The organism is Novosphingobium sp. Sphag1I, assembly GCF_056279125.1.
Window position 1 is genome coordinate 1 of sequence record NZ_JBWBQS010000026.1, and the last position, 43,522, is coordinate 43,522.

At 60.5% G+C, this 43,522-nt stretch carries 37 protein-coding genes and 1 tRNA gene; 16 read left to right on the forward strand and 22 right to left on the reverse strand.

From position 1 onward, the window contains the following. Positions 1-104: 104 nt before the first annotated feature. From ACZ9HU_RS21005 to ACZ9HU_RS21015, 3 genes are read right to left on the reverse strand one after another with little or no spacing between them, the layout of a single operon-like run. Positions 105-1,682: a family 43 glycosylhydrolase gene (locus ACZ9HU_RS21005; protein WP_476107875.1), complete on the reverse strand. Its 1,578-nt coding sequence runs from the start codon at positions 1,680-1,682 to the stop codon at positions 105-107. Between the two features lie 2 nt (positions 1,683-1,684). Then, on the reverse strand, positions 1,685-2,692 hold the full coding sequence (locus tag ACZ9HU_RS21010) for an alpha/beta hydrolase (protein WP_476107841.1): 1,008 nt from the start codon (positions 2,690-2,692) through the stop codon (positions 1,685-1,687). A gap of 41 nt (positions 2,693-2,733) precedes the next feature. After that, positions 2,734-5,613, reverse strand: coding sequence for a TonB-dependent receptor (locus ACZ9HU_RS21015; protein WP_476107842.1), 2,880 nt, complete (start codon positions 5,611-5,613; stop codon positions 2,734-2,736). A 373-nt stretch (positions 5,614-5,986) separates the two neighbouring features. Here ACZ9HU_RS21015 and ACZ9HU_RS21020 point away from each other — a divergent pair, with 373 nt between their 5' ends. Continuing rightward, entirely contained in the window at positions 5,987-7,300 is a 1,314-nt protein-coding gene (locus tag ACZ9HU_RS21020) for a pectate lyase family protein (protein ID WP_476107876.1), read from the forward strand. Further along, positions 7,300-7,680 (forward strand): cupin domain-containing protein, encoded by a 381-nt coding sequence (locus ACZ9HU_RS21025; protein WP_476107843.1) that lies wholly within the window; start codon positions 7,300-7,302, stop codon positions 7,678-7,680. The genes ACZ9HU_RS21020 and ACZ9HU_RS21025 overlap by 1 nt, the downstream gene beginning before the upstream one ends. On the opposite strand, the gene ACZ9HU_RS21030 is transcribed toward ACZ9HU_RS21025, so the two are convergent. The 5 genes from ACZ9HU_RS21030 to ACZ9HU_RS21050 form a co-directional block, all read right to left on the reverse strand. Then, positions 7,677-9,209 (reverse strand): carboxylesterase/lipase family protein, encoded by a 1,533-nt coding sequence (locus ACZ9HU_RS21030; protein WP_476107844.1) that lies wholly within the window; start codon positions 9,207-9,209, stop codon positions 7,677-7,679. The genes ACZ9HU_RS21025 and ACZ9HU_RS21030 overlap by 4 nt on opposite strands. Then, positions 9,196-10,206, reverse strand: coding sequence for a sugar kinase (locus tag ACZ9HU_RS21035; RefSeq protein ID WP_476107845.1), 1,011 nt, complete (start codon positions 10,204-10,206; stop codon positions 9,196-9,198). Before ACZ9HU_RS21035 ends, ACZ9HU_RS21030 begins: the two co-directional genes overlap by 14 nt. Next, positions 10,203-10,967, reverse strand: coding sequence for a 2-dehydro-3-deoxy-D-gluconate 5-dehydrogenase KduD (gene kduD, locus ACZ9HU_RS21040; protein ID WP_476107846.1), 765 nt, complete (start codon positions 10,965-10,967; stop codon positions 10,203-10,205). Before kduD ends, ACZ9HU_RS21035 begins: the two co-directional genes overlap by 4 nt. Positions 10,968-10,974: 7 nt before the next feature. Beyond that, on the reverse strand, positions 10,975-11,811 hold the full coding sequence (gene kduI / locus ACZ9HU_RS21045; RefSeq protein WP_476107847.1) for a 5-dehydro-4-deoxy-D-glucuronate isomerase: 837 nt from the start codon (positions 11,809-11,811) through the stop codon (positions 10,975-10,977). Positions 11,812-11,935: 124 nt separating this feature from the next. After that, positions 11,936-12,955, reverse strand: coding sequence for a LacI family DNA-binding transcriptional regulator (locus ACZ9HU_RS21050; protein ID WP_476107848.1), 1,020 nt, complete (start codon positions 12,953-12,955; stop codon positions 11,936-11,938). 163 nt (positions 12,956-13,118) lie between these two features. Between ACZ9HU_RS21050 and ACZ9HU_RS21055 the strand changes: the two genes are divergently transcribed. The 4 genes from ACZ9HU_RS21055 (at position 13,119) to mazG (ending at position 17,710) form a co-directional block, all read left to right on the forward strand. Beyond that, positions 13,119-14,627: a UxaA family hydrolase gene (locus ACZ9HU_RS21055; protein ID WP_476107849.1), complete on the forward strand. Its 1,509-nt coding sequence runs from the start codon at positions 13,119-13,121 to the stop codon at positions 14,625-14,627. A gap of 106 nt (positions 14,628-14,733) precedes the next feature. Continuing rightward, on the forward strand, positions 14,734-15,525 hold the full coding sequence (locus ACZ9HU_RS21060) for a 2-keto-4-pentenoate hydratase (RefSeq protein WP_476107850.1): 792 nt from the start codon (positions 14,734-14,736) through the stop codon (positions 15,523-15,525). 30 nt (positions 15,526-15,555) lie between these two features. Then, positions 15,556-16,842: an MFS transporter gene (locus ACZ9HU_RS21065; protein WP_476107851.1), complete on the forward strand. Its 1,287-nt coding sequence runs from the start codon at positions 15,556-15,558 to the stop codon at positions 16,840-16,842. A gap of 88 nt (positions 16,843-16,930) precedes the next feature. Beyond that, on the forward strand, positions 16,931-17,710 hold the full coding sequence (gene mazG / locus ACZ9HU_RS21070; protein WP_476107852.1) for a nucleoside triphosphate pyrophosphohydrolase: 780 nt from the start codon (positions 16,931-16,933) through the stop codon (positions 17,708-17,710). Between the two features lie 30 nt (positions 17,711-17,740). On the opposite strand, the gene hflX is transcribed toward mazG, so the two are convergent. The 7 genes from hflX to dusB form a co-directional block, all read right to left on the reverse strand. Further along, positions 17,741-19,066 carry a GTPase HflX gene (hflX, locus tag ACZ9HU_RS21075; RefSeq protein ID WP_476107877.1) on the reverse strand — a complete coding sequence of 442 codons (1,326 nt, stop codon included), beginning with the start codon at positions 19,064-19,066 and terminating at the stop codon, positions 17,741-17,743. Continuing rightward, on the reverse strand, positions 19,066-19,680 hold the full coding sequence (gene hfq, locus ACZ9HU_RS21080) for an RNA chaperone Hfq (RefSeq protein WP_476107853.1): 615 nt from the start codon (positions 19,678-19,680) through the stop codon (positions 19,066-19,068). The genes hflX and hfq overlap by 1 nt, the downstream gene beginning before the upstream one ends. Positions 19,681-19,829: 149 nt before the next feature. Next, complete coding sequence (gene ntrX / locus ACZ9HU_RS21085; RefSeq protein WP_476107854.1) at positions 19,830-21,215, reverse strand: nitrogen assimilation response regulator NtrX; 1,386 nt, start codon at positions 21,213-21,215, stop codon at positions 19,830-19,832. 25 nt (positions 21,216-21,240) lie between these two features. Beyond that, positions 21,241-23,499 (reverse strand): sensor histidine kinase, encoded by a 2,259-nt coding sequence (locus ACZ9HU_RS21090; protein WP_476107855.1) that lies wholly within the window; start codon positions 23,497-23,499, stop codon positions 21,241-21,243. Between the two features lie 76 nt (positions 23,500-23,575). Then, the gene (ntrC, locus tag ACZ9HU_RS21095; RefSeq protein ID WP_476107856.1) at positions 23,576-24,991 is read right to left on the reverse strand and encodes a nitrogen regulation protein NR(I); all 1,416 of its coding nucleotides are present in this window, start codon (positions 24,989-24,991) and stop codon (positions 23,576-23,578) included. Positions 24,992-24,995: 4 nt separating this feature from the next. Continuing rightward, complete coding sequence (locus ACZ9HU_RS21100) at positions 24,996-26,150, reverse strand: two-component system sensor histidine kinase NtrB (RefSeq protein WP_476107857.1); 1,155 nt, start codon at positions 26,148-26,150, stop codon at positions 24,996-24,998. Continuing rightward, a complete protein-coding gene (gene dusB, locus ACZ9HU_RS21105; protein WP_476107858.1) occupies positions 26,150-27,163 on the reverse strand; it encodes a tRNA dihydrouridine synthase DusB in 1,014 nt (337 codons plus the stop codon). The genes ACZ9HU_RS21100 and dusB overlap by 1 nt, the downstream gene beginning before the upstream one ends. 73 nt (positions 27,164-27,236) lie before the next feature. Here dusB and ACZ9HU_RS21110 point away from each other — a divergent pair, with 73 nt between their 5' ends. Genes ACZ9HU_RS21110 through ACZ9HU_RS21120 form a run of 3 tightly spaced genes read left to right on the forward strand, consistent with a single transcriptional unit; the run spans position 27,237 to position 29,457 of the window. Continuing rightward, complete coding sequence (locus ACZ9HU_RS21110) at positions 27,237-28,403, forward strand: bifunctional 2-C-methyl-D-erythritol 4-phosphate cytidylyltransferase/2-C-methyl-D-erythritol 2,4-cyclodiphosphate synthase (RefSeq protein WP_476107859.1); 1,167 nt, start codon at positions 27,237-27,239, stop codon at positions 28,401-28,403. Next, positions 28,403-28,933: a hypothetical protein gene (locus tag ACZ9HU_RS21115; RefSeq protein ID WP_476107860.1), complete on the forward strand. Its 531-nt coding sequence runs from the start codon at positions 28,403-28,405 to the stop codon at positions 28,931-28,933. The genes ACZ9HU_RS21110 and ACZ9HU_RS21115 overlap by 1 nt, the downstream gene beginning before the upstream one ends. Next, positions 28,930-29,457 carry a CinA family protein gene (locus ACZ9HU_RS21120; protein ID WP_476107861.1) on the forward strand — a complete coding sequence of 176 codons (528 nt, stop codon included), beginning with the start codon at positions 28,930-28,932 and terminating at the stop codon, positions 29,455-29,457. The genes ACZ9HU_RS21115 and ACZ9HU_RS21120 overlap by 4 nt, the downstream gene beginning before the upstream one ends. Positions 29,458-29,526: 69 nt before the next feature. Here ACZ9HU_RS21120 and ACZ9HU_RS21125 read toward each other — a convergent pair whose 3' ends face one another. After that, positions 29,527-29,964, reverse strand: coding sequence for a type II toxin-antitoxin system RatA family toxin (locus ACZ9HU_RS21125; RefSeq protein WP_476107862.1), 438 nt, complete (start codon positions 29,962-29,964; stop codon positions 29,527-29,529). A 6-nt stretch (positions 29,965-29,970) separates the two neighbouring features. Then, the gene (gene lipA / locus ACZ9HU_RS21130; RefSeq protein ID WP_476107863.1) at positions 29,971-30,915 is read right to left on the reverse strand and encodes a lipoyl synthase; all 945 of its coding nucleotides are present in this window, start codon (positions 30,913-30,915) and stop codon (positions 29,971-29,973) included. Between the two features lie 157 nt (positions 30,916-31,072). Here lipA and ACZ9HU_RS21135 point away from each other — a divergent pair, with 157 nt between their 5' ends. Next, positions 31,073-31,738, forward strand: a complete 666-nt coding sequence (locus tag ACZ9HU_RS21135; protein WP_476107864.1) for a carbonic anhydrase — start codon at positions 31,073-31,075, stop codon at positions 31,736-31,738. A 54-nt stretch (positions 31,739-31,792) separates the two neighbouring features. Here the strand turns inward: ACZ9HU_RS21135 and ACZ9HU_RS21140 are convergent, their stop codons facing one another. Next, a complete protein-coding gene (locus tag ACZ9HU_RS21140; RefSeq protein ID WP_476107865.1) occupies positions 31,793-33,049 on the reverse strand; it encodes a tetratricopeptide repeat protein in 1,257 nt (418 codons plus the stop codon). A gap of 319 nt (positions 33,050-33,368) precedes the next feature. On the opposite strand from ACZ9HU_RS21140, the gene gyrA reads away from it, so the two are divergent. The 4 genes from gyrA (at position 33,369) to ACZ9HU_RS21160 (ending at position 38,735) form a co-directional block, all read left to right on the forward strand. Next, on the forward strand, positions 33,369-36,101 hold the full coding sequence (gene gyrA / locus ACZ9HU_RS21145) for a DNA gyrase subunit A (protein WP_476107866.1): 2,733 nt from the start codon (positions 33,369-33,371) through the stop codon (positions 36,099-36,101). Continuing rightward, positions 36,098-36,445 carry a DUF952 domain-containing protein gene (locus tag ACZ9HU_RS21150; protein ID WP_476107867.1) on the forward strand — a complete coding sequence of 116 codons (348 nt, stop codon included), beginning with the start codon at positions 36,098-36,100 and terminating at the stop codon, positions 36,443-36,445. Before gyrA ends, ACZ9HU_RS21150 begins: the two co-directional genes overlap by 4 nt. A 278-nt stretch (positions 36,446-36,723) precedes the next feature. Next, positions 36,724-38,079 (forward strand): methylenetetrahydrofolate--tRNA-(uracil(54)-C(5))-methyltransferase (FADH(2)-oxidizing) TrmFO, encoded by a 1,356-nt coding sequence (gene trmFO / locus ACZ9HU_RS21155; RefSeq protein WP_476107868.1) that lies wholly within the window; start codon positions 36,724-36,726, stop codon positions 38,077-38,079. Positions 38,080-38,291: 212 nt separating this feature from the next. Then, positions 38,292-38,735, forward strand: coding sequence for a phytanoyl-CoA dioxygenase family protein (locus ACZ9HU_RS21160; protein ID WP_476107869.1), 444 nt, complete (start codon positions 38,292-38,294; stop codon positions 38,733-38,735). Here ACZ9HU_RS21160 and ACZ9HU_RS21165 read toward each other — a convergent pair. From ACZ9HU_RS21165 to ACZ9HU_RS21180, 4 genes are read right to left on the reverse strand one after another with little or no spacing between them, the layout of a single operon-like run. Then, positions 38,732-39,265: an EF-hand domain-containing protein gene (locus ACZ9HU_RS21165; RefSeq protein WP_476107870.1), complete on the reverse strand. Its 534-nt coding sequence runs from the start codon at positions 39,263-39,265 to the stop codon at positions 38,732-38,734. The two genes, ACZ9HU_RS21160 and ACZ9HU_RS21165, sit on opposite strands and share 4 nt — an antisense overlap. 29 nt (positions 39,266-39,294) lie before the next feature. Next, entirely contained in the window at positions 39,295-39,918 is a 624-nt protein-coding gene (locus ACZ9HU_RS21170; RefSeq protein ID WP_476107871.1) for a hypothetical protein, read from the reverse strand. Positions 39,919-39,948: 30 nt separating this feature from the next. After that, the gene (locus ACZ9HU_RS21175; protein ID WP_476107872.1) at positions 39,949-40,572 is read right to left on the reverse strand and encodes an AHH domain-containing protein; all 624 of its coding nucleotides are present in this window, start codon (positions 40,570-40,572) and stop codon (positions 39,949-39,951) included. Further along, positions 40,557-41,303 (reverse strand): hypothetical protein, encoded by a 747-nt coding sequence (locus ACZ9HU_RS21180; protein WP_476107873.1) that lies wholly within the window; start codon positions 41,301-41,303, stop codon positions 40,557-40,559. Before ACZ9HU_RS21180 ends, ACZ9HU_RS21175 begins: the two co-directional genes overlap by 16 nt. A 205-nt stretch (positions 41,304-41,508) precedes the next feature. Between ACZ9HU_RS21180 and recJ the strand changes: the two genes are divergently transcribed. After that, entirely contained in the window at positions 41,509-43,299 is a 1,791-nt protein-coding gene (gene recJ, locus ACZ9HU_RS21185; protein ID WP_476107874.1) for a single-stranded-DNA-specific exonuclease RecJ, read from the forward strand. A 129-nt stretch (positions 43,300-43,428) separates the two neighbouring features. After that, a tRNA-Glu gene (locus ACZ9HU_RS21190) sits at positions 43,429-43,503 on the forward strand. Positions 43,504-43,522 lie beyond the last annotated feature (19 nt).

A 43,522-nucleotide genomic window follows, 5' to 3' on the forward strand; every position in this document is an offset into this window, starting at 1 on the left:
TCCTTCACATAGGAATACAACTCCCGCGCCACAGCACGCGTGCCGGGCTCAGAAGGAAACAAACGATCAGGGTGAAGTTCCAAAGGACGGGGCATAGAGAAAGTTCAATCCTTCAATGCAGTAAAGCGGAAACCTCGAAACCGTGCTTCACCTTTTCCTGCCGCATAGAGGCCCGGTTTGAGCGCCAGAAATCCGCCCCTTACGTTGTGGTGATAGCCTGACACCTCCATCCCCCGGTCAAATCGGTGCCATGTCTGGCCTCCGTCGCGGCTGGTATGGATGGCGATGATATGGCGGCGGTTGGTGATGCGCATCCGCAGGTTTTGACCATAGGTATGGGCCGGACGCGCGCGTTCCATGCCATATTGGTGGGTCACAAAACGGTCTTTGTCGAAGCCCAGCCCGGCATAGAGGCGGTCATCATAGAAAAGCACAAGACCCGCCGTTGTGCCCGGATCAATCTCGATATCGCATTCAAAACTATAGGATGTATCGCCCGCGGTCAGCAGCAAGGGCGAACCATCGACCGGGGCACTCCCCTTGGCGGTGAGATGCAATGTGCCATCAGCAACACGAACGCGGGCGGCTTCATCACGCGATGGACGGAAAAAGGTCCACTTGCTGCCCAACGCCAGCGGGCCGGAAAAATCATCGGACAACGCCATGCCGTGGGGCAGCGCCTGCCCTCCGCGCGGTTTCGGGATGGGGCGCGAAAGATCACCGCCGGTCATGCGGGGCCAGCCATCGCGGCCCCATGCCACCGGATCGAGCAGACATTGGCGCCCCAGTGTCCAGAAATTTGCGCGATAGCCATGATAGACCGCCCACCACGAACCATCGGGCGCATCGACCAGCGAGGCATGGCCCCTGCACCACCACGCTTCCTTGTCGGTAATGGTGCGGACCAAGGGATTACCGGGATGATGTTCCCACGGGCCGTGGATAGAGCGGGAACGCGCCGCGATCACCATATGGCCCGTTGGAGGTCCGGCCGTCCCGCCCACCGCCGTCAACATGTGGTAATAGTCACCATGGCGCAGGATCTTTGGTCCTTCCGGGCTGAAGCCTTCGACATCCCATGTGTCGGGATAGCGCCACGGATCGTAAACATGCTCGGGCGTACCGGCCAATGAAAGACCATCATCGGATAATCGAACGCGATCTCCGCCCGACAGGAACAGCCAGCGCGAGCCATCCTCGCCCACCGCATGGCATGGATCGATGTGGCGCGGCAGACCCAGAGGGACAGGATCGCTCCACGGCCCATCGATATGATCGGCCCAGATTACGAAAGTATCGTTCTTTTCCGCCTTTACTGGGATATAGAGGAAATACCTCCCATTATGCTTGACCAAACTGACCGCCCAGACCGAGCCAATATTGCGGAACAGCGCAGGCTTTCGCGGTTGCCAGTTCACCAAATCGCGCGAGTGCCAGATGGTCAGCCCCGGATAGGCGTCGAAACTGGAGAAGGTCATGTAATAGTCTGCGCCATCGCGCAGGATAGCTGGATCAGCCCGATCGCCAGAAAGAATGGGGTTGATGAACGTGCCATTGCCCTGATCGGGAACGGCCTGATTGTCGAAGCCCGAGGTCGGTCTAGCCAAGGTTTCATCGGCAATCACGGCGGCCAGAGTTGCCAGACCGCCCGCCATCAAAGCCGAGCGGCGACTTATATCCATGCTCATGCAGGTTTCACCAATCCCGTCGTTTGCGCCCAGTTCAGCCAGAGGTGGGGCCAGATCGCCACCGGTTTGCCCGCCGCATTGCGCAGGCCAAATCCATGACCGCCCAGTTCAAAGAGATGACATTCCACCCGCGCCCCCTTCGCTTTCAACGCTTCACGCAAGGCAATTGTATTGCCGACCGGCACCGCCGGATCATCTTCGGCATGAAGCAGGAAATGTGGCGGCGGATTGGTGGGGATGCACTTGTCGGGCGAATGGGCCGTTTCCTGTTCCGACGTCGGATGGGCGCCCAGCATTTGCTGACGCGACCCGGCGTGGGCCAGCGGCGGCGTCATCGAGATCACCGGATAGATGGGCGCGGAACAGTACGGTCGAGCCGGAAGATGATCGGCGGCATCGATGGGGTCATAGACGCGCGCGTCAAAGCGCGACGACAGATCAGCGCACAGATGACCGCCCGCAGAAAACCCCATGGCGGCAACGCGGTCCGGATCAACTCCATATTCCGTGGCCCGGTGACGGATCAGGCGGATGGCCCGCTGTGCATCGATCAATGATGTGTCGGGTCCGGTCGCCCAGCCTTCACCCGGCAGGCGATAGAACAGGACAAAGCAGGTAAAGCCGCGCTCCGCCAACCAGCGGGCCATTTCATAACCTTCGCGGTCGATCACGACGCGGACATAGCCGCCGCCCGGTGTAATCAGAACGGCCGCGCCATTTGGCTTTTTGGGGCGAAACACCACCATGCGCGGATGGGAAATGCCGTGGATCGCACGATCTGGTGTCGCGGGGTCTTTTGATCTTTCGACAATTTCCTGTGTGATGGGTTTTAAACGGCCCGGCCCGTTGCCACCGGGCCAGAGCGAGATGACCTCTGCCGCATCGGGCAAAGCATCCGTCGTGTTTGGGGTGGCGGGCGAAGGAGCCATCATTCCCTCCGCCCGCCATGATGCCGCGCCGGTTGCCAGTCCGGCAAGAAGGAGCCCCCTGCGATCAAATCTCATGGAAAACCTCGTTCAAACTGGCACTTGCGCGGCATTATTCATCAATACTTGAAACGCGCACCCAACAGGATGTTGCGCCCAAAGTGATTGTTTTCATAGTTACGGTTCGCGTCCCAATCGGTGAAGCGATAGCGATAGGTGTCGAGCAGGTTGTTGCCTTCGAGCGAGACTTCGAGCGAGGGCGTGATCTTGTAACGGATCGAAGCGTCCAGGTTCGTCGTTGCGCCGTAACCTTCCAGCACATTGCCCGTGCCCGAAGCGCCTTCGTGGAAGCGACCGCGATAGGACAGCATGAGGCGGGCCGAGAACTTGCCATCGTCATAATAGACGGTGCTGTTCCAAGCGACCTTGGAAACGTTCGACAAAGTATTGGTAACCGTCACGTTCTGGAGCGCGCCGCCGGGAACGGTTGCCGGGCCCTGAAGGTTGAAGGTCGCCTTGGAGTCGATAAACGTCGCGTTGGCCAACCAGCCCACGTTGCTGAAAAAGCCATGATCCACAAAGGTGCGGAACGGCAATTGCAGCGCCAGTTCGATCCCCTGAAGCGAGGCACCCGAACCGTTGACGGTGGTCGACAGCGTCCAGATCGGCTGAAGCAGCTGATTGTTGGCCGTACCGATTGAAAGCGCGGCGGGCGAGGATGCCGACAGCGAGGAGATCGGTGCGCCCGTCTGGGCATAAGTCAGGCCGGTGATCGAACCGGACTGGGTGAACGTGCCCACTTCCTTGCGGAACAACGCGACCGAGGCCAGAGCCTGGGGCGCAAAATACCATTCGAACGACAGGTCATAATTGCGCGCACGATAGGGCTCCAGATAGGGATTGCCCGTCGTCACGCGATAGTTGAACCCGTCGGCCGAACCGCCCGGCGTCAGCGAACCCAGCGAAGGGCGCGTCATCACGTCGGCCACCGCGCCGCGCACAATGAATTTGGGCGTCACAAAGATCGCCAGATTCATCGAAGGCAGCCAGTTTTCGTAATTGCGCTTCACCGTGTTCTGCACGCCGCCGACCAGACCATAGGATGACTGATCCGTGCGGACATAGCGCGTACCGGCATTCAACGCATATTCTACGCCCAGCAGATTGCCCTTGGCATCAAACTGGACATAGCCGCCCTTGGTTTCCTCGGTCACGCCGCGAATATTGCCCGCGTCAGCAACCAAGGGGCGGCTGTAAAGCTGGGTATAGGCAGCCGCCGCCGGGATATTGGCGATGACCCACGAATTGGTCGTCCCCGCCGGTTGTCCCGCATTGCCCAGCGTGAACAGATCGGTCAGCCCGGTCGCCGGGAAACCATAAACCGCCGAAGAGCCAAACGTCGAACTGGGCGTGCAAGTGATCGTGCCCGACGTGCTGGTGACAAGGCTGGTTCCGCCATTGCCGCAGACCGCCGTGTCGCGGGTGTATGACGTTACGTCATAATTGAACCGGCGCCACATGCCGCCCGCCTTGATCTGGAACCCGTCGGCCACATCCCATTCGGCGCGCAGCTGGAACGTTTTGAACTTGTTCAACGTGCGTGAGGGACGGTCACGAATTTCCGAGAGCTGGAAATTGGCCGGATTGGTAACGCTGGTGCCAAAGCTCAACTTGGGGCTGGCCATGTTCGAATAATCGAAGGAATAGCCCTGTGCGTCGCGGTCGTCCAAAAGGATCGTGGTTTCCACCGGAATATTCGCGTTCGACCGCGACATGCCGCCCACGGCCGTAAAGCGCAGCTTGTCGGTGATGTCCTGATCCAACGTCAGACCGATCTGATAGAATTCGGTCGAACTTTTGCGCAGGTAATGTTCGGTGCGGACCCATGCGTCGTTCAACGTGGCCGAAACCATGTTGTTGTTGCTGTCATAGACAGGGTTCACGACGTCAATCGAACGTTCGTTGGAGCGAAGCAGCACTTCGGCCCACTTTTCCTCACGATCTTCCTTGAACCGCGAATACAGGCCGTCAAGCGAGAGTTTGGTCTTGTCGCTCGGCTCCCACTGGGCCGAAGCGGTCAGGCCCAGGCGTTCGCGGCGGTGGGTGATTTCGCCGTAACGCGGAATGCGCGGGTGGAACGAAAGCGCGGCCTGATCGCAGGCGGCCACGCGGCCATTGGTATAGGTGCCGCCGCTGTTCTGAACGCCAGTGTTGCTGGTCGCGCTGCTGTAATAACAGGGCGTGCCATTGACCGAGTCAAAGCGGGTTTGCACCCAGCGCACCGAATTGTTGCCCAATTCAAGCTGGGTCATCTTGGAATAGGCCGCCGACACCGACACGCCAAAAGTGCTGGCGTCATTTTTCCAGCTGAGCATACCGGCCAGACGCGGCCCGGCCTTTTTCGACAGGTCATTATACTGACCCACCGCCGAGAAAACGCCATGCAGGCCAGCCTTGCCCGCCAAGGGATTGCCGGTGTTAAGATCCACCACCGCGCCCAGCGACCCTTCATCAAGGCTGGCTTCTGCGGTCTTGTGGACGACAAGGCTGCTGAACAATTCGGAGGCGAAGACGTTGAAGTCAAAAGCGCGGTCGCGGTTGGCGCTGGCCCCGTCGGTCGAGGTCGCGATGGTTTCAAGGCCATTCACCCGGACGCGGGTAAATTGCGATGACAGGCCGCGAACCGTAATCGAGCGGCCTTCACCGCCGTCGCGCACGATCGAAATGCCCGGAATACGCTGAAGCGATTCGGCAAGGTTCTGATCAGGAAACTTGGCGATATCTTCAGCAACGATGGCATCGACCGCAGCCACCGAGTTCTTTTTCAGATTCAGCGCCGCTTCGAGCGAGCGACGGAAGCCCGTTACAACAATGGCTTCGGGTGAAGCCGCATCGGCCGCCGGCGCGGCATTCTGCGCATAGGCTGCCGGAGCGGCGAGCGCGGTGCTGGCTGCAAGTGCCAGACGAAGGGTTGTGAGACGTGTGACGAAACGAGGCATTATAACTCCCCCTTAAACTCCCTGCGGGCGGCAAACCGCCCCAATCCTCATCAGCGCCCCAAGGGATTGCCACCGGTGTCATAAGGGGGAAAAGCGAATCGCTTTTCCGCAGCCTCTTGCATCCAGATCCCTGCCCTCTGGGGCCAATTTATTCTCTCAAGTGGTTATCGATCAACGTTTTTGACGAAGGCCGAAGGGAACCTCTTGTCCGATTTGGTAACCGGTGTCATAAGTCTTGGCACGAGGCCCCGGCCTCTGTCAAGAACCACCAACAATATGCCCCACAGGAGAGGCCCCGGTGACATTTTTGCCCACCCCCCGATTCCGTCGCGCCCGTTTCTTGCTTGCCGCTGCGCTTTTGCCCTTGGCGACCATGGCCCATGCCGAGACGCCTAATGCGCCCGTCGCAGCCAATTTTGCCCATCCCACCGACCCCACAAAGGGCGGCGCCGGCGGCCGGATCATCCGCGTGACCACGCTGGCAAAGGACGGCCCCGGTTCGTTTAAAGAGGCCGTCGAAGCCAAAGGCCCACGCATCGTCGTGTTCGAGGTTGGCGGCATCATCGACATGGCCGGCACCGAAATTGTCATCAAGGAACCTTTCCTGACCATCGCGGGCCAGACCGCCCCCTCGCCCGTCACATTGATCCGCACCGGAATCGATCTGCACGGCCATGATGTTATCATCAGCCACCTTCGCGTGATGACCGGCGCCATGGGCAAGCCCCATTTTTCCGATTGGGAACCTGACGCATTTTCGACTGTGGCTGCGCATAATGTGGTGGTGGAACATTGCTCCTTCCTGTGGGCCATCGACGAAAATATGTCGGCCAGCGGCCCGCGATTTAACGGCAAAACGGTTCAGGAATGGCGTGCAAATACCAGCCATGACGTGGTTTTCCGTGAGAACCTTGATGCGGAAGGCCTCGCCTTTGCCAGCCACCCCAAGGGCGAGCATTCCAAGGGTTCGCTGATCCATGACAACACGACCAACATCACCTTTTATCGCAATGTCTGGGCGCATAATGTCGAACGCGCCCCTCTTGTAAAGGGCGGTGCGCAGGTCGCGATGGTCAACAACATCATCTATAACCCCGGCCACCGCGCGGTGCATTACAACCTGATGGCGCTGGAATGGGCAGGCCATGATTATGTGACCGGCGAGATTACCGCCGTTGGCAACGTCATGCGCGGCGGCAATCAGACCGATCCGGGCCTGCCCTTCCTGATGCTGGGCGGCGACGGCGATCTGGCGTTCTATGGCAAGGACAACCGCGCCGTAGATCGTCACGGCAATCCCCTGCCCATGTTCGGCCGCTATGGCGAAACAAAGGCGAAGCTGATTACTTCGGACAAGCCTTTGGCCAAAATCGATGGCTATACCGTTTTGCCATCGGGTGACGTGGAAACCAGCGTTCTCAACACCGTCGGCGCTCGTCCGTGGGATCGCGATCCGCAGGACATCCGCGTGCTGTTCTTTGTGGCCGAAGGGCGCGGCGATATCATTGATGATGAAAAGCAGGTTGGCGGCTACCCCCATGCCACGGAAAAGCGTGCGCCTTTTGTCGAGGCTGCGTGGGATTTGACGACGATGACCCCCAAGAACGGCCTCTATCCCGGCCAAAAGGGCGGCGCGCAGGAAAAGTTGAGCGACCGTGACAAGGCCATGCGGCAGGGCGGCGTCTGATGCTGGCCGCGCTCTTGCTGGCCGCGGCCCCGCCCATGGCTGTGATCGATGAGCGCGACGTGATGCGGCGCGAGCCCGTGCCGCACGGCGCCATCGGCATGTCAACAGCGTGGCGGATCAGCGACGTCGCCCCCCAGCCGCGACGAATGGAATTCCGGCGGCGAACTTTGGATGTTGGGGCCGCTATCGGCCTCCACATCATTGCCCATGATGAGGTCTATTACGTCCTGTCGGGCCAAGGCGAAGTTGAGAGCGATGGTCAGAAAGCCCCGCTAAAGCCCGGAATGACCGCCTATCTTTATGATGGCGCCAATGTCGGCATTCGTCAGGTTGGCAAGGAACCACTGGCGCTCGTCATTGCCTATCCGGTCAAGCCCTAGCTGCCGGGCTGCACATAGGGAGCGGTTGCCCACAAGGCCCGCTCCCACCCGCGCGGATCATTTTCAACGTGTGGTGTTTCATTCATCATCATCGTCGCGCGTTCCGGCAGGCGATAGGGCGTCCAGCTCCCCTGCCCCGTCTTGGCCATTTTCACAAAGGCCGCCTGAAGCGCATCGCGCGTCGCCCGCGCTCCGGCATCACTGCCGCTGAAACTGCCCGGCGCATCCAAAGTGCCAAAGACATAGGGGATGTCATCCGTATGCGCCGCGCCGCGCAACGGATCGACCGGCGAACGCCGTGTCAGGCAATAGACCCAGGTCTTGTCGGCATCAGCCGCCGCCCTCGCATCGGCCTCGATCACCTGACCGGGCCAACTGCGCCCGGCGGTGGTGGCGGCGTAATAGACCTGCTCTGGAGACCAATCCGGGTGATGCATGCGATATTGGGCGATCACATGATCGGGCCGCAGATCGATCTTGACCTCTGCCGCCACACGATTTGCGATATTGTCCCAAGACAGGCCGCGCAATTTTGGGCCGCGAGGATCAAGGAACGCCCGCGTTTCCTCCATCACATTGCCCAGGATCATCGGAATGTTCAGTGATTGCGGCGCAGCGTCAGGCCAGAAAGGATGGCGCGGCAGATTGGTCATGTCCAAAACCGGCCCGAAATAGACCGATCCGCCCATAATCGGGTCTGTGGCTGCCAATCCGTCAACCAATTTCTCTATCGGCAAGTGTCGCAGCGCTTCAACATCGCCTTGCGCGACCTTCACCCGGTCCAAGAACGCTTTCGTCCGCTCCCATGCATGGGCCGGACCGCTGGCGACAACTTGCTGGCCGCTCATGGTGGCGGCGGCATGAAACAGGCCGTTGGCGGCGGGCATGGCCATCAATGTCGCGATTTTGGCCCCTCCACCGGATTGACCAAAGGTAAAGATACGTGAGGAATCGCCGCCAAACTTATGAATATTTGTGCGAATCCATTTCAGCGCACAAATCAAGTCCAATTGACCCAAATTACCGCTGTCGGCAAATTCCACGCCCAACGGTTGCAGCCACAAATATCCCAACGCGTTCAGGCGATGGTTGACTGTCACCACCACAACATCGCCCTGCTGCGCCAAATGACCGCCATGGGTCAGAGGGTCGGTCACGCTTCCGGTCGTATAAGCCCCGCCATGGAAGTAAACCATCACTGCCCGGCGCGCATTCGGATTGGTCTCCGGCGTCCAGATGTTGAGCAACAGGCAATCTTCAGATTGCGGTTGCTCACCCAAACCGCGTTGGGGACAGATCGGACCGAATTCTTGGGCCTTGGTTGGCTGGGTGGCGAATGGCTCTATTTGCGGCGAGGCAAACCGCGCCGCGCGAGCGTAGCGAATGCCTTTGAAAGCCAAAACCGAACCATCGCGGCAACCGGAATACTGACCGACCTTGGGTTCGCGCGAAAGTCCCCAAGCGGGTGAAGCGACCAATGTGGCCGCTCCACCCAAGAGGTTTCTACGCGATAAATTACCTGCGAACATCGCCGGAATTGCCTGTAAACCCGTCGATTTCCGCGCGTGGCAGCCGCAGCCAGTCGCCATGCAGCGAATGTTTGAGCGCGTTCATGGCAAGGCCAAGCTGCGCCATCTTTTTGGCGTCTCCACCCTCCAGCCAGCCCGTCAGCACACCCGCGGCAAAGGCATCGCCAGAACCGACGCGATCGACGATATCGGTGATCTCGATTTCCGGCGTCTGATGCCGGTCCTCGCGCAGGTCCACGCGGGCCGAGAGGCGGTGATGGGTCTGCGTAATCGGATGGCGCGCCGTGCTGGCCATGACCTGAAGGCCCGGAAAAGTCGCAAAGGCCGCCTCCACCGCCTCACGCCGCCGTTCCGCGCCATCGCCGGAAAAGGGCTTTTGCAACAGCAGCGTCATGTCGCGGTGATTGCCGAACATGATCGTCGCCTCGGCCAGCAGTTCCAGCAGAATCTCACGCGGATTGCTGTCCCACGCGCCCCAGAGCTTTTCACGGAAATTACAGTCGAAGCTGACCGGAACGCCCGCCGCTTTGGCCGCCTTGATCCCGGCGCGGGCGAGTTCGACCCCGCCCGGACCAAGCGCCGCCGTGATGCCGGAGATGTGGAACAATGCCGCCCCGTCGAGCGCGGCGGCAAAGTCGAACTCCTCCGGCACAGCGGTGGCAAAGGCCGAACCCGCGCGATCATAGGTGATGGCCGAGGGTCGCAGCGAACCGCCAACCTCAAGGAAATAGAGGCCCATCCGGCCGTCTCCGCGCACGAAATGCGCAACGTCCACGCCAGCGCCTGCCAAAGCGGCACGCGCCTTGTCGCCCAGCGCATTGGCCGGAACCTTGGACACAAAGCGCGCCTGATGCCCCATCGCCACCAGAGCGACACCGACATTGGCCTCCGCCCCGCCGATGGTCAGGTCGAGCGATTGCGCATCAGCAATCACCCGCCCCGCAGGCGTGGCGAAACGCAGCATCACCTCGCCAAAACAGACAACATGGCCGCTCATCGTGCCAGCCAGCCACCGTCAACGGCCAGAACATGGCCCTGCACATAATCGGCCGCGCCGCTGGCTAGAAACACCGCCGCGCCGCCCATGTCCGCCGGGCTGCCCCAGCGGCCTTCGGGGATGCGCTCCATGATCTGGCGGTTGCGCGCCTCGTCCGATTGCAGCGCCGCCGTGTTGTTGGTGGCGATATAGCCGGGCGCGATGGCGTTGACGTTGACGCCCTTGCTCGCCCATTCGCAGGCCAGCAGCTTGGTCAGCCCCGCCACGCCCGATTTCGACGCGGTATAGGACGGCACGCGGATGCCGCCCTGAAACGACAGCATCGAGGCGATGTTGATGATCTTGCCGCGTTGGCCCGTGGCCTCATGGTTGGCGATCATGTGCCGACCGGCAGCTTGCGAAAGAAAGAACACCGATTTGAGATTGGTGTCGACCACCGCATCCCAGTCTTCCTCGGTAAAATCCACCGCGTCATTGCGGCGAATAATCCCGGCATTGTTGACCAGAATGTGCAGGCCGCCCAGCTTTTCGACAGCCTGCGCCACCACATCGCCCACCGGTGCGATGGAGGACAGATCCGCGCCGATAATCTCGGCCCGGCGCCCGGTTTCGCGCACCAGAGCGGCAGTTTCTTCGGCAGGCGTCCGGCCCACCAGCGCCACATCGGCCCCAGCCTGCGCCAAGGCCACGGCAATCCCTTGACCGATACCCGTATTGGCACCGGTCACCACGGCCACGCGGCCTGTCAGGTCAAAGCTCATTTAGACCTCACTTCAACTGGCAAATGTCGAGGACCTTCATGTCGGTATAGTCGAGATTTTCCCCGCCCATGGCCCAGATGAAGGCATATTTCTTGGTGCCCGAACCCATGTGGACCGACCACGGCGGGCTGATCACGGCTTCTTCATTGCCGATCACGATGTGGCGCAGGTCTTCGGGCTGGCCCATATAGTGGAACACGCGGTCGGCCTCGGTCGGCATGTCGAAGTACAGATAGATCTCGCTGCGGCGATCATGCAGGTGCGGGGGCATGGTGTTCCAAACGCTGCCTTCCTCCAGCACGGTCAGGCCGAGCAGGAGCTGCGCGCTCTCGCAGACGCCGGGAATGACCAGCTGATAGATCGTGCGCTGGTTCGAATTGGCCAGATCGCCGCGCACCAACGGGTTGGCCTGATCGAGCGTAATATGCTTGATCGGGAATGGCTTATGCGCGGGAACTGAAGCGATGTAGAAACGTGCGCCTTCGCCTTCAAAGATCACCTCGCCGGTGCCCATCGGGACGTAGAGGCATTCCTTGTTGTCCATTTCATAGCGCGTGCCATCGACCGTGATCGCGCCCGGACCACCGATATTGACGATGCCCGCTTCGCGGCGCTCAAGGAAAGGATGCCCCGCGGCCGAGGCCGGTTCGGTCTGTTCGGGCAGCTTGATCGGGTCCTTGCCCGGCACCGCACCACCGATAACGAAGCGTTCGTTATGCGAGTAGTTGAGGTTCACCTGCCCCTCGACAAACATGCCTGATACCAGATAACGGTCGCGCAGTTCATCATTCGAAACACATTCCATCATATCGGGATGTGTGGCATGATAGGTCTTGCAGAACATGGGTAGCTCTCCCAGCAAAGATTTGGTGCCCTGTGGCACGTGATTGATCGCTTGGTAGCGGCTTTTGGTAACCGGTGTCAATAACTCGCAAACAGACCCTCGAACGAAAGCGAGCGATGCGAAATCAGCCTTTGAACGGGGCGGTTGAAGCGCGCTCGACCAGTTCGGAACGGAAGAAGGACTTGTGTTCTGCGGCCTTGTCCGGCTGGATCAATTTGAACGCAGCCGAGCGCGCCATCGCCCGGATCGGCCACCGCACCGTGCTGAGCGGAGGCCAGATATGCGCGCCGATCGGCGTATCGTCGAAGCCCAAAATGGACAGTTCGCGGGGCACTTCCAACCCCTGCTCCAAGGCGGCATGCAGGACGGCGGCGGCCATTTCATCATTGGCGGCGAAAATGGCGCTGGGGCGCGGATTGGCGCTCAAAACCTGTTTGGCCGCGACATAGCCCGAATCGAACGTGTAATTGCCTGTCGCCCGCCATTCATCCGGCAGGCCCAATCCATGAGCCATCAAGGCCTCGCGCAATCCGGCCTCTCGTTCACGCGCAGAACGGAACCCGTCGGGGCCCGCGACATGGCCAATGCGTGTGTGCCCATCGCGAATCAATTTATCAACCGCCTCGCGCACGGCCTCACGATCGTTCGATTCGACCAGATGTTCTTCATCGTCCAGCCGCGCCGACCCCATGCGGACATAACGGCACCCCAATTCGGCGCAGAGTCGGGCGACCTCATCATTTTCCGAAACCGGGGGCAGGACATAAATGCCGTAGAGACGCTGTTGCTCGATAAAGTGGCGAATATCTTCAAACAGGCGCGGGCTTTTGCGATCCACAGGCCGTACGACCAGCGCGAATTCGGTGCCCTTCATGGCGTCGAGCATACCTTCCTGCACCGACAGGACCATCTGCGCGTTCGGGTTGTCGTGGATCAGGCCGATCAGGAAATTTCGCCGTAATGCCAAGGCTCTGGCCTGCGGATTTGGCACATAACCTAGGTCGCGGATAACCGCTGTCACCTTGTCGCGCGTTGCATCGTTGAGCAAGGGAGAGTTGTTGATCACACGGCTGACGGTCTTTTTCGACACGCCGGCAAGGCGCGCCACATCGTTGATCGTCGGCTTGGGCTCGCGAATGGCCACGTTGTTCCCACCTCTCTTGGCTCGTCTGCTGTTTTGCTGCCTTGCCCGTGCAAGTTGATGGGCGCAAGCAGGAGACTTATTGACACCGGTTACCATAAACGACATTCCCACGCAAAGGCGAAACCCCAAAGGGGAGATTCGCAATGCCAGACCCCCGGGGAGAATGATGAGCCTGCAACCTGCCCTGATCCGCGTGCATCCCGATGACAGCGTCGCCGTAGCGCTGCGCCCGATTGCGGCGGGAGAAGAAGTTGCGCTGGGCGAACACAGTTTCACCGCCCTTGCCGCCGTACCGCAAGGGCACAAACTGGCGCTGATCACCCGCGCCATCGGCGACATGGTGGTCAAATATGGCCAGCCCATCGGCAAGGCCACAGCCCCGATCGCCATTGGCGACCACGTTCACACCCATAATCTGGCGACGGCGCTGGCGGGCGAATTGTCCTATGCGCCCGATGATGATGCCGATGTGGCGGCGGTCCGCGCGCATGACGGCACCTGGCGCGGTTATCTTCGCGCCGATGGCCGCGCGGCGACACGCAACGAAATCTGGATCTTGCCGACGGTCGGATGCGTCGGCCTGACCGCTGAACAGGTCGCGCGCGAAGCCAGTCTGCGTCATGCCGACAAGATTGCATCGGGCCAGATCGATGGCATTCACGCCTTCTCGCACCCCCATGGCTGTTCGCAATTGGGCGATGATCTGGGCGGAACGCGTGCGGTTTTGGCCGGATTGGCGGCGAACCCAAATGCGGCAGGGGTGCTTGTTCTTGGCCTTGGTTGCGAATCGAACCAGATTGACGAATTGATGGCACTGGTGCCCGACAGCGCGCGCGGCAAGATCGCCACGCTCTCTTCGCAAAGTGCAGGCGATGAATTGGCCGAGGCTGGCGCGCTGATCGATGCGATGGTGGCCCAGGCCGCCATGGCGCATCGCGAGGAATTGCCCCTATCGGCGCTGGTCGTCGGTCTGAAATGTGGCGGGTCCGATGGCTTTTCCGGCCTGACGGCCAATCCCTTGCTGGGCCGGTTTGCCGAAACGCTGGCGGGCGCAGGCGGGACGCCGATCCTGACAGAAATTCCTGAAATCTTTGGCGCAGAGCAGGCATTGCTGTCGCGGTCGCGTGATCGGCAAACCTTCGACGCCGCGGCCGCTTTGGTCAATCGGTTCAAACGCTATTACCTCGATCAGGGGCTGCCGGTTTCGGAGAACCCCTCGCCCGGCAATCTTGCCGGTGGGATTACCACGCTGGAGGAAAAATCGCTTGGGGCGGTGCAGAAGGCGGGCCATGCCTTGCTGTGCGCGGTGATAAATTATGGAGAGACGTCGCCCCTTGGTGGCCTGACGCTTTTGGAGGCGCCGGGGAACGACGCCATTTCCTCGACCGCTTTGGCAGCGGCGGGTGCCACGATGGTTCTTTTCACGACCGGGCGCGGCACCCCGCTGGGGTTTCCGGTGCCCACGGTCAAGGTTGCATCCAACCACCAATTGGCCGCCAACAAACCCCACTGGATCGATTTTGACGCCGCCATGGCATTGGATCAAGGGCAGGAAGCCAGCGACGCGGCCTTTCTGTCGCGCCTCATTGCAATTGCCAGTGGCGAAAAGACGGCCGCCGAACGTCATGGCCAGCGCGCCATCGCGATCTGGCGGCGGGGGGTAACCTTATGACCGAGACAGGCTGAGACCCGGTTTGCGTCATCGCATGCCAGTCATGATGATTGCCAATGACACCGGTTTCCAATATTGAATTCACCCAAAGGATTGTGGGATCAGGATGCAAACTCAAGAAACAGAACAGGCCATCGCAAAGGCCTTTGTCGAAGCCCGCCGCGCAGGTTCCGGGTTGGCCGCTTATCCCGGCACGGCCCCCACAACTCTGGCCGACGCCTATCGCATTCAGAACACCGCCCTGTCGATTGACGGGCGCAAAGTGGCCGGATGGAAGGTTGGCCGCATCAATGCGCCGCTCGACGCGCAATTGGGGGCCAATCGCCTTGCCGGGCCAATCTTTTCCGATGCTCTGGCCGAAGATGGCGCGGCCATGCCGGTCTTTGCCGAAGGCTTCGTCGCGGGAGAGGCTGAGTGGTTGCTCCACGTCGCCCCCGGTTTTGTGGGGCCGGTCCCGACGAACGATGCCGAAACCAAAGCCATCATCGATGATATCCGGATCGGTATCGAAATCGCCAGCTCGCCCTATCCCGGCATCAATACCGATGGCCCCTGTGTAACGGTATCGGATTACGGCAACAATGCCGGTCTCGTGTTGGGTACACAGGTTGAAGGCTGGGCGGACCTTGACCTTTGCGCCATTTCCATCACGACCCAGATCGACGGCGCAGTCGTTGGCGAAGCCACGGCGGCAACCATGCTCGACGGCCCCTATGGTGCGGTGCGGTTCCTGCTCGGCAATCTGATGGCGCGCGGAATTGATGTTTCGGGCGGCCTCTGGGTTTCATCGGGCGCGGTCACCGGCGTCCATCAGGCCGTCGTCGGCCAGAGCGTCAGCGCCAGCTTCGGCGATCTGGGCACCGTATCCTGCACCTTGACCCAAGCGCAGCCCCGTTAACGCGCCATAAGAAGCGCAATTGGAGATTGGATGATGACAGGCTTGAATGAAGCCATGCCCGCATTGGACCCCAAGGCTGGCCGACGCCGTTGGGTCGTGTGCGGATTGCTCTTTGCGGCAACGGCGGTCAACTACATCGACCGGCAAATGATCGGCGTCCTCAAACCCACGCTCAAGGAAGAACTGGGCTGGCAGGAAACCGACTTTGCCACGATCGTCTTCTGGTTCCAGATGGCCTATGCGATCGGCTATATCTCCTTTGGCCGCATCGTTGACGTGCTGGGCGCGCGTCTGGGTTATGCGGTGGCGATTGTGGTGTGGACCGCAGGCCATATGGCCCACGGCTTTGCCAGCGGCGTCGCCAGTTTTGCCGCGGCGCGTTTCGGCCTCGGCCTTGGTGAATCGGGGAATTTCCCGGCGGGTATCAAGGCGGTGGCGGACTGGTTCCCACAGCGTGAGCGCGCCTTTGCCATCGGCCTGTTCAATGCCGGGGCGAATGTGGGCGCGATTATCACGCCTTTGCTGGTGCCTGCACTGGTGCTGTGGTTCGGGTGGCGTTCGGCTTTTTTCATCACGGGCATTTTCGGTGTCGCGTGGCTGATTGCATGGTGGACGCTTTATCGCCATCCCAGCCAGCAGCCGGGCATGACCGAAGGCGAATTGGCGTGGATTCAACAAGATCCCGCCGACAAGACCGAAAAGATCGGTTGGGGCCGCCTGATTACGCTGCGTGAAACCTGGGCCTATGCCTTGGCCAAGTTCCTGATCGACCCTATCTGGTGGTTCTTCCTTTTCTGGCTGCCGGGCTATCTGTTCGACCGCTATCATCTTGATCTCAAGAGCTTTGGCCTGCCGCTTGCCGCGATCTATATCATCTCCGATCTTGGCAGCGTGGCCGGGGGGTGGCTGTCTTCCTTCATGCTCAAGCGCGGCTTTTCGGTGAATGTGGCGCGCAAACTGGCGATGTTGATCTGCGCCTTCTGCGTCCTGCCGATCTATTTCGCGCAAAGTATTGAAAGTGTTTGGGGGGCTGTTTTGGTCATCGGTCTTGCCACGGCCGCGCATCAGGCATTTTCGGCCAATGTGTATACCCTGCCCTCGGATATGTTCCCCCGCGCCGCGGTGGGCAGCGTGGTCGGCATTGGCGGGACAGTGGGCGCACTGGGCGGCATGGGTATGGCGCTGTTCACCGGTTATATCCTTGATGCGACGCACAGCTACGAATTGCTCTTCGCCATTTGCGCCAGCGCCTATCTGATCGCCTTGGCGGTGGTCCACCTGCTCAGCCCGAAGCTGGCTCCGGCAAAGGTCGAGTAACGAAATCCCCTCCATGATCGCTCATGGATTGTCTGGACCGGGAAGGCTGCTTAAAGCTTTCCCGGTCTTTTTGTTATGCGAGAACCCTATGTCCGCTTCACTTACCCGGCTTCTGAACATCATGGCTCGGCTGCGCGACCCGGAAAGGGGATGTGAATGGGATGTGGCGCAAACCTTTGCCACCATCGCGCCCTATACGGTTGAGGAAGCCTATGAGGTGGCCGACGCGATTGAACGCCATGACATGGCGGGCCTGCGCGAGGAATTGGGCGACCTGTTGTTGCAGGTCGTGTTCCACAGCCGGATGGCGGAGGAAGCGGGCCTGTTTGCCTTTGACGACGTCGCCGATGCGATCAGCGACAAGATGGAGGCGCGCCACCCCCATGTTTTCGGTGAGGCCGCCGATGAAGGCCAATCACGCGAAGTGCGTTGGGAAAAGCTGAAAGAACAGGAACGCGCCGATAAGGGGGCCAGCAGCGCGCTGGATGGCGTGGCGCTGGCCCTGCCCGCCTTGATGCGCGCAGAAAAGTTGCAGAAGCGCGCGGCGCGGGTAGGCTTTGATTGGCCCGACCCTGCCGGCCCGGCGGCCAAGGTTGCCGAGGAAGTGATCGAATTGGCCGAAGCCGAAACACAGGAAGACCGCATCATGGAGGCAGGCGATTTCCTGTTTGCAGCGGCCAATTTAGTTCGCGCTTATGGCATTGCACCTGAAGAAGCCCTGCGTGCCGCCAATGCCAAATTCGAACGGCGATTTAAGGGTATGGAAGCCTTGGCCAAAGCGAGCAGCATGGAATTTGCCAAGCTCTCCCTCGATGAGCAGGAAGCGCTGTGGCAGGAGGTCAAGAAGGGGGAGAAAGCGAGGGGCTAACCGCCTCGCTTTCTCTATTTCCGTCCGGCGTTACAGCCGGACGAACCGCCCAAATTCCTTGGGGCTCAGCTTCACCGACACCAAACGCGCGGGTTCTTCGCCCCCGGCATCTTCATCGGCCAAGACCTCACCATGGGCATAAAGCCACGCGATGCGCGCGCCATCATGCACGGGGATCGTAAAGCGATGTTCCCGCGCATCCCCGGTCAGCAGCCGGTTGGCGGTTTCGAGTAATTCCTCGCAACCTTCGCCGGTTACGGCTGACAGTGGAACCACAACCTCATCATCATGCGCCGCCTCACGCGCCGCATGCCACAGGTGCGCTGACTGCTCGGCGGAGAGCAGATCCCACTTGTTCCAGACCTCGATCATCGGCACCGAGGGAGCGCGCGTGCCCTCCTCCAGCAAGCCGAGATCTTCGAGCACGGACAGCACCTGTTCCTTTTGCGCCGCCGTGTCGGGGTTGGCAATGTCGCGAACGTGGATCACGATATCGGCCGCCGTCACCTCTTCAAGCGTAGCGCGAAAAGCCGCAACCAACTGCGTCGGCAGGTCGGAGATAAAGCCTACCGTATCCGACATGATCGCCTTTTCGATGCCCGGTAAACGAATGGCGCGCATTGTGGGGTCAAGCGTGGCAAACAACAGATCCTGCGCCATCACCTCCGCCCCGGTAAGGCGGTTGAACAGCGTGGACTTGCCCGCATTGGTATAGCCGACCAAAGCCAGCACCGGCCAAGGCGCCTTTTCCCGGCGGTCGCGATGGAGACCGCGCGTCCGCCGCACCTGCTCCAACTCTCGCCGGATACGGGCCATGCGGTCGCGGATCATGCGACGGTCCGCCTCGATCTGGGTTTCGCCCGGACCGCCAAGGAAGCCAAAGCCGCCGCGCTGACGCTCAAGGTGGGTCCAGCTGCGTACCAGACGACCTTGCTGGTAATCCAAATGCGCCAGTTCGACCTGCAACCGCCCTTCAGCAGTTGCCGCGCGTTCGCCAAAGATCTCAAGGATCAGGCCCGTGCGATCGATCACCTTGCGCTTGAGCTTATCCTCAAGGTTGCGCTGCTGCACGGCGGTCAGCGCGCCATCGACGATGACAAGCTCGGCCTCATGCAGATTGCATTGGGTGATGATGTTCTGGATCTGGCCTTCGCCAAACAGCGTGCCTGGGCGCGGGTCACGAATAGGAATCGGAAAGGCCTCGGCAATCACCAGCCCGATGGCCAGCGCCAGCCCCTTTGCCTCTTCGACGCGTGAATCCGTATCGGAGGCGCTGGGGCGCCCCCGAATCTCGGGGCAGACGATCAGGGCGCGTGCGCCCCGAGTTACTTCGCCCTCTGCTTCTTCACCGAAAATCAGGCGTCGGAACCTTCTTCACCATCCCACTCGCCGGTCAGATCGACCGGGCCGAGCGGCTGGATCGTCGACACCGCGTGCTTATAGGCCAACTGCACATAACCTTCGCGTTCCAGCATCATGCAGAACAGGTCATAGGCGGCCACGCGGCCCTGAAGCATCACGCCGTTCACCAGGAACATCGTGACCTGCACGCTGGACGAGCGGATTGAGGAAAGGAACACATCCTGCAACAGGCGCGCCTTCTTCGACGCGTCGCCGCCCTGCGGGAACAGGCGCGTGTCGATGGGCTGGCTGGGCATGATGGTGGAAACGGCGTGCTTATAGACCAGCTGCGACTGACCATCGCGGCGCAACAGGATCGAAAAATTGTCGAACCACGTGACAATACCCTGCAACTTCACGCCCTTGACAAGGAACATGGTCACCGGGGTCTTGTTCTTGCGCAGATAGTTCAGGAACTGATCCTGCAAATTCTGATTGCCCTTGCCCGACGGGGCGGGAACATGGACGGGCGCGGATTCGATGCCTTCGGCACCATCTTCAACTTCGGGTTCGGCAGGCTTCGAACGAGGGCGGGCAGAAAGCGTGCGGCCAGTGGACCCAGTAGTCATTGCTTGCTCCTATTGTTGGCGGCCGTTTCTACGGTCCGCATTCTGGCCGAAAGCGACTCTGCGCTCTCGACCGACTGAATACTGTTTCTAGCCTCTCGCAGTTGCAGCGTAAATGGTCAAAATGGGGAAGACGTATTCACGCCCCCCATTCATTCTTCGTCTTCATCATCCCGCTTGTCACCCATGCCCAGCAGCTTGAGTTTGCGATGGAGAGCCGAGCGTTCCATGCCGATAAAGGCCGCCGTCTTGGAAATATTACCGGAAAAGCGCCGGATTTGAACGCGAAGATACTCACGCTCAAAATTCTCACGCGCCTCGCGCAGGGGCACGCCCATCAGCGAAGACATGCCCGAATCGCCCGCCAATCGGCCATTGTTGATTTCGGCGGGCAACATATCGACCTCAATCCGCCCCAACCTTTCGCGTGGGGCCAGAATGACCGTGCGTTCAACCACATTGCGCAACTGACGCACATTGCCCGGCCATTCATAGGCCTGAAGCGCGGCCATCGCCTCGATGCTGATTTCGGGTGGCGGCATGCCCTGATCATTGGCGTATCGGGCAAAAAAGTGCTGAACCAGCACCGGAATATCTTCACGCCGCTCGGCCAGCGGCGGGACAACCACCGGCACCACGTTCAGGCGATAGAAGAGGTCTTCACGGAAAGCCTTTTCCGTAATTTCCTTTTCCAGATTGCGGCTGGTCGAGGAAACGACCCGCACATCGACGCGGATCTGGCGATTGCCCCCGACGCGAACAAAGGCCTGCTCGGTCAGCACCCGCAGGATACGTGCCTGAGTCGAAAGCGGCATATCGCCCACTTCATCCAGATAGAGCGTCCCCCCATCGGCCAGTTCGAGCAAACCGGCGCGGACCAGCTTGCCGTTGGCTTCCTCGCCGAACAATTCTTCTTCGAACCGTTCAGGGGTGATGCGGGCCGAATTGACGCTGACAAAGGGCTTTTCCGCCCGCCCGCTCCACGAATGGAGCAAGCGCGCCGCCACTTCCTTGCCCACACCCGATGGGCCAGAGATCAACAGGCGGCTGCCGGTATTCGCAACGCGTTTAAGTGTCGCGCGCACATGGTTGATTGCGCTGGATGAACCGTGAAATTCCGTGCCCTGTGCCGTATCCAGCTTCAGCCGCGCGTTTTCGCGCCGCAGCCGTTCCGTTTCCGTCGCGCGTTCCACCAGATGCAACAGGCGTTCGGTCTCAAACGGCTTTTCGATGAAATCCATCGCCCCGCGCCCGATCGCGGCCACCGCCGTATCGATGTTGCCATGGCCGGAAAAGATGATGACCGGCAGATCCGGCTCACGCGTCTTGATCGCGTCCAGCACTTCCAGCCCATCCATGGGCGAACCATGCAGCCACACATCGAGCAGCACCAGCGAGGGTCGCCTGCGGTCCACCTCGTCCAACGCGGCGCGGCTGTCGCCTGCGGTCCGGCATTCATAGCCTTCGTCCGAAAGCACACCCGCCACCAGTTCGCGGATGTCCTTTTCATCATCAACGATCAGGATATCGACTGCCATCAGGCTCTTCCTCTTTTCAATCGGATCATTCGCCCGGCTCCATGACTTTGCCTGCACTCAACGGATCGCGGGCGAAACGCAGGGAGACGATGGAGCCACCGCCCTCGGCGCTGGCAAAATTCATGTCGCCGCCATGTTCTTCGACAATTTTCTTCACAATGGCCAAACCCAGCCCCGTCCCCTTTTCACGGGTGGTGACATAGGGTTCGACAATCCTGTCCCGATCCTGCGGCAGGCCGATGCCATTGTCGGCCACCACCGCCACGATGCTTTCGCCTTCGTCAATCAGGCTGAGATGGATAGCACCGCGATAGTCGTCGCCAGCCTGTTTTTGTTTTGCTTCAATCGCCTCTGTCGCATTCTTCAGAACATTGGTCATCGCCTGACCAAACTGATGCCGGTCGCAACCGATCAGGCCGATATCGGCGGGATTCTCGATCGAGAAGTCGATATCGGGCCGCGCCACTTCCTGAAGGAACAAAGATTGCCGCGCCAGATCCACCGGATCTTCCGACCGGAATACCGGCTTTGGAATACGGGCAAAGGAGGAGAATTCGTCCACCATCTTGCGCAGATCACCCACCTGCCGGATGATGGTCGCGGTCAATTCCTCGAACAATTCGGGGTTGTCGCTGATCTGCTTGCGATAACGGCGCGACAGGCGCTCCGTCGCCAACTGGATCGGGGTCAACGGGTTCTTGATTTCATGCGCAATGCGGCGGGCCACGTCCGACCATGCTGCCTGACGCTGATCCAGCAATTGGCGGGTAATATCCTCAAAGGTGATCACATGGCCGCCCTGCGCCTCGCCCGACGCCGAACTGTTGGCCGTCAGTTTCACCGCCAGCGTCAGAAGATCGCCGCCGCGGTCGGAGGAAATGCCGTGCTGGACAACGCCCTCACGTTTTCCTTCATCCACCATCCCGGCGATCTGCGGAGAGAGTTCGCTCAGAGGTTGGCCAATAGGGGCGCCATCGCTGCGTCCTAACAACAGCTTTTGCGCCGAGGAGTTCATCAAGCGGACCGCCCCGCTGGCATCGAGCGAAATAACGCCCGCCGTCACCGATTCCAGCACCGCCTCCATCAGAGCGCGGCGCTCATCAATCTGCATATTGGCGCGGACGAGGGCAGCAGTCTGACGCTCGATCTGTTCGGTCATCCGGTTAAAAGCCCGGTTGAGCAGGCCGATTTCCTCGGCCCCCGTGCGCCCCGTGATGCGGATTTCGTAATTGCCCGCACCGACCCGCTGGGCCGCCGCGACAAGGTCATAGAGCGGCTGCACCTGTCTGTCGGCAAAACGCAAGGCAAAGACCACCGACAGGCCCACAAGCACCAAGGATATGACAAACAGCGCGATGTTGAACCGCAATTGGAGCAAGCGCGCCCTTTGCGTCAAAACCTGATAGGCCTTGACGATATTATCGGCTCGCTTGCCCTGACTGATCGCCAAAAGGTCGGATGTTCGCGCGGCATAAAGATAGAGACCGATGCGTTGATCAATCGCGGTGACGGCCTCGATACGGTCGGCCTTGGCGTTGACCACAATCGCTTCGCCACCGTCGACGCGGCGGCGGTCTTCGGGCGAAATCTGAACCCGCGTATCATCGCGCGCAGGGTCGACAATGGCGACGGTGATCATCCGCCCATCCGGGCCTTTTTGCAGGATCGCCACTTCGTCAAGGCCGCGTTGCAGCACCTGATAGGAAAGCGCCCGCTGAAAATCGAGGCTGACAATGCTGGTCTGGCTCAGGATATAGCGCAGGTCGCTGGTCATCGCGATGGCTTCGTTGGAAACGTCGCGCTGGGTCTGTTCGTAATAGCCGCGGGCCAGTTTATTCGCGTTTTCCAAAAGCCCACGCGAATTATCGGAAAACCAAAATTCGACGCCCGACTGAAACAGCCACGATGCAAAGATCACGACCAGCAGCGTCGGCACAGCCGCAATCAGCGAGAACAGGAACACAAGCTGTGTGTGCAACCGCCCTTTACCGCCCGGAATACTGGCCCCGCGACGAACCGCGATCCAGCGGCCGATCAGCACCAGAATGGCCATCGCGGGCAACAACATGCCCACCAGCAGCGAAGCGGTCATCCCGCCCGACAGCAATTGCCCCTTTTCCGCCTGATCCGACACGGCAAGCCATGCCGAAAGGCTGGCCGCCAGAAAGCCGAATATGCAGATGCCCCAGACATAGGGTTCCAGATTGGCGCGCCGGGCATAGACCAAGGCCCGCCGCCACCAGCGGGGCCATCTTTTCAACTTTACCTTGCCATCGCTCACCATCGTGGCCGTGTTACAACGCCACTGTGGCAAGAATGCAAGAGGAAAGCGACAGATTACCCGAAAGGTCGCACAGGCCTCATGGGCGGCGCAGGAAAATATCCGGGTCTATCGCCAATTCCCCCAGCCTTTTGCGCAAAGTGTTGCGGTTGATGCCCAGCACCTGAGCCGCCCGCAACTGATTGCCGCCTGTGGCCGCAAGGATACGGTTGAACAGCGGACGTTCAAACGCGGCCAGAGCGGTGTCATAGACCGTACCCGCCGAAGGGTTATGTTCCTGCAACCAGCGCTCCACCGCACCGGCCAGATCGAGCGGGGTTTCCACCACTTCATCCGGGCGAGGCGCTGTGGCCAGCATCGGTTCAAGCGCGGCGGCGTCAATCACGTCTTCTCGCGCCAAAAGCGCCAGTCGATAGATGAAATTGCGAAGCTCGCGCACATTCCCGCGCCACGACTGGCGTTGCAAAATTTCCTCAGCCTCTTGCGACAGGCGCCTGCGCGGCAGCCCTTCGGACGCGGCCAGCGAGAGGAAATGGCGCGCCAGAGCCGCAATGTCATCGGCCCTTTCCCGCAAAGGCGGCAAATGGATCGGCACCACGTTCAGGCGGTAATAGAGATCCTCGCGGAACTGACCCGCCGCGATCATCGGTTCCAGATCCTTGTTGGTCGCGGCCACGATGCGGGCGTCAATCCTGACCTCTTCACGCCCGCCAACGCGCCGGATGGTTCCGGATTGCAGAGCGCGCAGCAAACGGGTCTGCGCCTGCATCGGCATGTCGCCAATTTCATCAAGGAATAGCGTGCCGCCAGCGGCCTGTTCAAATTTGCCGATATGACGGGCCACGGCGCCGGTAAAAGCGCCCTTTTCGTGGCCGAATAACTCACTCTCGATCAAATCTGCCGGAATGGCCGCCGTGTTGACCGCCACAAACGGCCCCTTTTGGCGGTGCCCCAACTGATGGATGGCTTCTGCCACCAATTCCTTGCCCGTCCCGCTTTCGCCCAGGATCAATACGGTCAGATCATTGCGCAGGACGCGCGTGATCATGCGATAGACCGCCTGCATCGACTGTGACCGACCGACCAGAGGCAAGCCCTGCCCCGGCCCGTCATCCCCGCCAGCGCCCATCGCGCTGCCTTGCGAACCGGCGGCCTGACGGACGGTGCGCACCAGTTCGTCAATGTCGAAAGGTTTGGGGAAATATTCAAACGCACCCGTATCCGATGCGCGAACCGCCGTATCCAGCGTATTTTGCGCCGACAGGACAATCACCGGCAGATCAGGGTGGTGTTGACGCACGCGCCCCAACGTCTCGATCCCGTCGCCATCGGTCAACATCACATCGGTGACCAGCGCCGAAAATTCACGGTGCGAAAGCAAGAGATCGCGGTCAACAATCGAATCACAACGCACCACGTCAAAGCCTTCGGCCTCCAACGCGGCGGTGATGACGATGGCGATGGACTCGTCGTCCTCGACCAGCAGAATAGTCATAGATTTATCCGTTCAGCGCGTCTGAGGCAGGCTTGCGGCGAGATTTTGATGCCGTCGGGGTAATCGCAACCATCGGCAGATGCAGCCGGAAATGGGTCCAGCCCGCCGCCTCGTCACGATCATGGGTGATGCGCCCGTTCATATCGCGCATCAATTTGCGCACCAGCGCCAGCCCAAGCCCCTGCCCGGTCTTTTTGCTGGTGACGAAAGGTTCGAAAATCTGGTCTCGGACGGATGGATCAATGCCCGCGCCATTGTCCGAAACCCGAACTTCGATGGGCAGGCGCACGGCCTTGCCGCTATCGGTCGCGTGCAGTTGCAGGCCCGAAACAAAGCGTGTGCGCACGATAATGCGCGGGTTCTTGACGCCCTGCGTCGCCTCACGCGCATTGGAAAGGAGGTTGATCAGGACCTGCACCAAGCCATGCGCGCTGCCCAAGACTGCGGGCAGGGACGGATCGAATTCTTCCTCAATCCGTGCCCCTTGACCTTTTGCTCCCCCCGCTGCCGAAATAATCGTGCTGGCCCGGCGGATCGTCTCGTGCAGGTTGCATGGCTCCACCGGGTCGGCGGTGCGGCGCGAGAGCGTCTGCATCTGGTCGATCAGCTTGGCAATGCGATCAACCTCATCGGCAATCAACATGGTCAGGGCGCGGTCGCTGCCCTCCACCTTGCGGGCCAGCAATTGCGCAGCGCCGCGAATGCCCGCCAATGGGTTCTTGATTTCATGGGCCAAAACTTCCGGCCCGCGCAGACGCCCGTCGCCATCCCCCGGCATCGACTGGCCCAACGGCTCGACCGTCGCGCTGTCGGCCAGAGTGACCATCAGCCAACCCGGCGCGTCCAAAACGGGCGTCGTGGCAATGTCGATCCGCCGCGCGCCCATCCCCAATACGTGCGCATCGACATGGCGCGCGCTGATCGGCGCATCGCTTTCATAAATGCGCTGCATCAACCTTTCATCGTCCAGCGCCACGACATCGGACAAAGAGCGACCCAACAATCGACGCTGGCTCTGGCCCAGAAACTGTTCCGCCGATGGATTGGCCATCGAAATCTTCTGCCCCGGCGCCAGCAGCATCACCGCCTGCGGCAGGCTGAGCAGCATACGGCGCGCATCGGGCGCCGGTGGAATCACATCGGTCTGTTCAGGCGCCATCAGGCCGCGTCTTGCAACAACGGCATATAGAATTCGTAGAGCGCCGCCTTCACGTCCTTGGGATCATCCATGAAATTGGCCTTGTTGCGGAATGCGGCCGACCCGTGCAGGCCATGGGTGTACCAGCCGATATGTTTGCGGAACATATTGACGCCGGTCTTGATGTCATAATGCGCCAACATATCCTCATAATGTTCAAGAATAACGGCATATTTTTCGGCCAATGAAGGTTCCGCCTTACGTTCACCCGTCGCCAGCCAATGCATCATCTGGCCCAGCAACCACGGACGGCCATAGGAACCACGACCGATCATCACACCATCGGCGCCGGATTGTTCAACGGCGGCGGTCACATCCTCGATTTCGCAAATGTCGCCATTGACGATGACGGGGATGTCTACCGCTTCCTTGACGTTGCGGACAAAGGCCCAATCGGCGGTGCCTTTATACATCTGATTGCGGGTGCGGCCATGAACGGTGATCATTTTCGCGCCCAGGTCCTGCGCAATCCGCGCCAGTTCAGGGGCGTTCAAACTGTCATGACACCAACCCATGCGCATCTTGACCGTAACGGGCAGGTCGACAGCTTTGACGCAAGCCTCGATCAGGCGGGCGGCCAGATCGGGCACACGCATCAATGCCGACCCAGCATCCCCATTGACGACCTTTTTCACCGGACAGCCCATATTGATGTCGATGATCGATGCGCCCTTGTCCGCGGCAATCTTGGCCGCTTCGGCCATCTGATCGGGTTCGCACCCGACCAATTGCATTGAAACGGGCTCCTCCATCGGGTCCCACGCGGCCTTTTGGATCGACTGGCGTGTTTCACGGATGGCCGCCGGCGAAGCGATCATTTCGGTGACATTCAACCCCGAACCATAACGCCGCACAATCCGGCGGAACGGCAGATCGGTGACAGCCGTCATCGGCGCCAGCACAACCGGGCAGTCAATCTGGACGGGGCCGATATGGATCGGCTTGAGGGCGGGCGGGGTCGGAGTGTCTATCATTGGGGCATGCCTAAAAAGTGGGCAGCGCATAAAGGATTGCGCGCCGCCCGGCAAGGGATTACCGGCGCGAACCATGAGCAGCGCCCCGACTCCAGAGATGGACCCTTCAGCGAATACACTCAAGGCCGCGATCATTGTGGCCGCAGGCGCAGGTTTGCGCGCAGGCCAGCCTTTGCCCAAGCAATTTGCCATGTGGCGGGGAAAGCCCGTGGTGCGCCATTCGGTCGAGCGTTTGATTGCGGCGGGCGTCGCGCCCATCGTGGTCGTCATTCCCGAAGGCGCGGATGAAGTGGCGGGACGGGCGCTTGATGGACTGCCTGTTCGGCTAGTCACGGGCGGGGCGTCGCGACAGGATTCGGTGCGCGCCGGGCTTGAAGCATTGGCCATAGACTCGCCCGCCATCGTTCATATCCATGATGCGGCGCGGCCGATCCTGCCCTTGGCGGTGGTGGAACGGCTGGAAAACGCGCTTTTGGCTCAACCCGGCGTGATTCCCGTCCTGCCTGTCGTAGACAGTTTGTGTAACGCGGCCGACAATCTGATGGGGGCCCCTGCCCGCCGCGAGGCCTTGCGCCGGGTCCAGACGCCGCAGAGCTTTCGCTTTGCCGATATTCTGGCCGCGCATCGCGCGTGGGACGGTCCAACCAATGCGGGTGATGATGCACAGGTTGCGCAGGCTTACGGCCTGAGCGTCGCGCTGGTTGATGGAGATGAGACCTTGCACAAGCTGACCTATGCCAGCGATTTCGCGCCCGCCATGCCGCCGGTGCGGATGGGAACGGGCTATGACGTCCACCGGCTCGAAGATGGCGAGGAATTGTGGCTGTGCGGGGTCAAGATCGACCACCACCAGGGTCTTGCCGGGCATAGCGATGCGGATGTGGCCATTCACGCGCTGGTCGATGCCATCCTCGGCGCCTGTGCCCGTGGCGACATTGGCCAGCATTTCCCGCCCAGCGATCCCCAGTGGAAGGGCGCGGCTTCGGATCGTTTCCTTGCCCATGCCGTGAAACTGGCCGGTGAAGCAGGCTATGCCATCGGCCATGTCGATGTCACCATCATTTGCGAAGCGCCCAAGATCGGCCCTCATCGCGATGCCATGCGCAACCGACTGGCCCAGATCATGGGCGTCGATGTCGCCGTGGTCAGTGTGAAGGCAACGACGACCGAAAAGCTGGGCTTTACCGGGCGCGGCGAAGGTATTGCCGCGCAGGCCGCCGCAACGCTGCTTCTGGCCTGATGGCGCGGATTTTCGCCCTGACGGCTTCGGCCCTGCTGGTGATGTCGCCGGGAATGGTGCGCGCCGCCGAGCCTTGCCTTGCCCCCGCCGAATTTTCCTCACTGGTGGGCTTTGCCATGCCTGGCACGATTGCGGGCGTGGCCCAGCGTTGCGGCCCCACTCTGCCCGAAGGCGCGTTTTTGCGTGGCCCGGCGCGGGGCATGATCGACCGCTATGCCGCCGTCAAACCCTCGCTGTGGCCCGGCGCCAAAGCCGCCATCGGCAAATTGAGCGCCAGTGCGCCCACCGACATTTCCGCCCTTTTGGGCCAATTACCCGATCCGCAACAACAACAGATCGTGGAAACCATGGTGACCGGCATGGTCGCCGAAAAACTGCCCATCGCCCGTTGCCCGGTATTGGACCGGTTGCTGGCGATCCTTTCCCCCCTGCCGCCTGAAAGCACGGCTGAGGCTATTGGCCTTGCCATTGGTTTGGGCTCGCGCGCTGGACAGGCGCGTATTGGCAAAATCGTGATTTGCACACCATGAACAATGCATCCTTCTTCTCCCCCGAAATCCTCGAACTTGCCGCGCAGGTGATTGCCGAAAATGCGGCGATCGGGCGCAAGGTCGTGCTGGCGGAAAGCTGCACCGGGGGGTTGGTCTCGGCCGCGCTGACAGAAATTGCCGGGTCGTCCTCGGTGGTGGAATGCGGTTTCGTTACTTATTCCAACCAGGCAAAGAAGCAGTTGCTGTCGGTTTCGCCCGATATCATCGACACGTTTGGCGCGGTATCCTGCGCCTGCGCATGGGCGATGGCGCAGGGCGCGCTGAACAATTCGGACGCCGATGTCGCCGTCGCGATCAGCGGTATTGCCGGCCCCGATGGCGGCACCGCGCAAAAGCCCGTTGGTCTGGTGGTCTTTGCCAAGGCCGAACGCAACAGCGAAGAAGTTCTGGCCGAGGAACGTTTCTTTGCCCCGACCGGGCGCAGCGAAATTCGCGCTGAAGCCGTCAAGGTCGCGCTCGAACTGCTCTTGCCGAAGATGGAAGCCCCGGCCGAAGAGGAATAATCCTCAACGCCGGGGCGCTGCGTTTAGAGCGTTTTCCGTTCAAGCTGACGCGAACGGAAATGCGACGCTCTAGGCAGGCTCGCCATAGAGTTTGGCCGCACGCTCTTCAAAAGCGGTCACCATCTTGCGAAACGCCTTGTCAAAATATTGCCCGGCAAGGCTTTCGAACAAGGGGTTCCGGAAGGTGAAGCTGACGTCAAATTCCAGCTCGCAGCCGCCCTCGACATCACGAAATTGCCAATGATTGTCCAGATCGCGCATCGGCCCGTCAAGGTAATGCACGGTTAATTCACGCGGCGCGTCAAACACCACGCGGCTGGTGAATTTTTCACGCAGCATTTTAAAGCCGACCAGCATGTCGGCCACCATTTCGCGACCGTCATTGCTCTTGACGCGCGTGGCGACGACCCAGGGCAGGAATTCGCCATACTTGCCCACATCGGCCACGAGATCAAACATCTGCTTGGCGGAATAGGGCAAGCGGCGGGTTTCATGGATACTCGGCATCGCGGATTAAGCCTTGGCTGCGGCCTTGGCGAGCTTGGCCTCGCGTGCGGCGCGCATTTCGGCAAAGTCCTTGCCAGCGTGATAGGACGAACGGGTCAGCGGGCTGGCCGCGACCTGAAGGAAACCCTTGGCACGGGCAATCGCGCCATAGGCGTTGAATGCGGCCGGCGTGACGAATTCCTTGACCTCGGCATGTTTGGGCGTCGGGCGCAGATATTGGCCCATGGTCAGAAAGTCGATCTGGGCGCTGCGCATGTCATCCATCACCTGATGGACTTCCAAACGCGTTTCACCAAGGCCGAGCATGATGCCACTCTTGGTAAAGATCAGCGGGTTATGGGCTTTTACCTCTTCGAGCAGACGGAGCGAAGAATAATAGCGCGCGCCGGGACGAATGGTCGGATAGTTGCGGGGAACCGTTTCCAGATTGTGGTTGTACACATCCGGCCCGGCGGCAACGATGGCCTCGATCGCAGGGCGCATCTTGTTGCGAAAATCCGGGGTCAGGATCTCGATCGTCGTGTTGGGCGTCGTGCGGCGCAATTCGTTGATGACCTTGACGAACTGGCTGGCGCCGCCGTCGGGCAAATCGTCGCGGTCGACCGAGGTGATCACGATATGCTCCAGCCCCAGCTTGGCGGCGGCTTCGGCGACATGGGCCGGTTCGTTGACATCCACCTTACGCGGCATGCCGGTCTTGACGTTGCAAAATGCGCAGGCGCGGGTGCAAACATCGCCAAGGATCATCACCGTGGCGTGCTTCTTGGTCCAGCATTCGCCGATGTTGGGGCACGCGGCCTCTTCACACACCGTATTCAGCCCCAGCCCACGCATCAGGTCGCGCGTGGCGCCATATTCCCGGCTGACGGGCGCTTTAACGCGGATCCAGTCGGGCTTGCGCTGGGTTGCAGGCTTGGAATCGGGCGAAGGAGGGGTGGAGAGCTCGTTCATGGCCTGCCAGATAGGCGCATGACGCGCCTCTTTCCAGAGCTAAGTTTATGCTGGCCTTTGGCAATGCTTCGGGGCAATCGACGGGCCAAGGATGCGGCTTGCGGCGAATCTTTGCCCGATGCTGCCCCTCAACCGCTTTCATCGTCAGGAGAACGACATGTCAGATACGGGTAACGCCCCCGCAACCCCGCCCCTTGACCGTCTTATCGCCGGATATCGCCGTTTTCGCGAAACCGGATGGACCCCGCACCGCGCCCGTTGGAGCGAATTGGGCGAAGGCCAGCAGCCGCAGGTCATGGTGATCGCCTGTTCCGACAGCCGCGTCGACCCTTCGCAGATTTTCGACGTCGATCCGGGCGAAATCTTTGTGGTGCGCAATGTCGCTGCTCTGGTCCCGCCGTTCGAAACCACGCCGGGGCATCATGGTGTGTCGGCGGCGCTGGAATTTGCGGTGCAGGTGTTGAAGGTCCGCGAAATCATCGTCATGGGCCACGGCCTTTGCGGTGGCTGCAAGGCGGCGCTGACGCAGGAATTGCAAGGCACCGAACCGGGTCAGGGCGGCTTTGTCGCCGACTGGATTGCGCTGCTCGACGAAGCGCGCGATTCGGTGGCGCATGTTCATGGCACCACCGGCCGCCCCGCCGAACGCGCCATGGAACAGGCCGGCGTCAAGGTGAGCCTGGAAAACCTGCGCACCTTCCCCTGCGTTCAGCAAAAGGAGGCCAAGGGCACCCTCACCCTGCGCGGCGCCTTCTTTGCCATTTCGGATGGCGTGCTGCACCTGCTGGACGAAAGCACCGGCGAATTCGCCCCGGTTGAATAAAGAAAAGGGGCGGCGGTTTCCCGTCGCCCCTCTCCTATTTCCAAGGCGTTAGCCTTACTTGCCAGCGGCCTTCTGCGCCGCATAGAGCGACCAGAGTTCAGCCATCGGCTTACGCGGACCTTCGACTTGAGCCAGCGTCGCCTGCGCACCGGCATAGTCGCCAGCATCAACCTGCGCGATGCCCAGACGGGTCAGGACGACCGGCTTGTCCACGCCCGGCTTGTTCAGAGCGATCTTGTACAGATCAATCGCCTTGGCCGATTCGCCATAGGACAGGAAGGCGTCGCCAGCACCGGCAACCGTGCCAACCGTGGCGGCAGGCGCACGAGCGTCCTTTTCAAAGCCGGGCAGCGAGGCCTTGTCGGGGCCGATACGCGTGGTCGCGGTCTTGAGCGCTTCGGCATAGAAGGTCTTGGACGCATCCAGCTTGCCCGAGGCAACGCCCGCTTCGATCACAGCCTTCACTTCGGCCGGGTTACGGCGAGCGTCAGCGGCCTGCACAAATTCGCCATAGTCGCGTTCTTCAGCCCAGCTGTTGGTGCGGGCCATCAGGCGCATCAGGTCGATCGTGTCCTGCGAGGGCAGTTGGCCCAGATCGCGCAGCACGGCGATGGCAGCCGACCAGCTCTTGGTGACGGGATAGGCCTTGACCAGACCGGTCGAGAACTTCACCGCCTGAGCATAGTCACGGCTTTCATAGGCAAAGCCCAGACCGCGGCGATACCAGTTTTCAGGCGCCGCCGTACCAGCAATTTCGATGGCCTTGTTCAGCTCGTCAAAACCGGCCTTGGTCTGCTTTTCCTCGAAATTGATTTCGGCCAGCCAAACATGGGGTTCAGCTTCCTTGTTACCGGCCGCGATCGAGGCATCAAGGTTCTTGCGGGCGCCCGCATTGTCCTTGGCCTGCAGCGCCATCTGGGCCAGCGCAAAGTGCAGCTTGGGCAGGAGGTCAGGCGGGGTCTTGCCGCTGTCGACCATCAACTGGATGCCCTTGCCCTGAAGCGCGTCGTCCTTGGCCAGGCTGCCAAGCTGAATGCCCCAGTTACCTGCGGTGAACTTGTCATCGGGCTTGGTCGCGGCGGCCAGAACCTTGTCATACTGCGTGCGCAGATCGGCAATGCCTTCGGGGCTGGGCGCCTTCTTCACCTTTTCCAGAGCGGTCTGAAAAGGCACGCCAACGGCCAGGAACGGCTTGGAGAGATCGGGACCGGCCGGCGCCGCCATAGCGGGGGCAGACACCATCACGCCAGCGCCCGCCACGGGCAAGGCCAGCGCCACGGCCAATGCAAGGCGCGAAAGGGAAAGCTTCATTGCAATGTATCTCCTCTTGGCATGGGCCACCACCGTGCCCCCCCAAACTGAACGTTGCGCTAGTTAAGGCAAAATGCCGTCAATGCAACTATCGGCGTAATGAGCCATCGCGTGTGAACCGCGATTGAACTACGACTTTGTGCGCATTCACATTGGGCATTGCAATGACGCCGCCATGACAAATGCGCGCCCGATTGTGGAAAACGCTGGCAATATAGGCTGATGGTGCGCGCAAATGCTGGCCATAGGCGACGCCATGGCCTAGAGACAGTGCACCCCGGGCCATGCCCTAAAACAAACCAAAGATTGAAGCACGCGCGTGAGCGACGAAAACACCCTTTCTGCCAGCCCCATGGGCGAATTCACCCGCGTCGACATCGTCGACGAGATGAAGACGAGCTATCTCGATTACGCGATGAGCGTGATCGTGGCGCGCGCCTTGCCCGATGTGCGCGACGGCCTGAAGCCCGTGCATCGCCGTATTCTGTGGACGTGCCATGAAAATGGCTTCACCCACTCAAAGGCCTATCGCAAATCGGCGCGTATCGTCGGTGACGCGATGGGTAAATATCACCCGCATGGCGACGCGGCGATCTATGATGCCCTTGCGCGCATGACGCAGGACTGGTCGATGCGCCTGCCGCTGATCGATGGTCAGGGTAACTTCGGATCGATGGACCCTGATCCGCCGGCCTCGATGCGTTATACCGAAGCGCGTCTGGCCAAGGTGGCCGACAGCCTGCTGGCCGATATTGACAAGAACACCGTCGATTTCGTCGACAACTATGACGGGTCGGAGAGCGAACCGCAGGCCCTGCCCGCGCGTTTCCCCAACCTGCTGGTCAATGGCGCGGGCGGTATCGCGGTCGGCATGGCCACGAACATTCCGCCGCACAATCTGGGCGAAGTGATCGATGGCTGTCTGGCCACGATCGACAATCCGGCAATCACCACCGATGAATTGATGAAGATCATTCCGGGGCCGGACTTTCCGACCGCTCCGTTGATCCTTGGTCAGGGCGGCGCACGAAACGCCTATAACACCGGGCGCGGCAGCATTATCATGCGTGCGCGCCATGTGATTGAAACGGGACGCAATGATCGCCGCTCGATCGTGCTGACCTCGATCCCCTATCAGGTGGGCAAATCGGGTCTGGTCGAAAAGATCGCCGAGGCGGCCAAGGAAAAGCGCATCGAGGGCATTTCCGACATCCGCGACGAATCGAACCGCGAAGGCGTGCGCGTCGTCGTCGATTTGAAGCGCGATGCCACGCCCGAGGTCGTGCTCAACCAGATCTGGCGCAACACGCCTGCACAGTCCAGCTTCCCGGCGAATATGCTGGCCATCCGTGGCGGTCGTCCGGAAGTGCTGGGGCTGAAGGACATCCTCACCTCCTTCATCGCCTTCCGCGAAGAAGTCATCACCCGCCGCACCAAGTTTGAATTGAACAAGGCGCGCGATCGGGCGCATATCTTGCTGGGCCTGGTGATCGCGGTCACCAATCTGGACGAGGTGGTGCGCATCATCCGCGGTTCGCCCAATCCGGGCGCGGCGCGTGCGGCCCTGTCGGCGCGCGAATGGCCGATGGGCGAGATTGCTTCGTACATCCGTCTGGTTGAAGCGATTGAGGAAGGCAGCGATGAACTGTCGGCTCCCACCTATCGCCTGAGCGAAACGCAGGTGAAGGCGATCCTCGACCTGCGCCTGCACCGTTTGACCGCTCTTGGCCGCGACGAAATCGGCGCCGAACTGGAAGAACTGGCCAAGGCGATTGCCGAATATCTCTCGATTCTGGGTGATCGTGCCAAGCTCTATGGCGTGATCCGTCAGGAGTTGATCGAGGTGCGCGCCGCATTCGCCACGCCGCGCGTGTCGGAAATCACCGCCGCCGCCGATGGCATCGATGACGAAGATCTGATCGAGCGCGACGACATGGTCGTGACCGTGACGATGGACGGCTATATCAAGCGCACCCCGCTCAGCACGTTCCGCGCCCAGGCGCGCGGCGGCAAGGGCCGCGCCGGCATGGCCACCAAGGATGAGGATGCCGTGGGGACGATGTTCGTCACCACCACCCACAATCCGGTGCTGTTCTTCTCAACCGCGGGCAAGGTCTATCGCCTCAAGGTTTACAAGCTGCCCGAAGGCGGTCCGGCCACGCGTGGTCGCCCCATCGTCAACATGCTGCCCGCGCTGGACAAGGATGAGACGATTGCCACCGTGCTGCCGCTGCCGGAGGATGAGGCCGATTGGGGCGCTCTGTCGGTCGTATTCGCCACGGCCAAGGGCAATGTCCGCCGCAACAGCATGGACGCTTTTGCCAACATTCCGTCCAACGGCAAATTCGCCATGCGCTTTGACGAAGGCGATGATGATCGCTTGATCGGCGTGGCGCTGTTGTCAGAAGATGACGATGTGCTGCTCGCCTCGCGTCAGGGCAAGGCGATCCGCTTTGCCGGGGACGATGTGCGCGAATTCACCAGCCGTACCTCGACGGGCGTGCGCGGTATGTTGCTCAAGGGTGATGACGAGGTGATCTCGCTCTCGATCCTTCACCGCGTCGATGCCAGCGCCGAAGATCGCGAGGAATATCTGAAGTTCGCCCCGTGGAAGGGTGAACGCGAGGGTGAACCTTCGCTGTCGCCGGAATATATGGCCGAACTGGCCGCGCGTGAGGAATTCATCCTGACGGTCTGCGCCAATGGCTATGGCAAGCTGTCCTCGGCCTATGAATATCGCCGGACGGGCCGCGGTGGTCAGGGGATCACCAATATCGACAATATCGCCCGCAACGGCAAGGTCGTGGCCAGCTTCCCCGCAGTTCAGGCCGACCAGTTGATGCTGGTGACGGATCAGGCCAAGATGATCCGTCTGCCGCTGACATCACTGCGCGTGATCGGGCGCGGATCGGCGGGCGTGCGCCTGTTCAACGTGGCCGATAATGAACATGTCGTTTCGGCGGTTCGTTTGGCCGAGAGCGAAACCGAGGAAGAAGGCGGCGAAGAAGCAACGCCTGAAGCAACGGCGCCCGAAGGGGAAGCAGGCGAATGAGCCTGCCGCCTGTTGCCCACAAGGTCCTGACTGCGCCGCAAATGGCGCAGTTTCTGGCCGATGGCGTGTTCAAGGGCGCGCCGGTCGATCTGGCCGATGGCTATATCCACCTTTCCGCCGAGCCGCAGTTGGCCGAAACCATCGACAAGCATTTCGCCGGAATGGACGATCTGTTTATCGCGACGGTCGACCTGGCGGCGCTGGGCGATGCCGTAAAGTGGGAAGTTTCGCGCGGCGGGGCACTGTTCCCGCATATTTACGCGGATCTGCCGCTGTCGGCCGTTTTGGCGCATGGGGCGTTGGTGCGGGCCGCCGATGGTTCGGTGGTATTGCCGGCGGCATAAGGGTTTAGATGCGAGGGTCTAGACCCTCGCGCTCCCATTAATGTCTGCGCGGCGCGATAAATTCGGCGTTGCGTCTTGGACGCGAAATTGGAAAGCCTGCGGCACGGATAGCTCGAACCTGTCCGCGCCGCAGGCTTTCATCATTAAACCCACAACGTGGCCAACCATCCACCACCCCATTAATGGGATTGCAAAGGGCACCCGCCCTTTGCCCGCCGGAGGCACCTTTCTTTCCCCAACCTTGCCCCTTCCCCCCACAATAGCTAAAGCCCCGCCCCATGACATATGACGTACACATCATCGGCGGCGGTCTGGCGGGAACCGAGGCGGCTTGGCAATTGGGCAAGCGCGGTTTCAAGGTACGCCTTTCAGAAATGCGCGGAACCGGAGAGCGCAGCCCCGCGCATCAGGGCGACGGTCTAGCCGAACTGGTGTGTTCCAATTCGCTGCGCAGCGATGATGATACAGCCAATGCGGTGGGTCTGCTGCATTACGAAATGCGTCAACTCGACAGCCTGATCATGCGTGCGGCGGATAAGGCGCGGGTTCCGGCGGGGTCCGCTCTGGCCGTCGACCGCGATGTGTTCAGCGACACGATTGAGGCAGAGTTGACCGCCCTGCCCAATCTGACCCTTACGCGGGAACGGATCGACACGCTGCCCGATGCGGGCCTGACGATTGTGGCGACCGGGCCTTTGACGGCGGCATCGTTGGCCGAAAAGATCGGCGCGGCGACCGGTGCGGACAGCCTTGCCTTTTTCGACGCCATCGCGCCCATCGTCTATGCTGAAACGATCAACATGGACATCGCCTGGCGCGCGGCCCGTTGGGACAAAGGGGCCGAAGCCAGCATCGCGCTGGGATCGGACGGCAAGGATTACATCAATTGCCCGATGAACAAGGCCGAATATCTGGCCTTTCGCGAAGAATTGCTGACCGGCGAAAAGACCGTGTTCAAGGAATGGGAGGCCAACACCCCCTATTTCGACGGCTGTATGCCCATCGAGGTCATGGCCGAGCGTGGCGAGGATACTTTGCGCTTTGGCCCGATGAAGCCGGTGGGGCTGGACGATCCACGCACCGGGCGCTGGCCCTATGCGGTGGTGCAGTTGCGACAGGATAACAAGCTGGGCACTTTGTTCAACATGGTCGGTTTTCAAACCAAGTTGAAATATGCCGAGCAGACCCGCGTGTTCCGCATGATTCCGGGCCTTGAAAATGCCGAATTTGCGCGGCTGGGCGGTTTGCACCGTAACACGTTCCTCAATTCGCCGACCTTGCTGGACCGCCAACTGCGCCTGAAATCCTCGCCGCACATCCGCTTTGCCGGACAAATCACCGGCTGCGAAGGCTATGTCGAAAGCGCGAGTGTCGGCATGTTGGCCGGTATCATGACAGCGTGTGAACTGGCCGGTCGCGCTTGGACCGAACCGCCGCGCACAACGGCGTTGGGCGCGCTGCTCGCCCATATTACGGGCGATGCCGAAGCCGACACCTATCAACCGATGAACATCAATTTCGGGCTTTTCCCGCCGATCATCACGGAAAAGAAGATCAAGAAAGCAGGCCGCAAACTGGTCTATACCGAGCGTGCCAAGGGCGATCTGGCGCCTTGGGTTCCCACCATCATATGAGGCTGGATCAGGATGGCGCCGAATTATTTTCCGGCGCCGCCCATGACGCACTTGCAACATTGCTCCGGCTGAGTGACAGCCTGCCGCAGGATCAGGCCGGTGTCAGACTTTATAACAATCCAGCGCTGCAAAAAATCCTTGGTCCGACCGGAGCGATCTTGTCATTGGCGCAAGGCGTTTTAGGGCCTTTGGCACGCCCGCTTCGCGCCCTGATGTTCGACAAATCGGCAAAGGCCAATTGGGCCCTCGGTTGGCATCAGGATCGTACGATTTGTGTCCGTGAGCGTCACGAAATGCCAGGGTTTGGCCCATGGACCATGAAATCAGGCCAGCATCATGTCGCGCCGCCTGCTGAATCGCTGGCGCAAATGGTGACGATGCGCATTCATCTTGATGATATTGGCATGGACAATGCCCCACTTCTGATCGCGCCGCGCTCTCATGTCTTAGGCAGCGTAGCCGAAACTGACATTCCCAACCTCGTTCAAAAATTGGGGACATATCCCTGTCTGGCAAAAGCAGGCGACGTCTGGATCTATCGCACCTTGATCCTTCATGCTTCGGATCGGGCCATTAATCCCACGCGCCGCCGCGTTCTACAGGTCGATTTCGCGGCATTCGACCTGCCATCCGGCCTTGAATGGTCGGGGATTTAATCCTCGTCATCATCCCCATTCTTTTGCGGCCCCGGCTTTCCACATGCGCATTGGGCGGATTTCGCGCGCGATCTTTCGGCTTTTTGGGCATCCTGCGCGGCGTAATAGGCGTTCAATTCCGCGCGGCTGAGGATGCCATCGCCGTTCCGGTCGATTTCCTTGAACCGGTTGGAGGTTTTGACCGCCCATTCCTCGAAACTCAGCAAATTGTCATGGTTGAGGTCCAGTTTCTGAAACGCCTTTACGCGGGTGGACAGCATTTCATTGCGGTTGATTGTGCCGTCCCGATTGCGGTCATAACGGTTAAAGCGGCGATCTTCCTTCGATACCTCTTTCTTGACCGCGTTGGGCAGAGCGGCCCCGCGACCATGCGGATCGGCCTCTGGCAGAGCGATGGTGTTGTCGGCCTGCGGCTCTGCCGCCAACGGCAAAGGCGCGGCATGTTCAAGGTTGGCGCGCCCCTGCCACCAGAAAAAACCAGCCCCGACCAAGGTCAGCGCCGACACTGCACCAATCACAATCCTGCTCATCACCCCTCCGATTTATGGTGGAGAGTACCTTAGATACCGAGGATGCCAAGTCGCAAAAGGGTGAAAAGTGAAATGTTTTCCGCGCCCTGCACGCCCCCCTTGGTGCGTGCGGCCAGACCGTGAAGGACAACCAAAGGGCGCATCGCACGTGACAGACGCGCTCCCTTCCAACGGTGAGCCTCGACCAATTCGGCCAGAAGAAGTTGCTCCTGCGCATCGCCAATATGCGAGGCAAGATCGGACAGCGCCCAGCCACGCGCCATTTCCTCGCCGCCCTTGCCCAAAGCGGCGCAAGCGGTGACCCTGCCGTGTATCCATGTTTCAAACGCGTCTACGGGCAATGGCGCATCCCCCAACAACGCCTCCCACCCATCGACCAGCGCGATCAAGGCCCCATGCCCATCTTGCCAGCACTTCAAGGCTGCCAGAAGCGGCTCGCCCTTGGGCCAGTTCGCAGACGAATCGCGCAGGCGATCACGCCACCATGCCAGACGCATTTGCGCCAAAATTGGCTCACGCGCGCTGCGCACCACGCCAGCCAGACGTATGTCCAAAGCCAGCAGCGTCAACCAACGATCACGCGTGGATGCCGGGGCATAGGCAACAGCAAGGCGCCATGGCGCGGGCAAACTATCAAGAAGATCCTGAGACATCGGGGGCCACTTAGCCCAACCCCGCCACGATTACAGCCCCAGATCCGCCATTTCCTGCGTTTCGGGCCACAACATATCGACCATCGCGTCCAGTTCGGTAAAATCGACCTGCTTTTGCATGGGGTCAAATCGGTTCAGGATGATTGGCTGCGAATGCGGGTTCAACAGTCGGCGTCGCAACGCCTTTTGCAGCAGCGTCAGACGCTGTACCGCTTCAACCGTGGCCATTTCCGAGGCCTTGGCACGGTACACAGACCACCGCGCTTCGACCTGGCCCACACGTTCCATCACCAGGGCATTGTAATCGCGATGCGGCCCGCGGTGCATCGGCAATCCCATCCTGATCGCAGCGGAATGATTGGAAGGCAGAAGCAGGCCATTGCTGCGAAAATCGTCAAAACCAAAGCGATCGCGGCCGATTGTGTCCAGCATCGGCCCAAAGCAACGCTGATTGAGCAATTGTTTTGGCAACAGATGATGGCGTTGCAGACCCGGATCATAGTCTGGACCGGCCGTATGGTTAACCGATCGAAATGAGAGAAAATGTCTGGCCCGATAACGTAGGCTGTTGATGACGTGACTTTCCGAAAGAGCAGCCCCTGTCACAGCCAGAGGCGTCGATTTAGCGACATGACGAATCAACGTTTTCGACATACCCTTAATAATTTTCCATTTTCCTCGGGAAACACCCCGAGAATATCCCCTTCCGGCCCTTCAACTTCGACAGGTTCGACCACCTTCCACCCACCCACCAAACTGTGGATAAGTCGAACGGCGATCTTGCCAGCCAAGCCGGGCTGTTTTGCCAGAAGTGGATCGATACATAGTTCGAGTCCAGTAAAAAAACTTAGCCCCGAACTACGAACGGCCCCGGAGGCATCGCGCGACAAGGCCGTGAGCCCCAACGCCGGGAACGCCCCGCCCGTTAACCACGATGGGATAATGCGCCGAAAATGTTCTGCGCTCATCAACGTCTGGGCCGCGCCCCATGCCACGCCGGTTGCACCGGGTAAATCCAATAAAGCCAGTGCGATAGCGGCCATACCTCGAATTACGGGGATTTGGGTCCGTCCGCCGCCAAGATGCTCCCCCGGCGTCAATCGCAACCATCCAGATTGCGCCAGATCGACATTCGCATCGACGCCATACCGAACGGATACATCAGGAACGCTGCCATTCCCGGACAGGCCGGACAAGTCGAACGTCAATCCACTTGAAAGCAATTCAAGCCAGTCGCCATCATCAAACGGTTGATGAGTAACTGTAAAAATGCTGGCGGCATGGCCACCTTGGGCCAAAAGAGCAAAAACCGCCGCCCCGTTGGGAATGTTTTCCAACGGAAACTGAATATAAAAAGCGGACGTGGCGGCAGCAGGTACTGTCATGAACTCAATCGCGCGTTGGCCCCCCAAAGAAATCACATTCGAACATCTGCTATGGCATTTTACCTTGTGCAGCGTCGAGTCTTGCACATTCGTTAACCGGAATGGCACGGACAGGCCGAATCATACTTTACGATTTATGATCTGATGTTCTTAACGAAAACCCTACCCTTTCTGTCGAGGCAAACATGCTCTAATCGCATCCGTCATGCACCCAGAATTGACCCAATGGATCCGCCCCGAAGCATCTCTTTCCGGCAAGGCCTGGCGCTGGCGCGGCGGCAATATGGATATGGCGCAAGGCGCTGCTGGCGGATTGAATGACGATATCGTCACGCAATTGCTGCTGGCCCGCGGCGTTGCGCGTGATGATCTGCCCCGGCATCGCGCGCCCACCTTGCGCGCGTTCCTGCCCGATCCGTCCGAATTTCAGGACATGGAAAAAGCGGCAGAAAGAATCGCCGACGCCATCACGCGCCGTGAAGCCATTACCATATACGGCGATTATGACGTTGACGGGGCAACCAGCGCGGCCTTGATGATCCGCCTGATCCGTATGCTGGGCCATGACGCCCGGCACTATATCCCCGACCGCCTGCTCGAAGGCTATGGCCCGACCGGAGAGGCGCTGGTGCGACTGGGGACCGAAGGGGCACAATTGATCGTCACGGTTGATTGTGGGGCCATGGCGCATGAGGCGTTGGCCATGGCGGCTCAGGCCGGTGTCGATGTCATTGTCGTTGATCACCACAAATGCAGCGCCGAATTGCCGCAGGCGGTCGCTCTGGTTAACCCAAATCGATTGGACGAGAGCGATATTGGCGCGGCCCATGGGCATCTTGCAGCGGTGGGCGTGGCCTTTCTGCTCAGCGTCGCCTTGGTGCGGGTGCTGCGCGGGCGTGGATGGTTCAAGGATCGTGCGGAGCCGGACCTCTTTGCGCTGCTCGATCTGGTGGCTCTGGGCACGGTGGCGGACGTGGCGGCGCTGCATGGGCTTAACCGCGCACTGGTGGCGCAAGGGCTTAAAGTCATGGGCCGGCGCGAGAATATAGGCATGGCCGCGCTGATTGATGCCAGTCGCCTGAACCGCGCACCGACAGCCACCGACCTTGGCTTTGCCTTGGGGCCGCGTGTGAACGCCGGTGGGCGCGTTGGCGAGGCGACGCTGGGCGTACGGCTGCTGACCACACAAGACGCCGAGGAGGCGCGTGAAATCGCCGCACAGCTATCCCGCCTGAATGAAGAACGCCGTTCGATCGAAATGGCCGTTCAGGAGGCCGCAGAAGCGCAGGTCGAACGCCAAGGCAATCGCAGCGTCATGGTGCTGGCCGGCAAGGGTTGGCATCCCGGCGTCATCGGCATTGTGGCGGGGCGCCTCAAGGAAAAGACCGGCAAGCCCACGCTGGTTATCGCGCTGGACGATGAAGAAGGGGGTTACGGCAAGGGGTCGGGGCGTTCGATTTCGGGCGTCGATCTTGGTGCGGCCATTATTGGCGCGCGTGAATTGGGCTATCTGGTGGCAGGTGGCGGTCATGCGATGGCCGCAGGTTTGACCGTATCGCCCGACAAACTGGATGATTTTGCCCAGTGGCTGGACGACAGGCTGGCCGGTGATGTGGCCCGGGCGCAGGGGGCGCAATCGCTTTTGCTCGATCTGGCCGTGGCGCCGCGCGGGCTGCATCCCGATCTGGTCGAATTGCTGGAGAGCGCCGGCCCCTATGGCATGGGTTGGCCGGGACCGCGTGTGGCCGTCGGGCCGGTGCGCGTGGTCAAGGCCGATGTCGTGGGCGCCGATCACCTGCGGCTGATCGTGCGGGGCGAAGATGGCGCCAGTTTCAAAGCGATGGCTTTCCGCGCCGCGCAAACCGACATGGGCCAGACCTTGCTGCATGGCGATGGCGGGCGAAAGCTGTGGTTGGCGGGTCGTGCGCGAATCGATGATTGGGGTTCACGCCGCGCGGCCGAATTGCATGTCGATGATGCGGCATGGGCCGATTGAACGCAAAACATTGGTATTTAACGGTTTTTGATATTTTTTTCGTTTTTTCCGATAGTAACGCGATTTGAGGCTTGACCAATCGCCCCCCTCTTCATAAATGCGCGGCCTCACAACGGCGCAAGCCAACGTGGCCCCTTCGTCTAGCGGTTAGGACGCGGCCCTTTCACGGCTGAAACACGAGTTCGATTCTCGTAGGGGTCACCATTATATAGCCTGCCTTGGC

Excerpts from the sequence above, each read along its gene's own strand:
- ACZ9HU_RS21100 (WP_476107857.1), bottom strand. The coding sequence starts at position 26,150 with ATGGCGCCTGAACAGACCGATGTGATTCCACCGGCGCCCGATGCGCGC.
- ACZ9HU_RS21090 (WP_476107855.1), bottom strand. The coding sequence starts at position 23,499 with ATGGTGAGCGATGGCAAGGTAAAGTTGAAAAGATGGCCCCGCTGGTGG.
- ACZ9HU_RS21020 (WP_476107876.1), top strand. The coding sequence starts at position 5,987 with ATGGCCCATGCCGAGACGCCTAATGCGCCCGTCGCAGCCAATTTTGCC.
- ACZ9HU_RS21015 (WP_476107842.1), bottom strand. The coding sequence starts at position 5,613 with ATGCCTCGTTTCGTCACACGTCTCACAACCCTTCGTCTGGCACTTGCA.
- lipA (WP_476107863.1), bottom strand. The coding sequence starts at position 30,915 with ATGAACGAGCTCTCCACCCCTCCTTCGCCCGATTCCAAGCCTGCAACC.
- ntrC (WP_476107856.1), bottom strand. The coding sequence starts at position 24,991 with ATGACTATTCTGCTGGTCGAGGACGACGAGTCCATCGCCATCGTCATC.
- hfq (WP_476107853.1), bottom strand. The coding sequence starts at position 19,680 with ATGACTACTGGGTCCACTGGCCGCACGCTTTCTGCCCGCCCTCGTTCG.
- ACZ9HU_RS21140 (WP_476107865.1), bottom strand. The coding sequence starts at position 33,049 with ATGAAGCTTTCCCTTTCGCGCCTTGCATTGGCCGTGGCGCTGGCCTTG.
- ACZ9HU_RS21055 (WP_476107849.1), top strand. The coding sequence starts at position 13,119 with ATGATGAGCCTGCAACCTGCCCTGATCCGCGTGCATCCCGATGACAGC.
- recJ (WP_476107874.1), top strand. The coding sequence starts at position 41,509 with ATGCACCCAGAATTGACCCAATGGATCCGCCCCGAAGCATCTCTTTCC.
- ACZ9HU_RS21030 (WP_476107844.1), bottom strand. The coding sequence starts at position 9,209 with ATGTTCGCAGGTAATTTATCGCGTAGAAACCTCTTGGGTGGAGCGGCC.
- ACZ9HU_RS21010 (WP_476107841.1), bottom strand. The coding sequence starts at position 2,692 with ATGAGATTTGATCGCAGGGGGCTCCTTCTTGCCGGACTGGCAACCGGC.
- ACZ9HU_RS21035 (WP_476107845.1), bottom strand. The coding sequence starts at position 10,206 with ATGAGCGGCCATGTTGTCTGTTTTGGCGAGGTGATGCTGCGTTTCGCC.
- mazG (WP_476107852.1), top strand. The coding sequence starts at position 16,931 with ATGTCCGCTTCACTTACCCGGCTTCTGAACATCATGGCTCGGCTGCGC.
- ACZ9HU_RS21175 (WP_476107872.1), bottom strand. The coding sequence starts at position 40,572 with ATGTCGAAAACGTTGATTCGTCATGTCGCTAAATCGACGCCTCTGGCT.
- ACZ9HU_RS21060 (WP_476107850.1), top strand. The coding sequence starts at position 14,734 with ATGCAAACTCAAGAAACAGAACAGGCCATCGCAAAGGCCTTTGTCGAA.
- kduI (WP_476107847.1), bottom strand. The coding sequence starts at position 11,811 with ATGTTCTGCAAGACCTATCATGCCACACATCCCGATATGATGGAATGT.
- ACZ9HU_RS21005 (WP_476107875.1), bottom strand. The coding sequence starts at position 1,682 with ATGGATATAAGTCGCCGCTCGGCTTTGATGGCGGGCGGTCTGGCAACT.
- ntrX (WP_476107854.1), bottom strand. The coding sequence starts at position 21,215 with ATGGCAGTCGATATCCTGATCGTTGATGATGAAAAGGACATCCGCGAA.
- ACZ9HU_RS21180 (WP_476107873.1), bottom strand. The coding sequence starts at position 41,303 with ATGACAGTACCTGCTGCCGCCACGTCCGCTTTTTATATTCAGTTTCCG.
- trmFO (WP_476107868.1), top strand. The coding sequence starts at position 36,724 with ATGACATATGACGTACACATCATCGGCGGCGGTCTGGCGGGAACCGAG.
- ACZ9HU_RS21160 (WP_476107869.1), top strand. The coding sequence starts at position 38,292 with ATGTTCGACAAATCGGCAAAGGCCAATTGGGCCCTCGGTTGGCATCAG.
- ACZ9HU_RS21125 (WP_476107862.1), bottom strand. The coding sequence starts at position 29,964 with ATGCCGAGTATCCATGAAACCCGCCGCTTGCCCTATTCCGCCAAGCAG.
- ACZ9HU_RS21025 (WP_476107843.1), top strand. The coding sequence starts at position 7,300 with ATGCTGGCCGCGCTCTTGCTGGCCGCGGCCCCGCCCATGGCTGTGATC.
- ACZ9HU_RS21165 (WP_476107870.1), bottom strand. The coding sequence starts at position 39,265 with ATGAGCAGGATTGTGATTGGTGCAGTGTCGGCGCTGACCTTGGTCGGG.
- ACZ9HU_RS21135 (WP_476107864.1), top strand. The coding sequence starts at position 31,073 with ATGTCAGATACGGGTAACGCCCCCGCAACCCCGCCCCTTGACCGTCTT.
- ACZ9HU_RS21170 (WP_476107871.1), bottom strand. The coding sequence starts at position 39,918 with ATGTCTCAGGATCTTCTTGATAGTTTGCCCGCGCCATGGCGCCTTGCT.
- ACZ9HU_RS21150 (WP_476107867.1), top strand. The coding sequence starts at position 36,098 with ATGAGCCTGCCGCCTGTTGCCCACAAGGTCCTGACTGCGCCGCAAATG.
- ACZ9HU_RS21120 (WP_476107861.1), top strand. The coding sequence starts at position 28,930 with ATGAACAATGCATCCTTCTTCTCCCCCGAAATCCTCGAACTTGCCGCG.
- ACZ9HU_RS21110 (WP_476107859.1), top strand. The coding sequence starts at position 27,237 with ATGAGCAGCGCCCCGACTCCAGAGATGGACCCTTCAGCGAATACACTC.
- kduD (WP_476107846.1), bottom strand. The coding sequence starts at position 10,967 with ATGAGCTTTGACCTGACAGGCCGCGTGGCCGTGGTGACCGGTGCCAAT.
- dusB (WP_476107858.1), bottom strand. The coding sequence starts at position 27,163 with ATGATAGACACTCCGACCCCGCCCGCCCTCAAGCCGATCCATATCGGC.
- ACZ9HU_RS21115 (WP_476107860.1), top strand. The coding sequence starts at position 28,403 with ATGGCGCGGATTTTCGCCCTGACGGCTTCGGCCCTGCTGGTGATGTCG.
- ACZ9HU_RS21065 (WP_476107851.1), top strand. The coding sequence starts at position 15,556 with ATGATGACAGGCTTGAATGAAGCCATGCCCGCATTGGACCCCAAGGCT.